The following is a 57671-nucleotide window of genomic DNA, read 5'->3' on the forward strand; positions in this document are numbered from 1 at the left end:
CGCGGAAGGTGCCGTTGTGCTCACCCGGCTCCCAGAGGTCCAACTCTGGACGCAGCAGGGTGGCAGCAAAGGGCAGACCTAGTCCAGACAGAGATTTCGACAGGCACACGACGTCCGGAACGATGCCAGCCTCTTCGAACGAGAAGAACGTGCCGGTACGTCCACAGCCAGCCTGCACATCGTCAACGATGAGCAGCACCTCAAAGCGGCGACACATGTTCTCCAGGGCTTTCAACCACTCGACTCGGGCAGCATTGAGGCCGCCCTCACCCTGCACGGTCTCGACGATCACCGCAGCGGGCACATCAACACCAGAGCCACTGTCGGCCCAAACCCGTTCCAACCAGAGGAAATCGGTGGTGTCGCCACCGAGGTAGTCGTCATAGGGAGCAGTGGTCGTGTGGTGCAGCGGGATGCCGGCGCCACGACGCTTCATCGAGTTCCCAGTGACCGCAAGCGAACCCATGGTCATGCCGTGAAAAGCATTGGTAAAAGACACGATCTGTTCGCGCCCGGTCGCCTTGCGCACGATCTTCAGCGCCGTCTCGACGGCATTCGTGCCCGTCGGCCCTGGGAGTTGGACTCGGTAGTCGAGGCCACGCGGAAGCAAGATGTACTCCTCGAATGCCTCCAAAAACTCGCGCTTGGCAACCGAGTACATGTCCAGCGAGTGAATCACTCGGTCGGTGCCGAGGTAGTCCAAGAGCGCCTTCTTGAGCACTGGATGATTGTGCCCGTAGTTCAATGCGCCAGCGCCAGAGAAGAAGTCGAGGTAGGTCCGTCCGTCAGCAGTGGTCTGCTCGGCGCCGGAGGCCGTGTCAAAGACGACGGGCCAGGAACGGCAATAGGAGCGCACAACGGACTCGCGGCGTTCGAAGACCGAGGTCTCCTGGTCGTGCATCGTGCTCACCGCCGAATCACTGGTCGTCGCAACGGGCGTGGTCTGAGTGGTTGTCATCGTGCTCCTTGCTCGGACACACAACGTGCCCGTCTGGGGATGGATGGGAAAGGTCGTGCGGTGCGCGTCACGCTCGTTCGGTGGTGCCCGCGCGAAGGTCCTCACGCAATGGCGTGATGCGGTGCAGCAGCTCGGCCTGCCAGTCGTCTTCGTCGGGAAAGTGCTCCTCGGCGAAGAGGTCAGTGATGGTGTGCTGTGCTCCGTGTCGCTCGGCGAAGGAGGCGAACAGCCGGTTGGACTCCGGGTTGTCCTGCACAATCGTGGTCTCAAGGCTGTAGGCGTCGGTCCGGCCGGCCAACTCGTCCAGCATCCGCCCGGCAAGGCCCTTTCCTCGCTGCGACTCATCGACCGCGATCTGCCAGATCATGAGGGTCGTTGGCTCCTCTGGGCGCCAGTAGCCCTTGACGAACCCCACGACGTTCCTCTCGATTTCAGCCACCAGTGAGGTGGCGTGGAAGTCGCGAGTCCACAACATGTAGGCATAGGGCGTATTCAGGTCAAGGCGTTGGCTGTCCCGGGCAACGCGCCACATCTCGGCGCCGTCCTTGAGCCACGGGTGCCGAAAGACCACCGCCGGGCTGCGCTCTTCGGCGCTCATCGGCCGGTGCCTGCGTGCACGACGGCTTCTACATCGCTGTCGAGCCCGAACGCTTCGTGCAGCACCCGGGTGGCCTCCTCGACTTGGCTGTCGTCCACGACGGCCGAGAGTCGAATCTCCGATGTAGAAATGAGATGAACGGTGATACCTGCCTGAGCCAGGGCCTCGAACAACTGGGCAGGGACCTCTGGGCTCGAACGCATTCCCACACCGACCACCGATACCTTGCCAACCTCGTCGGTGTAGGTGATCCCGGCGAAGCCCAAGCGGTCCTTGGCGCCTTCGAGTGCCGCGATGGCGCGACGACCATCGTCGACCGGCAACGCGAAGGAGAAGTCGATGAGTCCGGTGTCAGCCGCAGTATGCGTCTGGCCAATCATGTCGACAGTCGACACGGCACCGGTGATCACGGCAAAGATTGCCGCCGCGGTTCCCGGCACGTCGGGCACACCGACGACCGTCACTTTCGACTGGTCATGGCTGTGCGCAATTCCGCTGATGACTGGTTCTTCCACGGGTTCCTCTCGGGTGTTGCCGGGGGCTGACGGGCGCTGCGATAGTGCAGACTGCGGCTGGGGCGTACGGGGGTGATCGGCTGGAATCTGGGCTGGGTCGTCGGTCACCCAGGTGCCATATCCCGCGCCAAAACTGGATCGCACGTGGAGCGGAACACCATGCCGTCGGGCGAACTCCACCGACCTCAGGTGCAAAATCTTGGCGCCATGAGCGCACAACTCCAACGCCTCCTCTGAGGTCAGCACCGGCAACTGCTGTGCGTGACTGACCACCCGAGGATCGGCCGAGAAAAGGCCGTCGACATCCGTATGGATCTCGCAGACATCCGCATCGAGAGCCGCGGCCAGCGCAACTGCCGTTGTATCGGATCCACCACGACCCAGCGTGGTGACGTCATCGTCGTCCGACCAGCCTTGGAACCCCGCGACGATCGCGACCGCGCCGGACTTGAGGGTCTCGACGATTCGGGCGGGATTGACCTCGAGGATGCGCGCCGCACCAAAGTCATCTGTCGTGCGCAATCCGGCCTGAGCGCCTGTAAACGACACCGCGGCGTGATCGAGTTCGTGGATCGCCATGGCAAGAAGCGCCATCGAGATCCGCTCCCCTGCCGTGAGCAACATGTCCAACTCACGCGCCGTGGGATTCTTTGTAATGTGCTGGGTCAGGTCGAGCAGTTCATCGGTCGTATCTCCCATGGCCGACACCACGACGGCAACGTCGTGTCCGGCCTCACGGGTTTCGACGACGCGTCGCGCCACACGGTGCAGCGACGCCGCATCGGCAACGGAGGATCCTCCGAATTTTTGGACGACCAGGGCCATAACTCTCCATGAGGTCGAGGGGCTGGACGTATCAACAGTTTACGGACTTTAATGTCGATCTCCACTTGACCGATGGCGAATTCGACCGCGCCACAGTCAAATTCGCAACGATGCGCACCGCGTAAGCACATTGCGCAATCTCTCGCGGGCGCGCGCTTGCGGGCGAGCGCCCGCGCACACGCGCCGAAAAAGACATGCTGGGCGAGCAGCCATATAGCAAAACGGGACGAACCTGGAGCGAATATGTCCACTCCAGATTCGTCCCGTTGAAATGTCAGTGTGACTCTCGCCACACCGCGGGGTCAGGGTCGGAAGTCCAAGGAATACGTCCCTCCCTGAGTCGTCAGACCCTCGACCGTGTTCGACGTGAGATAGCGGTCGAGGTACGGCGCACGGGATCCTTGGGTCGCCTTGTCCTTAGCCGGGTTTTGCAACGGAAGCGCCAGGCTGGCCGACTTCACCGTGATGCGCTCACCGGTGCGTTCACCATCCCAGAGGTCTCCCTCAGCATCGGTGCCCACCGTGACAGCCAACTGATGCCCAGGCTCAAGAGTCCAGTCCATGCTGCGCAGTTCGTACTTCGTCCGACCACTCGCGTCCAAGGTGACGATCATGTCGTTGATCGGGACACCCGTACCGTCGGGGCCGATGTCCCACAGGCTGGTCGTTGCCGTGCCGCTTCCCGTGGTGCGCAGCTTCACGACCGGGGTTCCCGTCAACCGGGTGGCCTTCTTGACTGGCTTGGACCAGGTGTTGAGGGCCGACGAGATCGGGCTGCGACCAGCGCCGTCGGAGGCCCGAGGCAATCCCAGGGCGCGGACTGGAGCCATGGAGGGCATGTTCTCCATATCGGCCTGCCCCCGAGGGTCGCCCTGGCGCCGCTTGGCCGCCGAACTCTGAGATGCGACCCGAGGCGCCTTCCCGGTGTCGACATACGACCCGGTACTAAGCGAAATATCTTGCGTGACAGCGCTATTCGGCCAAGTCTTCTCTTCTCGCCAAGTGCCGGAATTGTCCTGCACCACCCAGTTCGGGTCCTTGACCTTCGGTTCGATGCCCTTCAAATGCTTGTCATAGAAGCGCATTACCTCATCGAACCAACCAGATCGACCCATCAGGAGCCGTCCTGAAGCATCGGTGTCGTTACCCCGGATGTGGTCGAAGGGCCCGATCCATCCGCGCTGCTCTCCCCGGTGATTCTTCAGGAAGGTTTCCATGTCTTCGGGCATGGTGTTCGGCTCGATCGTTCCCTGGGTGACGAAGATGGGGACCTTGGACCCTTTGACATTGGCGGCTAGGTTGCGCGCCTTCCAATAGTCGGAGTTCGGATCGGGGTTCTGGTTGTTGTTCATGTTGTTCGTCAAGCACTCGGGGTTGCGCTCTTCATACTTCGCGTTCTTCGCATAGCGAGCGGTGTCATCGGCCATGGGATCGATGGTGGCGATGCCGTTATAGCTGCTGGGCGTGTCCCGGTGATTCCATCGCGGAACCCCGTTCTGCCAGAGGTACTGGTACATGTCCCATACCGGTTCTTGCGCCACTACAGCCTCCAGGCCGGGGGTACGCATAGCGGCACCGGCCAATCCCGTCGAGGCGTCGTAGGACTTGCCATACATTCCGACCTTCCCAGTCGACCATGGCCGCGACTTGGCCCAGTTCACGGCGGTGGCAATATCAGCCTGCTCACCCGGACCGACCCAGTCCAAGCATCCGGTTGATCCACCGAAGCCGCGCAGGTCAACCATGACCACGGTGTATCCCTTCTTCATCAACTCGGCACCGTCGACCAGGTCCCGGAATCGCTCCGATGGCCCGACCGCCTCATACCCGTCGTTGCTGGTGGCGCCAGCGTGCGCAAAGTAGGAACTGACCGACAGGATGACCGGCGTCTTGGCCTTGGCCGGCAAGTGGGCCGGACGCAAGACATCCGCGTGCAGCTGGACACCGCCAGCTGAAGGGAAATATGCCTCGGTCCAGGCCGCCCCCTCGGGAACACGGACATTGTCTTCGTGGGTAACTGGGTCAGCCGCCTGCGCATCGTTCGCACTGACGAGTACCAACGCGGGCATGGACAGCGCGGCGGCGGCGGCGACCGCCACCGTGCGACGGATGGGAGACATGCGGGCTCCTTCACGAGCACTCGATTGTGTGGCATGGATCACATTAGGAGTTGCCCGCACCTGGCAGTGGAATAGCGTCGTCTAACTTTCGCCACTGCGACAGATTCGCCAGTCAGCATCAATGCGGCGAGCCTGCGCGCGCGTGCGCCCCGCATCCACAAGGATGCGAGGTTGTCTGCACGTTGCTGCAGACACGCATCGTCCAAATCCAGCAGGAGGCACACCGCCCCATGGCCACCAGCGAAGAGAAGATCGTCGACATCTCCGTTGAGGAGGAGATGGAGTCGGCTTTCTTGGAGTACGCGTATTCGGTCATCTACTCGCGAGCGCTGCCCGATGCTCGCGATGGGTTGAAGCCCGTTCAGCGCCGAATCCTCTACGCCATGGATGAGATGTCCCTGCGCCCCGACCGCCCGCACGTGAAGTCCTCCCGCGTGGTCGGTGAAGTGATGGGTAAGTACCACCCCCATGGGGACCAGGCGATCTATGACGCGTTGGTGCGCCAAGCCCAGGCATTCACCATGCGGCTGCCACTCGTGGATGGCCACGGCAACTTTGGCTCGCTCGACGATGGCCCGGCGGCACCTCGCTATACCGAGGCCCGAATGGCTCCGGCGGCCACATTGCTCACCACATCGCTCGATGAGAACACCGTCGAGTTCGTCCCCAACTACGACGATCAGTTCACTCAGCCGGGAGTGCTTCCTGCGGCCTACCCCAACCTCCTGGTGAACGGCGCCAGCGGCATCGCGGTCGGGATGGCCACGAGCATGGCGCCACACAATCTCGGCGAAGTCATTGCTGCGGCGCGTCATCTCATCAAGAACCCTGACTGCTCGCTCGATGACCTGATGAAGTTCGTTCCCGGGCCGGACCTGCCAGCAGGTGGTCAGATTGTCGGGCTCGACGGAATTCGCGACGCCTACCTGACGGGGCGAGGTTCGTTCCGGACTCGTGCCACCGTACGGATCGAGAAGACCTCTCCCCGGCGCAAGGGCATCGTGGTCACCGAGCTGCCGTATCTCGTCGGTCCGGAGAAGATCATCGATCGGATCAAGGACCTGCACCAGGCCAAGAAGTTGCAGGGCATCGCCGACGTCAAGGACCTGTCCGACCGCCATAGCGGTCTCAACCTCGTCATCGAGATCAAGAACGGGTTCAATCCGGATGCGGTTCTGGAGACTCTGTACAAGCAAACACCGCTCGAAGAATCTTTCGGCATCAACAACGTGGCGCTGGTCGAAGGTCAGCCGCGCACGATGGGGCTCAAGGAACTCCTGACCGTCTACGTCGAGTTCCGGATCGATGTCGTGCGCCGCCGCACCCAGTTCCGGCTCGACTCCCGCGAGCGCGACCTGCACCTGGTCGAGGGACTACTCACCGCGATTCTGGATATCGATGAGGTCATCCAGATCGTGCGGACCTCCGATGACGCCGGCGTGGCCCGCGAACGACTCATGACGGTCTTTGACCTATCTGAGATGCAGGCGACCTACATCCTGGATCTTCAACTGCGCCGACTCACCAAGTTCAGCCAGATGGAACTCGAAAAGCGTCGCGACGACTTGAGGTCCGAGATCGAGAAGCTTCGCGCGATCCTCGACGACGAAAAGCTGCTCCACAAGGTGGTGTCCGACGAACTGGCACAGGTTTCGAAAGATCACGCCACGCCCCGACGGACAGTGCTGCTGGAATCGGCTGGCGGACCTGCGACATCGGCAGCACCGCTCGAAGTCGCGGACGACCCGTGCGTGGTGCTGTTGTCCTCGACGGGGCTCCTTGCTCGCACGACAACAGGTGATCCCCTCGGTGTGAGCGGTACGCGCCGAAAGCACGACGCCATCGTCGGAACAGTCCACACGACCGCACGCGGTGATTTTGGTGTGGTGACCTCAGCGGGCCGGGTGGCACGCATCAGCGCTCTCGACCTGCCCACTCTTCCCCCAAGCAATGACGCTCCGAGCCTGTCCGGCGGGGCGCCACTCGCGGCTTACGTCAACCTCGACAAGGGCGAGCAACCACTCACGATCATCGGTCTTGGTGAGGACGCGCCGCAGGTGGCGTTGGGCACGCTGCACGGCGTCGTCAAGCGGGTGCTTCCCGACTTTCCCGCCGGCAAGGACAATTTTGACGTCATCTCGATGAAGGACGGCGATCGCGTGGTTGGCGCCGCACCCGCCCCCGACGGCACCGAGGTCGCCTTCGTGACCAGTCACGCACAACTCCTTCGCTTCCCCGCCGATCTGGTTCGCCCCCAAGGGCGTTCGGCCGGCGGCATGCAGGGAATCAAGGTCGCGGCGGGGGCGCATGTGGTGTCGTTCGGCGTCATCCGACCGGACGCCGACAATGTGGTGGTCACTATCGCTGGAGTGTCAGGGGCCATCCCCGGGACCGATGTCGGTTCGCTCAAGGTGACACCGCTCGAGGAATACCCACGCAAGGGCCGAGCAACCGGTGGCGTGCGCTGTCATCGTTTCCTCAGGGGCGAGGACGAGCTGCACGTGGCCTGGGTCGGACCCCAGCCAGCCCGCGCCGCAGGCACCACTGGCACCCCGATCGAGCTGCCGCCGGCCGACGGACGGCGCGATGGGTCGGGAATCACCGCTCCCGGGCCGATTAGCGCGATCGGAGGAGCCTCGAACTAGGCTCACTCACGTGACCAGCACACGACCAGACGCCTGTTCGGTGCAATGGGAGCAGGACGCCCCATCGGCGGCCGGCACCGCGTCCCCAGCGACCTTTTGGGTCGCCCTAGAGCAGCCGGGACCGTGGGGACGTGATGCCATCACCGCATCCCGGCTGGACGTCGGCCTCGGCAAGGAACTCGCAGCTCGTTGTGCTGACGCAGGCGGCCGGCTGCTCCTGATCAGAGAGCCCGGCCAACGCGCGGAGCAAGCCCTCACCGGACGTGCCCGCGTGCTCATCGCCGGGCGTCTGGCGAACGACCCCTATCTCCTCACCGGGTCAGTGACGTCCCCGGCCGACCTCCTCGACCTCCCGTTCGAGGCTCTGGTCGACCAGCCGCCGGGCATCGCCAGTGATGCGATACCAGATCTGACACTCGCCACCGAGCCCGCCTTGCTGGTGTGCACCAACGGGCGCCGGGATGTCTGTTGTGCGGTCCGCGGCCGACCCCTTGCCCACCACACCGCCATCGTTTTTCCAGGTCAGGTCTGGGAGTGCTCCCACACGGGCGGCCACCGTTTTGCGCCGACCGCGATCGCGCTTCCGTCTGGTCAGACGTGGGCTCGCCTTACCCCCGAACTGGCGGTGCGCGCCTTGGCAGCCGAAGGCGGCAATCGTCTTGACCCAGAACTTAACTCGCCGCACTACAACCGGGGCCGATCCTGCCTCCCCGCGCCAGCCCAAGCTGCGGAAGCCTGGTGGCGGTCGCGTACCTCCGAAGACCGCCTCGGTGGGCTGTCGTGGACCGTGGACGAGCGTAGCGGTGGCTTCCGGGTCGAGCTGAGCCATCAGGACGGTCGTACCGCGACTCTATGGGTCACCCACACTTCCGATCCGGGCGAGCGTTCGGACTCCTGCGGAAAAGCGATCGGCCCGACCCGCAGTTGGCAGGTCGAGCCGATCGAATAGCACAGCAGCGCGAGGGCTACTCCAAGTCGCCAGGATTGCGCATGTACGTCTTGCGTGAGTAGACCGCTCGGTTGAGGAACCACGTCACGGCAAAGAGGATCAGGCCCAGGAGCAACAACCAGCCGGCGATGACGTACTGCTCGTTGTCTCGACCGGACAGCTTGGGAAGCACCAAGAACGTGCAGGTGACCACACCGACGTAGGGCAGCCACGTTGGCGCACGAAAGGCGTCATCGGGCCCCGGATCGCGACGAAGGACCAACACCGCGACGTTGACCACGGCGAAGACCGCGAGTAGCAAGAGGGATGTGGTGCCGCCGAGGTTCTTCACCACGTTGCTTTCAGCCTGGCTCGTCACGTAGCTGATCAGACCAAAGGAGATCGCGGTCGTGAACAGAATCGCCACCCACGGGGTGCGACGCTTCGGGTGCACTTTGGCAAGAGGTGCGGGCAGAACGCCCTGATTAGCCATGCCGTACAGCAGACGGCTGGCCATCAGCATGTTGATCAGTGCCGAGTTCGCGACCGCGAACATCGAGATCCACGGCAGGATGTCCTCGATCGGCAGGTTTGGCGCACCGGCCTTCACCACTGACACCAACGGTGTTTCGTTGCCCTCGAGTTCGCTGAGCGGGACCAGGGCCACCGCACAGATCGACACCAGTACGTAGATCGCTCCGGTGATCCCAATGCCGGTCAGCATCATCTTCGGGAAGATCTTTGCTGGCTCCTTGGTCTCCTCGGCCATATTGACCGAGTCCTCGAAGCCCACCATGGCGAAAAACGCCAGGGAGGTCGCAGCCGTCACCGCGAGGAAGGTGTTCTTGTCGCTGGGGCTCTCGAAGATGATGACCTGCGAGAAGTCCGCACGGCCCTTCGTCATGGCAAACAAGCCGACGAAGATCACGAGCAACAGTCCCGAGAGCTCGACCATGGTGAGGACCACATTGGCTTTGACGCTCTCGCCGACACCACGCAGGTTGACCAGCATCACCAGCACCATGAAGCCCAGCGCAACCATCATGACCTGACTGGAGCTCGCCTCCCAGTCAAGGCCCGCGGCGAAGTTGGAGGCAAAAGCCCGCGACGCGGTCGAGGCTGACGTGATGCCCGAGCACATGACGGTGAACGCGACCAAGAAGGTCACAAAGTGGATGCCGAAGGCCTTGTGGATGAACGTGGCGGCACCGCCTGCTTGGGGGTACTTGGTCACCAACTCCAAATACGAGAAGGCGGTGATGGCCGCCACGATGAAGGCCACGAGGAAGGGCGCCCAGGCAGCCCCACCGACCTCTGCCGCCACTTCTCCGGTCAACGCATAGACACCGGTGCCGAGAATGTCGCCGACGATGAACAGCAGAAGGAGCTTTGGCCCCATCACGCGAATCAGGGCCGGTGACTCTTCCGATTCTGCGACAGACGCAGACGATTGCTCACTCATAGACCTGAGGGTGTCGGTCCGCGGCCTCAGTGTCCAGCAACTCCGCCGTCAAAGGTTCGGCGTGGCGCGCTCAGCGCGCCTTCGAGCATCAAATCTCACTCCTTGAGACGGCCGCAGCGGTCGCAACTTGCCCTGAGCCGCAAGCCTTACGCCGTGACCTGACCGTTACCTGAATGGGCCGGGTTGGCGTTCAGGGCGAAGGCCGGAATAGTCGTCGGTCGTGCCACTCATCGGGGGATCGGATGGCACGACTGTGTGTGCCGCCCGCGCGCACACGAAACACACCCGTAGAACTGACTGAGAAGGATCCGAATGAACCCGGCCCAGCGCCAGTCCGATTCCACTGACACGTTCGACGCCCCCGCGCCGGTACACCGGCGCACGAAGGCTCTGGCCGGGCTTGCCCTGGCCGTTCCCACCTCAATCGTGAGTGTTGGCCTAGCCACACCTGCCAACGCCGCGATCGTCCCTGCACAGCCGACCCACACGGCGGTCTCCTCTCCCGCGGTGGCCTCGGCCGCCAAAACCGCCACGCAGCCGACCCTGACGGTGCCCGCCGCACGCGGCGCGGCCAAGTCGGCATCTGGTCCGGTCCTTCGCTACGGGTCTAAGGGCACCGCGGTCAAGACCCTCCAGGGCAAGCTCAAGATCAGCCGCGATGGCTCATTCGGCCCGGCGACCCGTAGCGCGGTGAAGAAGTTCCAGTCCCGCAAGGGCCTGTCGGTCGATGGCGTCGTCGGTCCCAAGACCTGGGGCGCACTGGGCGGGTACTCCGGCTCTGGCAAGTCGAAGGGCGGCGGCTCCAGCTCGAGTTCGTCTTCCTCCGCGGTGAAGGTTGCCGAGCGCTACATCGGAACCCCCTACCGTTACGGCGGCAGCAGCCCCTCAGGCTTCGACTGCTCTGGTCTCACCAAACATGTCTTTGCCAAGCTGGGCAAGTCCCTGCCACGGTCAGCCCGCGCGCAGCAGGCGGCCGTGAAGCGCGTGGGTTCGCCAAAGCCTGGCGACCTGGTGTTCTACGGCTACCCGGCCTACCACGTGGGCATCTACGTCGGCGGCGGCAAGATGATCGACGCCCCGAAGCCGGGCACCAAGGTCACCCGCCGCGCCGTGTACCAGCCGGAGGTTTCTGGCTACGGCCGAGTCTGACCTTCGCACGTAGCACGTGACTGCGCCCCCTGACCGTGAGCGGTCCGGGGGCGCAGTGCGTCGTGTCTTAGGCCTGCGCAGCCTTGGCCTTCGCCTTCGCGGCTTTCTTGAAGTCGCGCACCTTCTGCAGCGAGTCCTCATCGACCACATCGGCGACGGACCGGAACGAGCCATCCTCGGCATAGGGACCGATAGTGTCGCGCCAGCCGTCATCGAGAGTCACCTCGAGTTGCTTGGCCAGCAGCGCCGCAAAGATGCGCGCCTTCTGGTCGCCATATCCGGGCAGCGCTTTCAATCGCTTAAGTAGATCGGCGGTGCTCTGCGCACTCCCCCAGATCTGGGCAGCGTCGCCGTCGTACTCATCGCGAACCACCACCGCGAGCTGCTGCACGCGCCCGGCCATGGAGCGCCCATAACGATGAATCGCCGGCGGTGTCGCACACAAGTCAGCGAACTTCTCCGGGTCAGCGGCAGCGATTTTCGCGGGGTCGAGGTTTCCGAACCGCTCCAGAATCTTGGCGGGGCCAGCGAAGGCACGCTCCATCGGGAACTGTTGATCGAGCAGCATGCCGACGAGCAGTCCGAAATGGTCGGTGCTGAGCACCCGGTCGGCGGTCTCATCCTGAGCAATCTGCAAGCTAGCCATGCTCGTACGGTATCGGTCGCCCGGTCACAAACTCGATTGCCTCGGCGGCCTCCGCCCTGGTGGAGTAGACCCCATGACAGATACCTCCGGCGCCGCCCGCGCAGCCCTGGACACACTCCCCGGCCTGGTCTGGTCGCCCTGGACCGAGGAGGACCTCCCCGACGTGAGCGCCATGCTCACCGCCGTCGAAGCAGTGGACAGCCCGAGCGAGCGACACTCTCTGGCGGAGCTTCAGGAGGACTTTGCTTCGGCAACCTACGACCTGGCGCGGGACTGTTTGCTCGCGCGTGGCTCCGCGGGCGATGTGGTGGCTATCGCCCGATCGATCTGCGCTGACGGGGATGTCACGGCGCGTCGAGCACTGCTGGCGGGTGCAGTCCGTCCCGACCGGCGCGGACTGGGCATCGGGCGGGCCATCATGGCCTGGCAGTTGGCCCATGCCCGAGCGTGGTTCACCAACGGGCGCACGCCCGAACACGAGTTGCTTCGCTTGAGAGTCTTCTCCGACTCCAAGGCCACGGCCGAGCATCGGTTGGCGGAACGCTGTGGGCTAACCCAGGCCCGCTTCTATGCTGAGCTGACCTTGCGCCTGCCCGCCGAGCCGGTCGCCGACCGCCATGTCGACGGGATTGAGTTGCGACCATGGCGCGAAGCCACGTCAGTCGCAACGCTCGCCGTCCGCAACGCGGCTTTCGCTGACTCCTGGGGCTCGGTCGAGACCACGGAGGATCGCTGGCTGGAACGACAACAGGCAACATCCTTTCGCCCGGATTGGTCATTCGTTGCCGTCGATCGCGAGACGGGCCAGGTCGTTGCCCTCCTGATGTCTTCGGCCTACGAGCAGGACTGGGAGCCACAGGGATTCACATCTGGGTACATCGACCTGCTCGGGACACTTCGGGACTATCGCGGCCGTGGCCTGGCCAGCGCGCTGATCACGCAGGCGATGCGAACCTTCCAACAGGCGGGTCTGGACGCCGCCGAGATCGGCGTCGACTCGGAAAACGAGAGCGGAGCGTTTGGGCTGTACACGAGCCTGGGCTTTGAGCAAACCAGCGGAACCGTTCAGTTCATGCGCGAGGAGTCATCGACCTAGGAACGCTCATCGACCGGGAACATTGGGCGTGAAATCCGCTGGTACGGAAGGCGTTTGAGATCTTGGTCCACACCGCCTGGAGTCAGCGCGAGCCGATGGCCGGCAGCGATCTCATGCAGGTCGGGCTCGAGATAGCCCATCTTCACCACGACAACGTCGATCTGGGCGTGAACTGGATGCAGACTCAGGCGTTCGTAGGATGACATCGCGTTGAACTGCATCCTGCGCTCAGTGAGCACGAGTGACAGGCCACTAAGTCGTAGGCTCAGGACGCGTCCTCCAGCAGGGTCATCCGCCCAGGCCTCTAGGACGCCATCTACCTCAATCGGGCCCGGCGCCCGGGCGTCAACACGACCCCCGACCGTTGCGCTCACCCGCTCCCCCACCGTCGCTCCAGCAAGGTGGTCGACAGTCTCGGGATCGACGATCGACACCAGCAACGCACGAACCTGACCGCTCACGATCTGCTCCTGAGCAAGCAGGTGCGCTAACGCAACGGTGACGTCATCGGCACCACCTGCGCCAGGGTTATCGCCCGAGTCACTAATGAAGAACGGACGCCGACCTTTCTGCACAGCAGCTAGCGCACCCTCCAGGCAGGTGCCGAAATCTCCTGCAGGAGAAACAAATTCAAACTCGCGACGAACTCGCCAAAAATGCTCGGCGAGTTCGTTCGCCGCACCATCGACCGCGCTCCGGTCCCACCCAGTGACGACCACTGCCCCACAACATCGCGGCTGATCCGCCCATGCGAACCCCACCCAGATCGCCGCATCAAGGAGTCCTTCGCGCTCAGCGACCGCGGCCACGGCGCCGTACAGCGACGCGGCTGGTTCGTCACGAGTGCTCGTCATCTCCCCCGGCAGCAAGACTGGTACATGCACCAACGCCTTCGCGGGGCGTTCACCAGAACGCAGGCACCGCACCAGGTTTCGGGCCGCTCGCTCGCGCGTCTCCCGAACATCTACATGGGGCGCGGTCCGATAGCAGGTCAGCAGGTCGCACGCTTGAAAGAGCTCTTCAGAGACATTCCCGTGCAGATCCATTGCGGCGCTGATGAGCGCCGCGTCCCCAATTACCACGCGCACCCGCGCCGCGAGATCGCCCTCCACGTCGTCGTATCCCTCGGCTGTCATCGCTCCGTGAATATCGAGAAGCACGCCATCGAGGCGGCCAGCAGCATCCAACCCGCCAAGGATCTCCGCACGCCAGGACTCGTATGCCTCCGGCTCAACCACCCCTCCGGGTAGGGCACCCGCATGCAGTATCGGCACCCACTCGACACCATCGGTCAGTTCTGAGTCACCATCACGCCACCAGTGGTAGCGCTCGAGTAGAGCTTCGCCGCGCGTGACGTGAAAATCCTCGGCAACGCTCCGGTGGGGACTGAAGGTGCTCGACTCGATGTGGACCCCGGCGACAGCGATGCGCATCTCGCCATACTAGGCGGGTGCCAAACCCTCAAATCCCGGTGATCGTCGAAGTCTGCGTCGGAGATGTGCACAGCGCAATCGTGGCGGCAGAAGCAGGCGCCGACCGGCTTGAACTGTGCGCCGACCTCTCCGTGGGCGGCACCACCCCAAGCCTAGGAACGGTCCGAACTGTCCTGCGCCACACCAGGACACCACTTCGTGTCATGGTTCGACCGCGGGGCGGAGACTTCCACTTCGCGACGTCGGAGGCCGAGGCCATGCGGACCGACATCGCGGCGCTGCGCACGCTGGACACAGACCGGATCGAGGTTGTCACCGGTGGCCTCACCAGCGCCCGGCACCTCGACATTCCGCTGATGAAGTCACTGGTGGATGAGGCTGGACCCCTCCCAGTGGTGTTTCACAAGGCCTTCGACGAGATCGATGACCAGGAGGAGGGCCTGGAGACCTTGGTGGACCTCGGGGTGACCTCGCTGCTGACCTCTGGCGGTGCCGCCACGGCACTCGAAGGCGCTGCGCGATTGCACACCCTGGCGCAGCGCGCCCGCGGTCGTCTTCGACTGACGGCCGCGGGCGGAATCCGCGCGCACAATGTCGCGCAGGTCCTACGTCACACCGGGATCGGCGAGATCCACTTCAGGTCTCCGTCATCGGGCTCACCCGAGACCACCGACCCCGGCGGCGTACACGCTGTGCTAGAGGCCCTCAGCCCTTCTGGCCGTACGGGTCCGCCGCACCCTGGGCCGCGGCGATAAAGGCTCCACGGTTCTTCTCCCAGAAGCCGTCCATACAGGAGTACGCGGGGAAGAACCCTCCGCAGGTTCCGCTGCTGCCGCCGACCTCGAAAGTGTAGCCAGCGACGCCGAGTCGGCCGTACGCCCAATCATCAGTACCACCAGGGGCGGTATAGCCCACCGTCTCCCCGGCCGTACCCAGCCGATACTTGTTGAACGCTGTCATCTTCTTGCCCAGCGTCTTCAGCGCCGCCGCATCCGGCGCCTTGGTCGTGTTGGTAAATGAGTACGGATGAATGACGTAGTTGCCGTAGGCATGCAAGGTCAGGAACACACCACTCGCCCCGGGTTTCACCGCTGCCTTGTAGTCGTCGTCCTTCTTGTCCGGGTACACCTTGGCCAAGAAGCCCTGAACTGCCTGAGTCTCCGGCTCCGAAGCCGCCTTGACTCCAGGGAAGGTCTGACCACACGCCGTTCCCTCATTGGGGTCCCAGGCGAGGTCGGAGTTGCGGTTTAGGTCAACTCCTGCCTGGCGAAACGCGCTGGTACCGCCGCACTTCGCCTCATCGGCCGAGGTGTAGTTCATGTTTTTGCGCTGGGAAATAGGTCGATCCGGGCGCGAAGCCACCTTGTCCACGCCGTCGGGGTTCGCGATCGGAATCACCCACAACTCCCGCGTCTTGCGCAGTTGGACGATCTCCGGATCAGCAGAGGTGGTCAGCTCATCGATCCAGCGGTATGCCAACTCACCGGTCGACACCTCGCGGGCGTGGATCTGCCCCATGAGGACCATCTTGGGCTTCCCGGCAGTCGACAACGAGCACGCCTTGTCAGCGGACTCGGTGATGCAGACCGCCTGAATGTCGTGGCCGCCCTTCCCCGTGGTCTTGAGGTAGGAGTCGCCAATGTCGTGGACCTTAGCCAACGTGGGGTGATCCGCTGCCACCTTGGCGTTGTGCGCCTCGTGCGCGGCCACGGTGTGATACCCGCCGTAATACGTGCCCGCCGCGGCGCGCGTGGCCTGCTTGGGTACGGGCGCATACAGGCTGCTGCGGTAGGTCACCTGGTAGCCGCGGTCCCGCAACTCTTGGGCTCCGCGTGAGTCCGTGGCGACCTCCGCTCCACCTGAGGTGGCGCGCGTGATGTCAGCACCAGTCGCCTTGAGCTGAGACAGGCTGCGGTTCCCCTCCAAGGAAACCTGGTAGTAGCCTTCGCCATCCTGGCTCACTGACTCGGTCCCGGCTGATGCCGTGACGGTCGCGGTCACCAGGGCGGCGACCGAAAGGGTGGCCGCCAAGCCGAGAGCGCGTCGCTGGGTTCTTTTCATGTGGACCTCCGTGGGTAGGTAGTCCTATCCACCTATCCCGGACGACGTCCAGTCAACGAATCCAACCGAGTCCATACGGTCTCTTGGCCAAGAATTGACCCTGCCCTGACCCGGTGCCGAACATAGCTATCAATGCATGGAATTCAGGCGTCGATACGTTCTCGGTCAAGGCGTGCGGCTGACCCGATCAAGAAGTCCTTTCGTGGCGCCACGTCACTGCCCATCAACAGGTCGAAGACGCGCTCCGCCCCCTCGGCATCTGCCATCGTGACGCGGCGAAGCGTACGGCGCGCAGGATCCATCGTGGTCTCGGCCAATTGATGGGCATCCATTTCGCCGAGGCCCTTATAGCGTTGCATGGGCTTGAGGTTGCGACCCTTCTTTTGCAACCCCGACACGACCCGTCGCATCTCGTCCTCGGAGTAGGTGTAGATCACCTCGCCTTTCTTCCGGCCGGCCGCCGACGTCTCGATCCGGTGCAACGGCGGCACCGCGGCAAACACCCGGCCAGCCTCGACCATCGGCCGCATATAACGGAAGAAAAGCGTCAGAAGGAGGGTGCGAATGTGGGCACCATCCACATCGGCGTCGGTCATCAAGATGACCTTGCCGTAGCGCGCCATCTCCAGGTCGAAGGTCCGGCCGGACCCGGCGCCCAACACCTGAATGATCGCGCCGCATTCGGCGTTCTTGAGCATGTCGGCCACCGAGGCCTTCTGCACGTTGAGGATCTTTCCGCGGATCGGCAGCAGGGCTTGGAAGTCACTGCTACGCGCGTCTTTGGCAGTTCCCAGTGCGCTGTCGCCCTCGACGATGAACAATTCCGTGCGGTCCGTCTCGGTGCTACGGCAGTCCTTCAACTTGCCGGGCAGCGAGGAGGACTCCAAGGCGTTCTTTCGGCGTTGGGTTTCTTTGTGCTGACGTGCCGAGATCCTCGTCTTCATCTCGGACACGACTTTCTCCATAACCTGGAGAGCCTGCGCCTTCTCGTCGCGCTTGACCGCCGTCAACCGGGCGGTCAATTCCTGCTCGACGGTCTTGCTCACGATCGACCGGACGGCAGCGGTGCCCAGCACTTCCTTGGTCTGGCCCTCGAACTGCGGTTCCGCGAGGCGGACCGTCACCACGGCTGTCAGACCGGCCAGGATGTCGTCCTTGTCAACCTTGTCGTTGCCGACCTTGAGCTTGCGGGCGTTGACCTCAAGTTGCTTGCGGAACACCTTGAGCATCGCCTGCTCGAAGCCCGCGACGTGGGTGCCGCCCTTCGGGGTGTCAATGATGTTGACGAAGGACCGCACCGTGGTGTCGTAACCGGTTCCCCAGCGCAACGCAATATCAACGTTCGCGGTGCGCTCGACTTCTCGCGACACCATGTGTCCACGCTCGTCCAGAGTCGGAACGGTCTCGGCAAAGTCACCCTGCCCCCGAAGCCGCCATACCTCAGTCACGGGCGGGTCGGAAGCCAAGAACGACGTGAACTCGGCAATGCCACCGTCGTGCTCGAACACCTCCTCGTGGGGGCCTTCCTCCCCCGGCGTTCCCGGCAGGCCGCGCTCGTCGCGGATGACCAACTTCAGGCCAGGCACGAGGAACGAGGTCTGGCGAACGCGGCGTACCAAACCGTCGTAGTCGAACTGTGCGCCTTGGAGGAAGATTTGAGGGTCCGCCCAGTAGCGAATACGCGAACCACTCTCGCCCCGCTTGGCCTTGCCAACGACCTCGAGTTCGCTGCCCTTCTCGAAGGGCGTGAACGGGGCATCGGGATCCGGACCAGACGACGGGTCATCGAAGATGCCTGGCTCACCGCGGTGGAAGCTCATCCGGTAGACCTTGCCGCCCAGCGTGACCACACAGTCCAGACGTCTCGACAAGGCGTTGACCACGGAGGCGCCCACACCATGCAATCCACCCGACGCCGCGTAGGCACCGCCACCGAACTTCCCGCCCGCATGCAGCTTGGTGAAGACCACTTCGACACCGGTCAGACCGGTGCGTGGCTCGACATCGACCGGAATACCCCGGCCGTTGTCGGTAACTTCAACCGAACCGTCGGCGTGCAGGGTGATATTGACTTGGTCGCAGATTTCAGCAAGCGCCTCATCGACCGCGTTGTCGATAATTTCCCAGAGGCAATGCATGAGCCCTCGGGAATCGGTCGTCCCGATGTACATGCCCGGGCGCTTACGCACCGCTTCGAGGCCTTCCAGCACTTGGAGGTGCCGTGCGGAGTACTCGGAAGCTGCGGACGTGCTCTTTTTTGCGGTTCGGGTGGTCACCATCGGAGGTTAACTCTCGGCGCCGACAGGGTCCGCTAGGCACTCCGCGGACGACACGACCCACGCCATCACCATCGTGTGACTCACACCACACCGGTGAAACCTACCGCGCGGGAATCACCTCTCGTGGTTGACTGTTGCCACCATCAGGACAACAAAACCCGGATGAAGGCAACTTTTCCGGACCGACGTTCGTCCTAGTAGGTAACCGGCCTTCTCGGAGGCCGCACACGGCGCTCCCTGCGCCACACGAGAGGATGGCAGACATGACGACCGCACTGGCCCCCACCCTCACCGCCGCCGACCGTTGTGACCGGTGCGGTGCCCAAGCATTCATTCGCGCCCGACTCACGGGCGGCAGTGAACTTCACTTCTGTGCACACCACGGACGTGCGCACCTTGAAGCCCTCCGCGGCATCGCTGAGGAGATCGTGGATGAGACCGAGCGTCTCCACGCCCAAGAGCAGGCAGCCGTCACGGAGGTCTGACCTTCACCCGCTTCATCAAGAACCCCCGGCATGGATGCCGGGGGTTCTTATATGTCGTCAGCGCCGTACGTTGCTCCCATGGAAATCGTCACTGTGCTCGCTGTACTCCTGGTCGCTGTAGGCATCGTCGGCCTGGTCATCCCCGTGCTCCCCGGGCTCTTGCTGACCGTGCTGGGCGTCTTCGTCTGGGCGCTCGAACGAAATGACTCTGCTGGCTGGACCGTGTGGGGGATCTGCGTGGCAGTCGCCGTGATCGGCTGGGTGCTTCAGTACGCGATCCCTGGGCGGCGGCTGAAGGCGGCGGGCGTACCCACCAGAACCCTCGTGGGTGGTGCCATCCTCGGCGTCATCGGGTTCTTTGTGATCCCGGTTGTCGGTCTCTTCGTCGGGTTCGTCCTTGGCATCTTCCTAATGGAGCGCCTACGGCTCGACACGGCGGACGCCTGGGCGCAGACCAAGGTCGCACTCAAGGGTGTGTTGATGAGTATCGGGATTGAGCTGTGCGCCGCACTGGTCGTCGCGACAACGTTCGTGGTGGGCTTGCTCGCCACTCGCTGACTCGGCGAGTCTTACCAGCCGCCACCTTCGCGGCGCCGACGCTCCCAGCGTTCCTCCATGCGCTGCATGAAGGTGCCGGACCGAGCGGATGAGGAGCCTGACCCGGAGCGACCGAACCGCGCGCTCAGGCCACCTGCTGAGCGTGGCGAGTGCTTCTTGACATCGCCGTTCTCAGTGACCGTTCCCAATGTGGCCTTCTTCTGGCCCGGGGTCATGGCATAGACAGCGCCCGCCACCATGAGGGCGAATCCAATACCACCGACCCAGACCAACGAACTCCCCACACCTAGCAGCACCACTCCAAGTCCAAGCAGGAGCGTCAGCGCGCCCAGGACTAACCGGGTACGGGTACGGGCATGCCCTGGGTCCTCTGCGAGGCGTCCCGCAAGTTTGGGGTCGTCGTCGTAGAGCTGCTGCTCCATCTGGTCGAGCAGCCTTTGCTCGTGCTCAGAGAGCGGCATCGGCGACACCTCCATTCATCTGGTCGTTCGCGAACTGCGGAAGGGTTCTTACTCCAGGATAGGTCGCCAGCGTTCGCGGTGGTAGGCCCCCGCCAACCACGGCATCTGCTAGACGTCACGTCAATCTAACGGGTCGGCCTGGTGGGAGGTTCCTCGAGGAGTGAACATCCTGCGGCGAGGTCGCGAAAAGACATCCTCGCTTGGGTGTCGCGGGCTAGAGTCGCGGCGTTGCCCATCCGAGCGTGAGGTCCCTCTATGCGTCCCGCCAGTCCCCTGCGTACCTTGCTCGCCGCCGGAACCGCGACCGCGGCCTGTGCTGCGACCTTCGTCGTGAGTCCCTACGCCGCGAACGCCACCGCGCACGCCACGATCGCGCAGATTCAGGGCGCGGCACACCGTTCGCCGTTGGAAGGCAACGCAGTCACCGATGTTGTCGGCGTCGTCACCGCAGCCCAAGGCAGCGGATTCTGGATGCAGTCCGTTCGCCCGGATAATTCGCCTGCGACCAGTGAGGGCCTCTACGTCTACACGCGGCAGGCGCCGACAGTGAAGGTGGGCGACCGGGTCAGTGTGGCTGGCACCGTCTCTGAATACCGCGCTGGCAATGCGGTCGAGAACCTCACGACCACGCAACTTATCGAACCCACTGTTGCCATCAAAGCATCTGGCCGCGCTCTCCCCCGGCCCGTGGTCCTCGGAGTCGACCGCACCGCGCCTCAGCAGCAGATCAAGGATGGCGACCCTGGCGATGTCGAGCTCGCCGATGTCCGGTTCGCCCCACAGCGCAACGCGCTGGATTTCTATGAGTCACTCGAGGGCATGCGTACCGGCGTCCGCGACGCGGTCGCGACCGGTCCCACCAACACCGGCTTCGGCGAGCTCGCTGTCGTTCCCGGGCAGAAGGTGCAGGCAACCCGGACGCGCGCTGGCGGGGTGGCATACAACGGCTATCAGCGCCCCAATGCCATGCGGGTCATTCTCGATGACCCGTTGCTCGCTGACGATATGCCGGTGGCCAACGTGGGCGACACGCTCCCAGGAACCTCGGTCGGCGTCTTGGACTACGGCTTCGGCAACTTCAAACTGCTCCTGACCGCCACACCTCGCCTGCGGTCCCAGCCAGCAGAGCGAGAGGTCACCCGAAAACCGAGCAAGAACGAAGTCTCCTTCGCCACCTTCAACGTCGAAAACCTCAGCCCATCCGATCCGTCGACCAAGTTCTCGCGACTGGCCCAGCAGATCACGACCAATCTGCGCAGCCCCGACGTCTTGGCCCTGGAAGAAATTCAGGACAACAGCGGCTCGCAGGATGACGGCGTGGTGTCCTCGTCAACGACCGTGTCCACACTTGTTGCCGCCATCAAGGCAGCGGGAGGTCCGACGTACGAGGCCCGCTCGATCGACCCGGAAGACAAGGTCGATGGCGGGCAGCCGGGCGGAAACATCCGAACGGTCTTCCTGTATCGGCCGGACCGCGGGATGGACTTCGTTGACCGTTCTGGTGGGGATGCCACGACCCCGACGCTGGTGCAGGGCCGGGGAGGACGTACCGCGCTCTCGATTTCTCCGGGACGCATCGACCCCGAGCACCAGGCCTGGGATGACTCCCGTAAGCCACTCGTCGGGGAGTTTCGGTTCCGCGGTGAAAGCTATTTCGTCATCGCCAACCACTTTGCGTCCAAGGGCGGCGACCAACCCCTCTTCGGCCGGTTCCAGCAACCAACCCGGTCCAGCGAGGTGCAGCGCCACCAGCAGGCCCGAGTGGTCCGCGGCTTCGTGACCAAGTTGCTCACCGCTAACCCGAAGGCGAACGTCTTGGTCGTGGGTGACCTCAACGACTTCGAGTTCAGTACGACCACTGACACGTTGGTGGGACAGGGCAAGTCACGCCTGACCGACCTGCCGCGCACACTGCCCGCTCGGGATCGTTACAGCTACGTGTTCGACGGCAACAGTCAGGTTCTCGACCACATTCTGACCAGCCGTGGACTCGACCGGAAGGGTGTGAACTACGACATCGTGCACACCAACAGCGACTTCCACGACCAGGACTCCGACCACGACCCGCAGATCGTCCGAGTCCGCGCCAGTCGCTGAGCCAACGCCGGTCGCTGAGCCAACGCCGGTCGAGCCGCACACTTCTCAACGCCGGTCGAGCCGCACACTTCTCAACGCCGGTCGAGCCGGCGGGAACGAAGTGACCGGCGTGTCGAGACCACAGGCCTCGACACGGCTCGCGCTAGCGCGCTCGCCTGCTCGACCAGCGTTATTGTGGCCGCGCTAGCGCGCTCGCCTGCTCGACCAGCGTTGTTGTGGCCGCGCTAGCGCGCTCGCCTGCTCGACCAGCGTTGTTGTGGCCGGGCGAGCGCTCGCCTGCTCGGCCAGCGTTATTTGGGCGTGTGGTGTTAGCCGCCGATGGCGGACATGGGCCGATCTGGCTGCACGAAGCTGAGGTCGTCGATGCCGTGGCCGGCGCGCTTACGGGCCATTTCGCCCGTGATCGCCGCGGCGATGTCCTCATCGCTTGCCCCGCCTCGCAGCAGGGCGCGCAAGTCCTCTTCGCGGCGGGAGAACAAGCAGTTGCGCACCTGACCGTCCGCTGTGAGACGTACCCGGTCGCAGGCCCCGCAGAACGGACGCGTCACGCTGGCGATGATGCCGACAGTCTGTGGGCCGCCGTTCACGAGGAAACGTTCTGCTGGCGCGCTACCGCGTGCCGAGTCGGGCATCGGCGTCAGGGTGAACCGCTCCCCCAACCGCGCGTGGATATCGTCGGCGGTGATCATCTCCGAGCGTTCCCAAGCGTGCTGGGCGTCCAACGGCATTTGCTCGATGAAACGCAGTTCGTAATCACGATCGAGACACCATTGCAGCAGATCTGCGATGCCATCCTCATTGACACCCGGCATGACCACGGAGTTGACCTTGACTGGCGTCAGACCTGCGGCCGCCGCGGCAGCCAGTCCCTTTTCCACGTCGGCGAAGCGATCGCGCAGCGTCAACTTTTTGAAGGTCTCAGCATCTTGGGTGTCGAGCGAGACGTTGACGCGGTTCATTCCAGCGTCGGCCAACCGGCCCGCGAGCCGATCCAGGCCGACGGCGTTGGTGGTCAGCGCCATCTGTGGACGCGGGGTGAGTTCACCGACTCGTCGGACCACATCGACCAGAGACCGACGCAACAACGGCTCACCGCCGGTAAATCGCACCTGTCGAACGCCGAGCTCAACAAAGATGCCGATCAGCCGAACCATCTCGTCGTCATCGAGCATTTCTGGCTTGGCCATCCACGGCAGGCCCTCAGCAGGCATGCAGTAGGTGCACCGCAGGTTGCAGCGATCGGTGACCGATACGCGGAGGTCGCGGGCGACCCGTCCATACCGGTCGATGAGGGCCCCTTCGGGACGTGACGTCCCGGAAACGGCGATCGACTCAACCTCTGTCATAGATTCAGTGTCCCACCACGTACTCTCGGGCCGTGCTCCGCCTGCTGACGACTCGCCGCTGGATGGCCTGGTCGGCCGCCGCCGTGGTGGCGTCGGTCGGGTGCTTCTTTCTGGGTGGATGGCAGTGGAATCGGTGGGAGACGAGGCACGCTTCCCAGACCACCATCACGAACAATTACGATGCCGAACCCGCGCCGCTACGGGAAATCCTGCCCGATGACAGCGCGTCGGTGACCTCGGATCTTCGCTGGCGCCGAGTCAAGATGTCAGGTACCTATGACTCCGACCATCAGGTCCTGGTCCGCAACCGTCCGCTCGATGGGACCTACGGATTCCAGGTGCTCGTCCCGTTCCAGATGGCGGACGGTTCCACGGTATTGATCGATCGCGGCTGGTTGCCCAACGGCGCTTCCGCCGCCGAGCCGCCGCCTATTCCACCGGCGCCAACTGGCGAGGTCACCGTCACGGGTTGGCTCCAACCAGTTGAAAACGACCTCGGCAGAACCGCAGTCAACGGGCAGGTGTCGTCGATTAGGCCGAATCTCGTGGAAGCACAGGGCGGCCCAAAGATGTTGCCGTCGGCGTACGTACGGATGGCGTCCGAAACTCCGGCACCGCAGACCCGTCCAGAACCTCTCGGCAAGCCAGACCTCGGCGGCGCCGCCGGAATCAACCTGTCGTATGCGGTCCAGTGGTGGCTGGCGATGGTGGCCTTCCCGCTCCTGGTCATTTTCGCCGCTCGCCGCGAGCTACCCGGGCGCAAGCCGTCAACGCCCCGGCCGAAAAAAGTACGTATCTGGGATGAGGAAGACGCCTAACGCCAGCGGCGCGTGCGGCGCAACGTCTCAGCCTGCCGCCTGGTCAACACCAGGCGTCGCATCGCGGAACTGAGTCCGATACAAGTCGCTGTAGAGACCGCCGCGCGCCAGCAGACTGCGGTGGTCGCCGCGTTCCACGACTCGCCCTTGATCCATCACCAAAATCTGATCGGCGTCCCGAACCGTCGAGAGTCGGTGCGCAATGACCACGGAGGTCCGGTCTCTCAGGGCAGAGTCGAGCGCTCGCTGGACCGCCGCCTCCGACTCGCTGTCCAGATGTGCGGTGGCCTCATCGAGGATGACCACCGAAGGCGCCTTGAGCAACAGCCGGGCAATAGCCAGCCGCTGCTTCTCCCCTCCGGAAAGCCGGTGGCCGCGGTCGCCGACCACCGTGTCGAGGCCTTCCGGGAGTCTCTCGATGAGGTCCCAGACCTGCGCTGACCGAAGCGCCTTCTCCACGTCGCGGTCGTCGGCATCGGGCGCGGCGTACAGCAAGTTGGCGCGGATGGTGTCGTGGAACAGGTGGGCATCCTGGGACACGACACCCAGCCGATCCCGCAGATCGTCACTGGACACATCGCGCACGTCCACACCGCCCAGGCTGACTGAGCCCTCCGTCGGGTCGTAGAGCCGTGCCATGAGTCCGGTCAACGTCGTCTTGCCGGCGCCACTTGGTCCCACCAGGGCGACCAACTGACCCGGTTTGATCTCCACATCGATGTCCTGCAGTACGGTCTCGCTCGCCCCACGGTCGCCGGTGACATCACCTTCGAGCGACTGCAGCGAAACCGCATCTGCCGCCGGATAGTTGAACTCAACGCCCTTCAGACGCAGCCCGAGGGCGCCGTCCGGGAGGTCCTTCGCAGCGGCCGGCTCCGGGACGCTGGGCTTGAGGTCGAGAACCTCGAAAACGCGCTCAAAGGACACGAAGGCGGTCATCACATCGACCCGAGCGTTGGACAGGGTGGTGAGCGGGCCATACAGCCGAGCGACGAGCAAAGCCATCGCGACCAGGGTTCCCAGCGTGAGAGTCCCTTGCACGACCAGAACGCCGCCTGCGCCGTAGAGCACCGCGGTCGCAAGCGATGCCATCAGCGTCAACCCTGCCATGAAAATTCCGCGGTTGAGCGCGATAGAGATCCCGGCGTCCCGCACCCGAGCCGCGCGCTCGGCGTACTCCACATCCTCTTGACGGGGGCGACCGTACAACTTGACCAGGAGCGCACCCGACACGTTGAAGCGCTCGGACATCCGGGAGCCAAGGTCAGCGTTCTGCTCCATCTGAAGCCGGCTCAGTGCTGCCAGTCGACGCCCCATGCGCCGGGTCGGGAGTAGCACGATCGGCACGATCATCAGGGCCAGGAGGGTCAGCTGCCAGGACAGCGCGAGCATCATGCCCACCACGATGGCCAGGCTCAGGACGTTGCTGACGACGTTGGCGAGCACCGAAGTGAAGGCCTGCTGGGCGCCCACCACATCGGAGTTCAAGCGGGTCACCAAAGAGCCCGTCTGCGTTCGGGTAAAGAAGGCAATCGGCTGACGCAACACATGCCCAAAGACCTCGCGACGGAGCTCGAAGATCAGCCCCTCGCCCACTCTGGAGGACATCCAGCGCAGCAGGACGGCGAGGCAGGCATTGACGATCGCGACCAGCGCTACGACCAAGGCCAGACGCACAATCAATCCGGTGTCCTCCTTGGCGACGCCATCGTCAAGGATCCGCTTAAGCAGTAGCGGCGTCGCCAAGAGGAGGACAGAGTCGACCAGGGTGACCGCCAGGAACACCACGATCCGTAGCCGAGCCGTGCGGGCATAGCCCATCACCCGGCGCGCTGTTCCCGGCCTCAGGCGAGCGCCTTTCACTTTGTCGGCTTGGCTGATGGAATTCATCGCCATCCACGCCCCACCGGGCACACTCATACAGACTCTTTTCTCATACGGACCAGACTGCTTGTTCAAGTCCGCTTGAGGTCAAGTCATTCCCCGGAACCGACTAAAGCGCTCAGCAGTCGAGCCTGTGCGGTGCGCTCAGCCAGGTGCTGCTGCGCGGGCGAGGCGACTTCAGCCGAACGCAGGAGTGCCTTCAACTCACGCACGGCGTTGGGGTTGTTGGACAACACCGCATCGGCCAGGTCACGGGTGCACTCAGCGAGCTCGGCCGCTGGCACCTTGATCGACGCAAGACCCCAGTCCACGGCCTGCTGAGCGCCGATTGACCTGCCGGTGAGGCACACCTCAAGGGCACGGGAATACCCGATGAGCTGGACGAGCGGATGGGTACCGGTGAGGTCCGGCACCAGGCCCAGCGAGGTTTCGCGCATCGCGAACTGGACGTCATCGGCCACGATCCGCAGATCGCAGGCGAGCGCCAGTTGAAACCCGGCTCCGATCGCATGCCCCTGCACGGCAGCAACAGTGATGGCGGGAACTTTCCGCCAGATCGCGAATCCCTCTTGGTACTGCGCGATCTCGTCGGCGAGCCCATCGCCCGCCGTCAGGGCTTGCGTTGGAAGGTCGCGTTCACCCGGCACCCCGCCGGGAGTAAGCGCAGCCCGGTCGAGACCGGAGGAGAAGCTCGGTCCCTCCCCCCGGATCACGACCACCCGAACGTCTTCGGGGAGGTTGTGCCCAATCTCAGCCAGAGCAATCCACAGGCTCGGGATCTGGGCGTTGTGGCGTGTGGGGTAGTCGAGGGTCACCGTCATGAGCGGGCCGTCACGCTCGACGCGCAGACGATCGTGCGGACGGTCCGAAGTTGGCATCTCAGTCACCCCTGCAGCCTACTGAGTCGGCGTGTCGTGCTAGTTGGACACGCCATTCACTAGCACGACACGCCCACTCAGGTGCACAGCAGCCGTGCCAGGTTTTGCCTCAGGCGAGTTCGACCAAGTCCGCGTAGCTAGGGCTCCACAGGTCCTCGACACCATCCGGTAGCAGGAGCACGCGCTCGGGCTCCAACGCCTCGACCGCGCCGTGGTCGTGGGTGACGAGCACAACAGCACCCTCGTACGTCTTCAGCGCCCCCAGGATTTCCTCGCGCGAGGCGGGGTCCAGGTTGTTCGTGGGCTCGTCGAGCAACAAGACGTTGGCCGAGGAGACGACAAGCAACGCCAGGGAAAGTCGGGTCTTCTCTCCACCGGAAAGAACGCCCGCGGGCTTCTCGACGTCATCGCCGGTAAAGAGGAATGATCCCAGGACCTTTCGCACCTCGGTCTCACCCAGATCCGGAGCGGCGGACTTCATGTTCTCCAACACCGAACGCGAGGTATCGAGGTTCTCGTGCTCCTGGGCGTAGTAGCCAAGTTTGAGGCCATGACCAGGGATGATCGCCCCTGTATCTGGCTCATCGGAGCCCGACAACACCCGCAAGAGAGTGGTCTTTCCTGCGCCATTGAGACCCAACACCACGACGCGCGAGCCTCGATCGATCGCCAGATCCACGTCAGTGAACACCTCAAGCGAGCCGTACGACCGCGACAGCCCCTCGGCCATGAGCGGCGTCTTGCCGCATGATGCCGGCTTCGGGAAGCGCAAGCGCGCCACCTTGTCGCTCTGTCGAGATCCTTCGGCGCTCGCGAGCATCTTCTCGGCCCGTCGCGCCATGTTTTGCGCAGCGGTCGCCTTGGTGGCCTTCGCCCGCATCTTGTCCGCTTGCGCCATCAATGCGCCAGCCTTCTTCTCAGCGTTAGCGCGTTCCCGATGGCGCCGACGCTCGTCGGTCTCACGCTGCTGCAGGTAGGCCTTCCACCCCACGTTGTAAAGGTCGACCTCGGCGCGGTTGGCATCAAGGTGGAAGACGCGGGTCACGACGTTGTCGAGCATCTGCACGTCGTGGCTGATGATGATGAGTCCGCCACGGTAGGTCTTGAGGTAGTCCCGGAGCCACACCACCGAGTCGGCGTCGAGGTGGTTGGTCGGCTCGTCCAGCAGCAGGGTTTCGGCTCCCGAGAACAGAATTCGGGAAAGCTCAACCCTTCGCCGCTGGCCTCCAGACAAGGTTCGCAGCGGCTGATCGAGGATGCGATTCTCCAGACCGAGGCTCGAGGCCATCGCTGCTGCCTCTGATTCGGCCGCGTACCCACCCTGGTTGGTGAACTCTTGGTCGAGGCGGGCATACCGTCGCATGGCCTTGTCGCGGCGATTCTCATCTTCGTGGGCCATCCCGATCTCCGCGGCGCGCAACTGCTCGGTAATCACATCGAGCCCCCTGGCCGACAGGATGCGCGACCTGGCCGTGACGTCAAGGTCTCCGGTACGCGGGTCCTGCGGCAGGTAGCCGACCTCGCCACTACGTGTCACCTGGCCCACTGCGGGAGCTCCCTCACCTGCAAGGACCTTGGTCAATGTCGTCTTGCCGGCGCCATTGCGCCCGACCAACCCCACTCGATCCCCCGGCGCGACCCGAAAGGTGGCCCCGGACAAGAGCAGCCGTGATCCGGCGCGCAGCTCGATGTCGGTGGCGGTAATCACAAGAACTCCTGGGTAGGTATGGGCAGTCTGTTGACGGCGGGCAGCAGAAGGACGCCGTCGCTCACGGCAGACCGGCGTCCCTCACGTACGGCTAGTCTACGGTCGAGCCCGCTGGTGGCTCGACCGACTTTCCCCGCCTACGTGGAGGTTCCCCGTGTCGTTTAACGATGGCGCCAATCTCGATACTTCTCAGGTCGGTTCAGGTGGGGGTGGCGGCGGCCGCGGAGGCGGGGGCCGGATGATCCCCGGAGGCGTGGGAGTCGGCGGTATTGGAGGCGTCATTCTGCTGGTGCTGTACCTGTTTTTCGGCGATGCCCTCTCCGGCGGCGGCGGCGGCCAGCCCGGTGGGCAGCCCGACCCGCAGGGAATGAACGTGCAGAGTGTCGACGCAGCGGGCACCGGCAGCGACCAGGTCTCCCAGCAGATCAATCAATGTCAGACCGGCGCGGACGCCAACAAGGATGACACCTGTCGGGTGATCGGCACGGTCAACAGCGTCCAGGATTTCTGGAGCAAGCATCTTCCGGAGCACGGCAAGGACTACACCCCAGCCAAGACGATCCTCTACCAGGGTCAGACACAGACCCAGTGCGGCACTGGCTCTTCGCAAATGGGCCCGTTCTACTGCCCGCTGGATCAGCAGGTCTACATCGACGTCTCGTTCTTCAATGACCTGTCAACGAACTACGGCGCCGACGGCGGCACGCTCGCCCAGATGTACGTCGTGGCCCATGAGTACGGACACCACATTCAGCAGCTCACTGGATCTCTCGGCCGCGCGCAGCAGGATCCGCAAGGACCGCAATCTGGTGCAGTGCGAACGGAATTGCAGGCCGACTGCTACGCCGGGCTGTGGGTACGGCACGCCGAGACGACCAAGGACGCCAATGGCACGACGCTACTGAAGCCGGTGACTCAGAAAGACATCAACTCCGCGCTCTCCGCCGCGTCTGCCGTCGGAGACGACCGGATCCAGGAGAAGGCTCAGGGACGGGTCACGCCCGAAAGTTGGACGCACGGGTCCTCGGCCCAGCGTCAGAAGTGGTTCATGGTCGGCTACAACGGTGGCGACATGAATGACTGCGACACATTCAATACGACCGACCTGGGCTGATCATGGCGCCGCTACGCCGAGGAGCCATACCCCCCACCCCCTCGTCCGCGCCGCTTCCGCTATATGAGCAACTCAGGCATCTGGGCCTGCCGCTGATGGTCACGCCCGCGATGCGTCGCGCCGACCTGCTGGAGCGGGCGGCGCCCGCCCTCATCTGGGTTGCGGTCTTGACCGTCCTCGGCTCGACCGAATCAACCGCGTTCAGTCACTTGAGCCCAACAGAGATGGAGACGCTCGAGACCAGTCGACACGAAACGGCAGTCCTCATCGGGGTCGTCGCATTCTTCGCCGCGTTCCTCAGCCCGCTCCTGGCCTGGATGATCTACCGTCCGCTGCGCGCTCGAAGCGTACGAGTTCGACGCGTCAGCACGATCGTCGCGATCGTGATCACGTTATTCGGACCCGTTCTGCCGGGGGTCATCGGATGGCCAGCGCCGATGGTTCGTCTGTTGATCGTTCTGCTGGCGTTCGCGGTGACCTACTGGGGGCTGGCAACCAGCGTGCGATGGGCCGCACGCCGGCTGCGGCACGAACTGAGCGGACTAGCACCGATGCTGTCGCGGGTACTTCCCCTGTTGATGCTGACCGTTCTGTTTTTCTTCTATAACGCCGAGATCTGGCAGGTCGCGGCCAAGTCGGACGCCAGTCGAATCAGCGTGGTGGTCGCGATTCTGGCGTTGCTGTGCACCCTTCTGGCCATCGCAAATGTTCGAGAGGAACTGCGCCACGAAGTCCAGCATCATGAGCACACGACAGACGGTGCCGCCCCGCTCACCGCCGCCGAGCGGGGAAATCTGCTCGCCATGGGCGTCCTGATCACCTTGATCCAATCGTGCCTGCTGGGCATCCTCATGTTCGTCTTCTTCATGGTTTTTGGCGCTGTATCCCTCCCCCTTGCCACCATCGAACAGTGGACCGGATCACCAGTCGACCGACTCGGCGGAATTCTGAGTGACTGGGCCGTGACGCCCTCGCTCATCAAGGTGTGCGTGGTCCTCGCAGCATTTTCAGCCCTGAGCTTTACCGCGAGCTCCGGCACCGATGCGACATATCGAGAGCGATTTGTCAGTCCTACCCTCCGGAATGTCCGCGAAGCCCTCCTGATCCGGCACGCGTACCGCACCGATGCAGGGTCGGCCGGTCTATCGTGAGGATCAGTCGACAACGTCCGGCGATGGTCCGGGCGGGAAGCGTGGTCCTCGATGAGCCAGGGCAAACCCGAGCCGGTGTCCAGGCGGCAACTGGCACTCGGAGCAGCGTGGACGGTCCCCACCGTGATCGTGTCGAGCGTTGCCAAAGCTGCCGCAGCGTCATGTCCCGCCGTCGACAGTAGTTTCGGCACGCGCCCCATCCTGCGGTCCGATGTCAATCCTGGCGCCATCCCCTGGCGTCCAGAAACCAATGTGGCGGGCCCGAATTCAACCGCGATCTTCGTGGACAACCGCGGCCTGGTGAGCAACAACAATGTGTTGCAATACTCCCGGTCGGCGTCTTTGTCTCTGCAGGCAGGATGTTGCTACCGCTTCGCCAGTTCGGTGTACGCCAGCGCGGCGAACCCATTTAGTGCGGCGTCTGGGGGAATCAGCGGCCTGATCTTCTTTGAAGGCTCCACCCGGGCAAGTTTCTCGACACGTGGTGCGACCTACCCGGACTGGCCCGGCATGGTTCAGTTCAATGTCGGCACCAATCCACAGCAGGGCGTATCGCAGGCCTTCCAGTTCGACTACTGCGCGACCGAGACCCGAGAGCACATCTTTTTCCAGTTCTTCCGCATCCGCCCCACCGGGGTTAATCCCATCAATAACCCCGGTTCGGACGATATGCGCTTCAATGCGCTCACCGTCATCCCCCTCTAACTCGGGCGGACTCGGTACGGCCCGTGAACCTCAGATGTTGAAGCCGAGCGCCCGCAACTGCTCACGACCGTCGTCGGTGATCTTGTCCGGGCCCCACGGCGGCATCCAGACCCAGTTGATTCGGGATGAGCTCGCGACTCCATCCAGCGCTGCCGTGGTCTGGTCTTCGATCACGTCGGTCAACGGGCAGGCCGCTGAGGTCAGCGTCATGTCAATGACAGCGTGCCCTTCAGGGTCGACGGTGATGCCGTAGACCAGGCCGAGGTCGACGACGTTGATACCGAGCTCTGGGTCGACCACGTCATACATGGCCTCCTCGACGTCGGCCACATTGTGGGGTGTCTTGGTTTCGCTCATGCCGTCCTCCCGGAGGTCGCTTCGGAACTGATGTCTACGCCAGCACGCGCCAGCGCATCGGTCAAGGCTGCCCAGGGCAGCAGTGCGCACTTCACGCGCGCGGGATATTTCGCCACTCCGGCGAGTGCGACACCGTCGCCGATGACCTCTTCGTCACCTGGATCGCTGCCCTTACTGGTCAACATCGCGCGCATGGCGGCATACGTTCCCCGCACGTCATCGAGCGAGTGACCGATGCACTCCTCGGCGAGGATAGACGCCGACGCGACGGAGATCGAGCACCCGAGAGCGTCATAGGAAACATCGGTTAGTGTGTCGCCGTCGCGGGCTGCTCGTACGGTCACTTCGTCGCCACACGTCGGGTTGACATGGTGCGCCTCGCCGTCGAAGGGCTCCCGCAGACCGGAGTGCTGGGGACGCTTGCTGTGCTCGAGAATCAACTCTTGATAGAGGTCCATTCAGGCACTCTCCTTCCCTGCGACACCAATGCCGAACACCCCTGGTACCAGGTCGAGCGCGTTCAGAAAGGCATCGAGGTCAGCACGCGTCGTATAGGGACCGAAGGAGGCCCGAGTGGATGCCACCGCGCTCAACCGCCGGTGCAGGGGCCACGCGCAGTGATGACCCGTACGCACCGCGACTCCTGAGTCGTCGAGCACCTGGCCAACGTCGTGCGGATGAATGTCTTCGACCACGAAAGCCACTGCCCCACAACGCGATTCGGCATCGAGCGGGCCTAGGACACGCACCCATGGACGCTCAGCGAGCCGGTCCAGAAGATACGCAGTCAAGTCGCGGTCGTGCGCGGCAAGTCGCACCATACCCAACGCGTCCAGGTAGTCACAGGCCGCAGCGAGACCGACAGCCTGCGCGACCACGGGTGTCCCGGCCTCGAAGCGCTGCGGTGGCGCGGCGTAGGTCGAGCCCTCCATCCGGACGATCTCGATCATCGACCCACCGGTCAGGAATGGCGGCATCGCCGCCAGCAACTCTGGTCGTCCCCAGAGCACGCCAATCCCGAGCGGGCCGAGCATCTTGTGCCCGCTGAACGCGAGGAAGTCCACGTCGAGGTCCGCGACATCGACCGGGAGGTGCGGCACCGACTGGCACGCGTCGAGCACCACGAGGGCACCAACTGCCCGCGCCGCGCCGACCAACTCCCGCACGGGGTTGATCGTCCCGAGCACGTTGGACACGTGCGTAAAAGCAACCACCTTGGTGCGCTCGGTCACCAGTTCGTCCAGCTTGCTCAGGTCGAGTCGGCCGTCATCGGTCACCCCGATCCAGCGAAGAGTGGCGCCGGTACGCCGGCATACCTCTTGCCACGGCACCAGGTTGGCGTGGTGCTCCATTTCGGTGATCAGGATCTCGTCGCCTTCGCCCAGCGAGAACCGTTGTGCGACAGCGGGGTCGGCTCCGTCCATGGCACCCGCCGCAGCGGCGTTGCTGAACGCGTAGGCCACCAGGTTGAGCGCCTCGGTCGCGTTCTTGGTGAACACGACGTCATCTGGCGCCGCACCAATGAAGCCAGCAATGCGCGCACGCGCGGACTCGAACGCGTCCGTTGCCTCTTCGGCGAGTTGGTGCGCGCCGCGGTGCACCGCCGAGTTGTGCTCTTCGTAGAAGGTGCGCTCGGCATCGAGCACCGGTGTCGGCTTCAACGAGGTGGCGCCAGAATCCAGGTAGACCAGGGCCTTGCCGTCGCGGACCGTCCGGCGCAGGGTCGGTACGTCAGCACGGACCGCCGCGACGAAATCCTCGCCGACCTCGCCGGTCGAGCTGACCTCGCCGGTCGAGCCGACCTCGCCGGTCGAGCCTGTCGAGACCACCGCTCAGGCTCCCGCCTTCTCCAGGAAACGGTCGTAGCCCTCTTCTTCAAGACGGTCGGCCAGCTCGGACCCGCCTTGCTCCACGATGCGACCCGCGACAAACACGTGGACGTAGTCAGGCTGGATGTAGCGCAGGATGCGGGTGTAGTGGGTGATGAGGAGGACGCCGAGGTCGGTGTTGCCCTTCGCGCGGTTCACTCCTTCGGAGACCACGCGCAGCGCGTCAACGTCCAGGCCGGAGTCTGTCTCGTCCAGCACGGAGATCTTTGGCTTGAGCAGCTCCATCTGGAGAATCTCGTGCCGCTTCTTCTCGCCGCCAGAGAAACCTTCGTTGACATTGCGCTCAGCGAACGCCGGGTCCATCCGCAGGTCCTCCATGGCGCCCTTGACGTCCTTGACCCAGGTTCGCAGCTTGGGCGCCTCACCGTCGAGTGCGGTCTTGGCGGTCCGCAGGAAGTTGCTCACCGTCACACCAGGGACCTCGACGGGGTACTGCATGGCCAAGAACAGGCCGGCTCGGGCGCGCTCGTCGACCTCCATGTCGAGCACGTCTTCACCATCGAGGGTGATGGAGCCCTTGGTCACGGTGTATTTCGGGTGCCCCGCGATGGCGTACGCCAGCGTGGACTTGCCCGAGCCGTTCGGGCCCATGATCGCGTGCGTCTCGCCCGAGTTCACGGTGAGGTCAACGCCTTTGAGGATTTCCTTGGTGCCCTGCTCGGTGTCGACCGTGACGTGAAGGTCGCGAATCTCGAGTGTGCTCATGTCTGTCTTTCTTCCTTTAGCTGTTCGTCGTGGGGCGCGGAGTCATCGAGATGAAGACCTCGTCGTTGTCAACGCGCACGGGGTAAACGGCGACCGGTTGTGTCGCGGGCAAACTGGTGGGAGCGCCAGTGATCAGGTCAAAACGGGAGCCGTGCAGCCAGCACTCAAGCGAGCAGCCATCGACTTCCCCTTCAGACAGCGAAACGTTGGCGTGGCTGCAGCGGTCGTTGATCGCGTGCACTTCACGTTCGCTGGTGCGGACAATCGCTACCCGCGTGCCGTCGATCTCGGCGGCGGCCGCCTCACCGATGGGGAGTTCATCAAGCCGACAGACACGGATGTCTGCCTGCTGCTCCTGGGATGTCTCAGCCATTCACTCCCCCGCCTGAGCGAGTTCTGCCTCGATCGCCTCCATCAGCGTTTCGATGACCTCGGGGACACCGATCTTGCTGATGATGTCGGCGAAGAAGCCACGGACGACCAACCGCCGGGCGTCCTTCTCCGGAATGCCACGCGAGCGCAGATAGAACAACTGCTCGTCATCGAACCGACCCGTCGAGGAGGCGTGGCCCGCACCCTCGATCTCTCCGGTCTCGATCTCAAGGTTGGGGACCGAGTCCGCGCGCGCCCCGTCCGTCAGGATGAGGTTGCGGTTGAGTTCGTAGGTCTCGATACCCTCGGCCTCAGCGCGAATCAGGACGTCGCCGACCCACACGGTGCGGGCGGTCTCACCCTGCAGCGCACCCTTATAGGTCACCAACGAGGTCCCGCGCGGCGCGTTGTGGTCGACGAACGAGCGGTGCTCGAAGTGTTGACCCGAGTCGGCGTAGTAGACCCCCAGCAGCGTGGCCTCGCCGCCAACGCTGGCGTAGGAGACGTTGCTGTTCAGCCGAACAATGCCGCCGCCCAGGGTCACGGCGATGTGCTTGTATGCCGCGTCCCGGCCCACGACCGCGTCGTGCTGACCCAGGTGATTGGCGTCGTCATCCCAGCGCTGCAGAGTGACGACCGTCAACTGCGCACCATCGCCGACCACCACTTCGAGGTTGCCGGTGTGATCCGCCGACCCGGTGTGGTCGAAAATCACCAGCGCCTGACTGTGCGCGCCCGCCTCAAGCACGTAGTGGGCGTTGCTGCGCCGCCCCGCACCGTTGCCGTGCACGTTCACGCGCAGCGGTTGCTCCGCGACATGGTCGGCGGGGATCTTGACGTGTAGTGCCTCAGGGGTGTTGGCCGACGCCACGACTGCACCCCGGTCGGCTGGTACAAGCACGCTGCCGCGCGGCGCCTGACCCGGGGCGAGCGTCCCGGCCACCAGGTCTCCGAGCGAGTCGACGTCGAAGGAGACGGCGGGGTCGCCGTCCCGATCATCGGTCGGCTCGTCCGTGAGGAGCCCGGCAAGACGGTCGATCGGCGTAAAGCGCCACTCCTCCTCTCGCCCATGGGGCATGGGGATGTCGGCGACATCGAAGGAGGTCAAGCGCTCGGCGCGGGACTGGGCTGGGATCGTCGAACCCGAGGCCGAAGTGGCCGGGTCGACATGAGACTTGCTCTCTTGCGCGAGCAGGGACATCTAACGGATTTCCTTCCGGGAGCGGGCAGTTCGGCTGCGAAGACGGGGTCTTCGTCGATCAGCCGACCGCACCCTCCATCTGCAGTTCGATGAGACGGTTGAGTTCGAGGGCATACTCCATCGGCAACTCGCGAGCAATGGGCTCGACGAAGCCGCGCACGATCATCGCCATCGCTTCGGTCTCCGACATCCCGCGACTACGGAGATAGAACAACTGGTCTTCGCTGACCTTGGAGACCGTCGCCTCGTGACCCATCTGCACGTCGTCTTCACGGACGTCGACATAGGGGTAGGTGTCCGAGCGGCTGATCTGGTCAACCAGCAGCGCGTCACACACGACCGAGGACCTGCTGTGCTCGGCGCCTTCCAGCACCTGCACCAGCCCGCGGTAGGAGGTTCGACCGCCGCCACGTGCCACGGACTTCGACACGATCGTCGAGGACGTGTGCGGCGCCTGGTGCACCATCTTGGCGCCGGCATCCTGGTGCTGGCCCTCACCGGCGAAGGCGACCGAAAGGGTCTCCCCCTTGGAGTGCTCGCCCAGCAGGAAGACGGCCGGGTACTTCATCGTGACCTTGGACCCGATGTTGCCGTCGATCCACTCCATCGTCGCGCCCTCATCGCAGGTCGCGCGCTTGGTGACGAGGTTGTAGACGTTGTTCGACCAGTTCTGAATTGTCGTGTAGCGAACGCGGGCGTTCTTCTTCACGATGATCTCCACGACGGCCGAGTGCAGCGAGTCGGTCTGGTAGATCGGCGCGGTGCAGCCCTCGACGTAGTGAACTGAGGAGTCCTCGTCGGCGATGATCAGCGTCCGCTCGAACTGGCCCATGTTCTCGGTGTTAATCCGGAAGTAGGCCTGCAGCGGGATATCGACGTGCACGCCCTTCGGGACGTAGATGAACGACCCGCCGGACCACACTGCGGTGTTGAGCGCCGCGAACTTATTGTCACCCGGGGGGATGACTGAGGCGAAGTACTCCTGGAACAACTCGGGGTATTCGCGCAGCCCGGTGTCGGTGTCGACGAAGATGACGCCCTGCTCTTCCAGGTCCTCTCGGATCTGGTGGTAGACGACCTCAGATTCGTACTGTGCGGCCACACCCGCGACGAGGCGCTGCTTCTCCGCCTCCGGGATGCCGAGCCGGTCATAGGTGTTTTTGATGTCCTCGGGCAGGTCGTCCCACGTGGTCGCCTGCTTCTCGGTGGACTTCACGAAGTACTTAATGTTGTCGAAGTCGATCCCCGTGAGGTCGCTGCCCCAGGTCGGCATGGGCTTCTTACCGAAAAGTTTGAGCGACTTCAGGCGCAGATCGTGCATCCACTGCGGCTCGTTCTTGCGGCCGGAGATGTCCTCAACGACCTCGGGGGACAAACCTCGGCGGGCGGTCTCGCCGGCGGTGTCGCTGTCGGCCCAGCCGTATTCATAACGGCCAAGGTCCTTCAGCCCCGGGTTGAGCTCTTCAATGGTGCTCATCGCGAATCCCTTTCGGTTGCGGAGGGGGTACGGGGGTGCCCACCAGACTCGGCGGCAGAGCCGAGCGTGGCGAGCGGGATAAACGTGGTGCAGACGTGATCGCCTTTGGCCTGGGTGGCAAGGCGTTGAACATGAACGCCGAGAACATCGGAAAACATCTCCGTCTCGGCATCGCACAGGGCTGGAAATTCGGCCGCGACGTCGCGTACAGGACAGTGCCCTTGGCACAACTGCACACCCGACAAAGGTGTTCCCTCACCGACCGGGCGCGACGAGGCGGCGAAACCTTCCCGACGCAAACCGGCCGCGAGGATCTCGGCACGCTCGGCGACCGGAAGAGTCGAGTTTCGCGCTTCGGCCAACGCCACCGCGAGTTGATCGGCTCGCTGACGCGCAAAAGCGAGCACTGCGTCGTCGCCTCCGTGCTCACCTAGAAACCTCAGGACATCAGCCGCGAGGTCGCGGTAGTCATCGTGCAGATCGCGATGGCCAGACTCGGTCAGAACGTACGCGCGGGCGGGACGGCCACGGCGACGGGCGATGTCCCCCGCCTTCTCGTGTTCTTCCACGAGTCCGTCCTCAGCGAGCGCGTCGAGGTGCCGCCGAACGGCCGCCGGTGTTAAGCCAAGGCGCTTGCCGAGTTCCCCAGCGGTGATGGGACCGTGTTCAGACACCGTCGCCGTCAGTCGTTGGCGAGTGGTGGTTTCGCTGTGATGACGCGCCACGGTCCCGACTCCGACGCCCGTCCGAGACAGGGGCGCCGGGTCCGTAGGAGCACCCGGAGCGAAAATCACAACACCAGTGTGACCTAAATGGTGGCGACAGGAACAGGCAGGCAAACCTAACCCGGCTCCAGACCCGCCTTGACTGCGTCACGTGCCCCCTGACTGGGAAGTTTCCCGGTCAAGGGCACCTAACGCAGTTAAGGCGAGGGGGCGGCGGCCACCTAGACTCCCATCCCGTGACCCCGTCCGTTGTCGTTCGCGACCTGCGCCGTGCCTACGGCCCCGTTGTCGCGCTCAACGGCGCCACCTGGAATGCCACGGCCGGTGCGGTCACGGCCGTCCTCGGGCCTAACGGTGCTGGCAAAACCACCATGATGGAGGTGGCCGAGGGCCTGCGCCACCCGGACTCCGGCACCGTTCGCGTGCTGGGCATCGACCCGTGGCGGGCCGATGCCGATCATCGCGCGCGCGTCGGCGTGATGTTGCAGGACGGCGGCTTGCCTGGAGCAACGCGCCCCGTACGCCTGCTGCGTCACCTTGCCCGCATGTATGCCCGCCCCGCGGATGTCGATGCGCTCGTCGATCGCCTGGGCATCAACGCCTTCGCCGGCACCGCAGTACGCCGACTATCGGGTGGCCAACGGCAACGACTCGCACTGGCCTCCGCTCTGGTGGGTCGTCCGCAGGTCCTCTTCCTCGACGAGCCGACTGCGGGCCTCGACCCGCACGCGCGCCGCGAGGTCTGGTCGCTCATCGGCGAGACCCGCGATGAGGGGACGTCCGTGGTCCTGTCGACCCACTCCTTCGATGAGGCCGACCGACTCGCTGACCACGTGGTGGTTCTGGCCAGAGGCACGGTCGTCGCGGACGGATCTGTGACCGAGGTTGGCGGCAGCAGCGGTCTCGAAAACACGTACTTCACCCTGACGGAGGACGTCAGGTGAACCAGACCGACCAGGGCGCGGCACGCCCGATGGCCTGCGTACGCGCCCAGGCCGCCTTTGAATCCCGCACGCTCCTGAGCAATGGCGAACAACTGTTGGTGTCGGTGATCCTGCCCGCCCTCGCGCTAGTGGGCATGGTGAACACCTCAGTGCCTGACCTTGGCGCCGGCCGACGGATCGACATCGTCGCCCCTGGGGTTCTCGCCCTCGCGGTCGTCTCGACGGCATTCACCGGGCAAGCCATCGCCACCGCCTTCGACCGGCGATACGGCCTGCTGCGATTGCTCGGCGTGAGTCCGCTAGGCCCGCGCGGCCTGCTCGCGGGCAAGGCCATCGCCGTCCTGACTGTGATCGCATCCCAGGTCGTGGTCCTGGGTGGCCTCGCCGCCGTGCTGGGTTGGCGTCCGCAGGCGGCCGGCCTTCCGGCGGCGCTGGTGGTGGTGGTCCTGGGAGCTTGGGTCTTCGTCTGCCTCGCCCTGGCCATGGCTGGTGCCGTCCGGGCTGAAGGGGTCTTGGCTCTCGCCAACCTGATCTGGGTCCTCCTGGTGATTGGCGGTGGTCTGCTCTTCTCCACGGATTTGTTGCCGGGCGCCCTCGCAACAGTCTCCTCCTGGTTGCCCTGGGGTGCCCTGGGCGACGGTCTGCGCACCGCACTTTTCGACGGCGCCTTCCCCGGACTTGAGATCGGTGTTCTGCTTGTCTGGGGGCTCATGGGTACTGCCGTTGTCGCCCGCACCTTCCGCTGGAGCGACTAAGACCGCTAGGGTCACCGCTCTGGGCACACGTGAGCGTGTCCCCCCGCACCACCCCCGCCCGCTAGCAGGTCCGGCGCGAGCCGCCGCCTATGCTCCTCGGGTGCCAACTGACCTTTCCGCTATCTGGCTGCGCCGCATACTGCTGGCCAATCTCGTGGCCGAGGTCGGCATCGTCGTCACCGGAGGGCTGGTACGCCTGACCGGCTCCGGCCTCGGGTGCCCCACGTGGCCCCGATGCACCGAGGATTCCTTCGTCCCCGTCGAGGGCCAGGAAGAAGGCATCCACAAGGTCATCGAGTTTGGCAATCGAATGTTGACCAGCGTGGTGTCGATCGCGGCGCTGTTGGTCATCGTGGCGATCTGGAAGTTCGCGAGCGACCGCCCCCAGTTGCGCAGGCTGTCCCTCCTCCCCTTGGTCGGGGTCGGACTACAGGCCGTCATCGGTGGCATCACCGTGCTCACTGGCCTGAGCCCTGTCACGGTGGCGTTGCACTTCCTCGCGTCGATGGTGCTGGTGTCGTTCTCGACTTACTTGCTCTATCGCGTGACCCAAGAAGGCGACGGTCCACCGACGGCGATCGTGCCCAACGCGGTGCGGTGGGTGGCGTACGGCGTCTCCTCCGTCGCTGCGCTCGTCCTGGTGCTCGGCACTATCGTCACCGGCGCTGGCCCGCACTCGGGCGACGCCGAGACGCCTCGCTTCGACTTCGACGTGCGCTCTGTGTCGTGGCTACACGCCGATGCCGTCATGCTCTTCTGCGGCCTGGTCGTGGCCGTGCTCGTCGCGGTGCACGTTCTCGACGTGCCCCGCCGGGTACGCCGCGCCTGGCTCGCCGTTCTCGGCGTGACCTTGCTTCAAGGACTGGTCGGCTACACGCAGTACTTCACGGGCGTGCCCTGGGTACTCGTGCTCATCCACATGCTTTTGGCATCGTTGCTCGTCGTCACCGTGACCTGGGCGGCCCTGACGCTGCGCGAACGAGCCTGAGACGACCGGCTACTCAGCCCAAGATGGGCAGGTGCAGCAGCGGGTCGATGGCCACGCCGAGGAAGAGCAGCGTCAAATAGCTGATCGAGTAGTGGAACAGCCGCATGGGGCGCAACTCGGTCAGTGATGAGCCATCCTCCGCGCGGCGCTGCAAGCGGTGAGCTTCCAACAGGAAGAGGCCGCCAGTCAGGACCGCGGTGACCGCATAAATCCAGCCCATGTCAGCCACCGGAATGAGCGCTAGCGAGGTCAGTACCGTGGCCCAGCTGTATGCCACGATCTGCCAGGCGACCTTGGTGTCCTGAGCGATCACCGGAAGCATCGGGACGCCCGCGTTGGCGTAGTCATCCCGGAACCGCATCGAGAGGGGCCAGTAGTGCGGTGGCGTCCAAAAAAACACCACGAGGAACAACACCACAGCCGCCCAACTCACGGAGTTCGTGACCGCGGACCAGCCGATCAACACCGGCATACAGCCAGCAACTCCGCCCCACACGATGTTTTGTGAGGTTCGTCGCTTCAGGACGATGGTGTAGAAGCCGGCGTACAACACGATCGCGCCAAGCCCGAGCCATGCCGAAAGCCAGTTGACGAGGAAACCGAGCCAGACAACTGCGCCCAGCCCGAGCACCATGCCGAAGATCAAGGCCGCCCGCGGTGAGATCGCGCCGGTGACGAGTGGCCGCCCCTCAGTGCGGTGCATGAGGCGGTCGATATCCCGATCGAGATAGCAGTTCAGCGTGTTGGCGCACGCGGCCGCCAAGGTCCCACCGACGAGGGTGGCGATGATCAGCCACGCATCGGGTACGCCTCGTTCGGCGAGAAACATCACCGGGAAGGTCGTGACCAGCAACAACTCGATAATGCGCGGCTTGGTCAAGGAGACGTAGTCGGCAACCACCTGGCGGGCGCCCCGTGGGGGTTCGCTTGAGCCGCTTGTCTCCTGCGACATGGCAGAGCGCGGGTCAGTAGCGGTCACAACACGAGAGTCTATCTCGCGGGACGGGGCATGCTCGCCCGCCCATTGCAGGTCTAGGCTCGGTCTGACACGACGCGTAGCCAAACCGGAAAGAGAGACACATCGTGCCCCAGGACCCCGCGAACACGAGCTCGCGCGACACCAGCCTTGCCGCCCCAATCGCCACCCAGGCTGGATGGACCGATCTCGACGTCCGTGCAGTCGACACCGCTCGACTTCTCGCGGCAGACGCTGTTCAGAACACCGGTAACGGCCACCCCGGCACGGCCATGAGCCTGGCCCCGGTTGCCTACCTGCTCTACCAGAACGTCATGCGGTACGACCCCGCCGATCCCACCTGGCTCGGTCGCGATCGATTTGTCTTGTCGTGTGGGCACAGCAGCCTGACGCAGTACGTCCAGCTTTACCTGGCCGGTATCGGCCTTGAACTCAAGGACCTCGAGGCGCTTCGTACTTGGGACTCCCTGACTCCCGGCCACCCCGAGGTCGGCCACACCGACGGCGTTGACATCACCACCGGGCCGCTCGGCTCCGGCCTGGCCTCCGCTGTCGGAATGGCAATGGCCGCCCGTCGCCAGCGAGGCTTGTTCGACGCTGACGCCGCTCCTGGTCAGAGCCCCTTCGACCACCACGTCTACGTACTTGCCTCAGACGGCGACATCATGGAAGGCGTTGCCTCCGAAGCGAGTTCACTCGCGGGCCACCAGGAACTCGGCAACCTGACCCTGATCTACGACGCTAATCAGATCTCTATCGAGGATGACACCGACGTGTCCTTCTCTGAGGATGTCGCCAAGCGCTACGAGGCCTACGGCTGGGATGTCCACACGGTCGACTGGCGCGCTGGCGAGGGCTACGTCGAGGACGTCGATGCCCTCCTCGCGGCCATCGAGGCGGGCAGATCAGTCACCGACAAGCCCACCATCGTCGTGCTCCACACCATCATCGCCTGGCCTGCGCCGACCAAGCAGAACACCGGAAAATCGCACGGCAGCGCGCTGGGCGAAGATGAGATCGCCAACACCAAGACGCTGCTGGGCTTCGACCCCGAAGAGTCTTTCGCGGTCGACGATGCGGTCCTGGAGCACTCCCGCGGGAACGCCGCCGAGCGCGGAAAGAGCGCCCATGCTGCGTGGGACTCGGGCTTCAAGACCTGGTCGGATGCCAACCCGACGGGTCGCGCCCTGCTCGATCGCCTGACGGCCAAGGAACTGCCCGAGGGCTTCGATGACGCCTTCCCCGTCTTCCCCACTGATGAAAAGGGTGTCGCGACGCGCGCCGCGTCCGGCAAGATCCTCACGGCACTGGCTCCGGTCCTGCCTGAACTGTGGGGCGGCTCGGCCGACCTCGCCGGCTCCAACAACACCACGATGGACGGCGAACCGTCCTTCGTCCCGGAGAGCAAGCAGACCGACAGCTGGAAGGGCGGGCCATACGGCCGCACCCTGCACTTCGGCATCCGTGAGAACGCCATGGGCATGATCCTCAACGGCATCGCCCTCGAAGGTCTGACCAAGCCCTACGGCGGCACCTTCTTGGTGTTCTCCGACTACATGCGGCCCGCGGTCCGCCTTGCCTCAATCCAGAAGCTGCCGGTCACCTACGTCTGGACCCACGACTCAATCGGTGTCGGCGAGGACGGCCCGACCCACCAGCCGATCGAGCACCTCGCCGCACTCCGCGCCATTCCCGGCCTCGACGTCATCCGTCCCGCGGACGCCAACGAGACTGCGGTGGCGTGGAAGACCGTGCTGCAGAGCACTGATCACCCCGCCGCACTGTGCTTGTCACGGCAGAATCTGCCCACGGTTGACCGTGATGTTCTCGGCTCCGCAGACGGCACGGCCAAGGGTGGCTACATCCTGGCCGAGGCCGATGGCGACCTTCAGGTCATCCTCATCGCTACCGGGTCCGAGGTCTCGCTGGCACTCGAGGCCCGAACAGCGTTGCAGGACAACGGCATTGGCACCCGTGTTGTGTCGATGCCATGCCGCGAGTGGTTCGCGGCTCAGTCCGACGCATACCGCGAAGAGGTTCTGCCGCGCGCAACCCGTGCCCGGGTGAGCGTCGAGGCTGCGACACCGTTCGGCTGGCACGAGCTGCTGGGCGACGCCGGTCGGACGGTCGCCATCGATCACTTCGGCGCCAGCGCTGACGGTGCCACGCTCTTCCAGAAATTTGGCTTCACGCCAGAGGCGGTCGTCGCCGCCGCCAACGAATCCATCTCCGCCGCAGGAGGCAACTGATATGACCACCAACCCTCGTGTTCAAGCACTGTCCGACATCGGCGTCTCGATCTGGCTCGACGATCTCAGCCGGTCGCTCATCAACGACGGTGACTTGCAGAAACTCATCGACACCAAGGGAGTCGTCGGGGTCACGACCAACCCGACCATCTTCGCGAGCGCGCTCAAGGACGGCTCCGCCTACGACGCGCAGGTCCGTGACCTCGCGGCCAAGGGCGCCGACGTCGACGAGGCGGTCTTCGCGATCACGACGGACGACGTACGCACCGCGTGCGACGTCATGCGTCCGGTTTTCGACTCCACCGACGGGCAGGACGGTCGGGTCTCGATCGAAGTCGACCCACGGCTGGCGCGTGACACGAAGGCGACCATCGAGATGGCTCGCAAACTCTGGCAGACCGTCGATCGCCCGAACGCCATGATCAAGATTCCGGCGACTGTCGAGGGTCTGCCGGCCATCTCCGCGGCGCTTGCCGAAGGCATCAGCGTCAACGTCACGCTGATCTTCAGCCTCGACCGCTACCGCGGCGTCATGAACGCCTTCCTCACCGGCCTCGAGCAGGCTCGCCAGGGAGGGGTCGACTTGTCAACCATCCGCTCGGTGGCCTCCTTCTTCGTCTCCCGGGTCGACAGCGAGATCGACAATCAGTTGGACGCCATCGGCACCGACGAGGCCACTGCTCTCAAGGGCCAGGCCGGAGTCGCCAACGCGCGACTGGCCTACCAGGCATTCGAGGAGGTCTTCTCGACCTCGCGCTGGCAGACCCTCGCCGATGATGGCGCCCACGTGCAGCGTCCGCTATGGGCCTCGACGGGCGTGAAGAATCCGGACTACTCCGACACCCTCTACGTCGTTGATCTTGCGGTCGACCAGACCGTGAACACCATGCCGCCGAAAACTCTCGACGCGCTGGCCGATCACGGCGAGGCTCGCGGTGACCAGGTCACCGGCGCCTATGACCAGGCGCGCAAGGTTCTGGATGACCTGGAACGGGTTGGTGTCTCGTACAGCCAGGTGGTCGACGTGCTGGAAGAAGAGGGCGTCGCCAAGTTCGACGTGTCGTGGGAGGAACTGTTGACGAGTGTCCGCGAGGCTCTCGCCGCTGCGTCCAGCAAGGAGTCCTGAGGTGACCGACATCATTGGACTCGATGTCTCGGCGTCCGGACCGGCCGGCGATGCCATCGAGCAACACCTACCGACCCTGGTTGACGCGGGTTTTGCCAGCAAGTTGTTCGATCAGGACGCCACGTTGTGGGGCCCGGAGGCCGAGGAAGAATCCGCCAAGCGCCTTTCGTGGGTTGGCCTAGCCAGAAGTTCGCGTCCGCTACGCGGCGAAATCGAAGCGCTACGAAGCGATTTCGCAGACAAGGGTCTCGACCACGTGGTGTTGTGCGGTATGGGCGGGTCCTCGCTCGCTCCCGAGGTCATTTGCGCGACCGCGAACGTACCGCTCACGGTCTTGGACTCCAGCCAGCCAGACATGGTCCGCGCTGCCCTGCAGGACCGGATTGACCGCACCGTGGTTGTCGTGTCGTCAAAGTCGGGTTCGACCGTGGAGACCGACAGCCAACGTCGTGCCTACGAGCAGGCCTTTCGCGACGCCAGGATCGACCCGACCGAGCGCATCGTGATCGTCACGGATCCGGGGAGCCCGCTCGACGGCGAAGCACGTTCCGCGGGGTATCGCGTGATCAATGCCGACCCCAACGTCGGTGGTCGCTACTCGGCGTTGACCGCCTTCGGGCTCGTACCGAGCGGTATTGCTGGTGCCGACATCGAGCGCCTGCTCGATGAAGCCGAAGCCGTGACTGACCTGTTGGCCAGCGACGACTCCAGCAACCCAGGACTTCGGTTGGGTTCAGCGCTGGGCGGCACCGCGCCGCTACGCAACAAGGTGCTCCTCATCGATGCCGGGACTCAAGCCAAGGGCTTTGGCGAGTGGGCCGAGCAGCTCATTGCCGAGAGCACGGGCAAAAATGGCACCGGTCTTCTTCCCGTAGTCGTCGACGAGGCACCACAGGGCGGCCAAGCCGACGATGCCTCCTGGGTCTACCTGCTACCGGCGGGCGACGATGAGGATGTCGAAGCGCCGGCACCGTCCGGAGACTCATCAGCAATCCAGGTTTCGGGTTCACTCGGCGCGCAGTTGATGCTGTGGGAGGTCGCCACCGCGGTGGCGGGTCGCCTGCTCGGTATCAATCCGTTCGACCAGCCCGATGTCGAGAGCGCGAAGAACGCTGCCCGCGAGCTGCTCGACGGCGATGCAGGCAGTGGCGATCAGCCGGCCTTTGTGGACGAAGCCATCGAGGTTCGGGCGCTGGGCGGCGAGTGGCTCGGTGACGCTGCGACCGTCGAGCAGGCGTTGGAGCGCCTCGTCGGCCAACTCTCTCCGACTGGCTACCTTGCGGTGATGGCCTACCTCGACCGGATCGCAGATCGGGCACTGGCCGACACGCGTACGCCATTAGAAGCAGCCCTCGGTCGTCCGGTGACCTTTGGGTGGGGTCCGCGGTTCCTGCACTCCACTGGGCAGTACCACAAGGGCGGCGCTGCCGAAGGCGTCTACGTGCAACTGACCACTGAACCGCGAGAGGACCTTCCGGTCCCAGGCCGGGAGTTCACCTTCGGGCAGTTCATCGCCGCGCAAGCTGGCGGCGATGCACGGGTGTTGGCCGACCATGGTCGGCCCGTGCTGCGGCTGCACCTGCGAGATCACGATGCTGGCCTGGCTCAGGTCATGCGTGCCGTGATGGCGCTCTCGCCAGCGTCCCACGCCTCGTGAAGCCGGCGCGCGTAGCGCAAGGCATCAACCCACTGCGTGACGAGGAAGACAAGCGACTCCCCCGCATCGCTGGACCCTGTGGGCTGGTGCTGTTCGGAGTCACCGGAGACCTTGCACGCAAGAAGTTGATGCCAGCGATCTACGACCTCGCCAACCGTGGCCTGCTCCCGCCGGGCTTCTCCCTCATCGGATTTGCGCGACGAGATTGGGCCGACCAGGACTTCGGAAAGGTTGTCTACGAGGCCGTGCGCGAGCATGCTCGGACGCCATTCCGAGAAGACGTCTGGCGCAACCTGGCCGAGGGGTTTCGTTTCGTACCAGGGACATTCGACGATCCTGCGGCCTACGAACTCCTCGCCGAGACTGCGGCTGAACTGGATGCCAATCGTGGCACCGGCGGCAACTACGCCTTCTACCTGTCGATCCCGCCCAAATTCTTCTCGACGGTTTGCGAAAACCTGGAACGCTCCGGGTTGTCGAAGAAACCCAAGAATGCGTGGCGGCGAGTCGTCATCGAGAAGCCTTTCGGTCACGACCTCAAGAGCGCACGCGAGCTCAATGACGTGGTGGAGAGCGTGTTTCCCCCGGACTCGGTCTTCCGGATCGATCACTACCTCGGGAAAGAGACCGTTCAGAATCTGCTGGCGCTGCGCTTTGCCAACCAGATCTTTGAGCCGATCTGGAACAGCAACTACGTGGACCACGTGCAAATCACGATGGCCGAGGACATTGGGGTTGGTGGACGCGCGGGCTACTACGACGGCATCGGCGCCGCCCGTGACGTTATCCAGAATCATCTCTTGCAACTGTTGGCGTTGACCGCGATGGAGCAGCCCAACAACTTTGACCCGCAGGCACTGCGCGTCGAAAAGAGCAAGATCCTCAGTGCTGTGCGGCTGCCCAAGAACCTCGGCTCCTCGACGGCTCGCGGTCAGTATGCCGCCGGGTGGCAGGGCAGCGAACAGGTCGCCGGATTCCTCGAAGAGGACGGCATACCAGCCGATTCCGCAACCGAGACCTATGCCGCCATCAAGGTCGAAATCGCGACCCGTCGATGGGCTGGGGTGCCCTATTACCTTCGAGCGGGCAAGCGGCTCGGCAAGCGGGTGACTGAGGTTGCGGTCGTCTTCAAGCGCGCTCCCCAGATGCCTTTCACGGAGAACGAAACCGAAGAGCTCGGGCAGAACGCCGTGGTGATTCGGGTTCAGCCTGATGAGGGCATCACGCTGCGATTTGGGTCCAAGGTGCCGGCCACGACTTCAATGGAGGTGCGCGACGTCACCATGGACTTTGGCTACGGGTCCTCCTTTGCTGAGTCCAGCCCCGAGGCCTACGAGCGTCTGATCCTCGACGTGCTGCTCGGAGATCCACCGTTGTTCCCTCGGCACGAGGAAGTCGAACTGTCCTGGCAGATCCTCGATCCCATCGAGAAGTACTGGGCCAAGCACGGCCAGCCGGAGCAGTATGAATCGGGCGGTTGGGGTCCCCACAGTGCTGACGAGATGATGCGCCACGACGGACGTACCTGGAGGATGCCTTGACCACCCCACTCAGTTCTCCGCCCGTTCCTCGCTCCGATACTGATCGGGGACCCCGGTGATTGTCGACCTTCCCGACACCTCATCGCGGGACATCTCCAAACGTCTGGTCGGTTTGCGCCACGAGATGGGTGCCGTCACCCTCGGACGGGTTCTCACGCTGATCGTCGAAGTTGACGAGAAGACTGCTGACCAGGCGCTGGAGGTGGCCAGTGAAGCAACCCGCCAGTCTCCGAGTCGCATCTTGGTCATCGTGCGCGGTTCCGCACGTCGAGCCGACCGCCTCGACGCCCAGATTCGGATCGGCGGTGACGCAGGCGCAAGCGAGATCGTCGTGATGCGCCTGTTTGGTCGGCTCGCTGATCAAGGACGCAATGTCCTCACCCCGCTGTTGCTGCCCGACTCCCCCATTGTCGCGTGGTGGCCGGGCGAGGCACCCGACGACGTGGCACGGTCACCGGTCGGCGCCATGGCCCAGCGTCGGGTCACCGATACGGCCAAGATGCGTTACCCACGGCGTGCTATCGCGCAGCGGTCCAAGGCCTACTCACCGGGCGATACCGACTTGGCGTGGACCCGGTTGACCCGCTGGCGGGGGCTGCTCGCCGCGGCCCTCGATCAGGCACCCTTCGAACCTGTCACCGAGGCTGTCGTGACGGGCGCGTCCGACTCGGCAAGCACCGATCTGCTCGCGGCATGGCTGGCGAATCGTCTTCGTTGTCCGGTGCGACGGGCGAAAACCTCTGCAGGTGAAGGGGTTCGGAGTGTGCGCCTGTGTCGTACTAGCGGGCCCGTCGACCTAGTACGCATCTCGGCAAAAGTCGCGACCCTCAGTCAGCCGGGGCAGCCTGTTCGGCGCATGACCCTGGGCCGGCCGTCCGATGTCGAGGTCCTCGGTGAGGAGATTCGCCGACTCGACTCAGACGAGGTCTACGAGCAAACGTTGCTCAAAGGCCTGTCGACGCTGCCGACTCAGACGCCGACGATGGCCCAAGCGGTCGCCGCTGGTCATGCCCCCGACGTGGAGGCCGCACGCAAAGCGGGCGACGCCGTACGCCGTGCCTCATCAGGGTTGTCGGCGAATGCCATGGTCGACGCCCCGACTCACGATGCCACGAAGGACGAGGTTAAGAAGGCCGCCGAACGTCAACTCGATGCACGACGAGACGACAACACGGGGCAGACACGATGACGTCGCTACCCGCGCCCGAGGTCGTGCAGAACGCCGATGCAGCCGGGGTCGCTGACTCCGGCGCGGCGCGTCTCATCACGAGTCTCGGTGAGGCGCAACGAGCCGGACGTGAACCGCATATCGCACTGACGGGCGGGTCGATGGGGTCGGCCATCATTGCGGCCGTGTTGCGCCGTCCCGAACGCGATCAGGTCGATTGGTCGCGGGTTTCGGTGTGGTGGGGCGACGAGCGCTACCTCCCAGCGGGTGACCCCGAGCGCAACGACACGCAGAACGATCGCGCTGGCCTCCTCGAACTCGGGTTGGATCCCGATCGGGTTCATCGGGTTCCCGGCCCAGGTGAGACCGAGTCGGTGGAGGAAGCCGCCGCTGTCTACGGCGCGTCGCTGCGCTCGCACGGCGCTGGCGCCTTCGAGGTTGCGATGTTCGGCGTAGGCCCCGACGGTCACATTGCTTCGCTTTTTCCGCACCACCCAGCGCAGCGAATTGACGGTGAGATCGCGGTGCCGGTGCACGACTCCCCCAAACCGCCACCGCTGCGGGTGTCGCTCACCTTCGAGGCCATCAATCGGTCGCGTCAGGTGTGGTTCATGGTGGCTGGCGAGGCTAAGGCGGCCGCCGTCTCGGCCGCGCTCGCCCCGGACACCGAACGTTGGGACATCCCTGCCGTCGGCGCCCGCGGTACCGAGGCCACGGTGTGGTTAGTCGACCACACCGCGTTGAACGCGAAGACGTAGCCGACCGCGATGGCCGGCTATCGCGCGTGGACACGAGGTGGTGTGCCTAGCGCGTGGCGAATCTGGTGTAGTTCCAGGGGGATCCACGCTGGTGCGGGGCGACCGCTCGAGCAGAGATGGATACGCTGGCCTCGAAGGAGCGTTCGATGCCGCGATTGATGTGGCACGAGATCCGCTACACGTGCGCACGGCGCTCGACGTACTCGCTGACCGGGTCAACCACTGGGTGTTCGTGTCCACCAGCAATGTGTATGCAGACGAGTCGACTCCGTACGCCGATGAATCCGCAACGTTGCGCGCCCCCCTCCCCGACGCGACAGACTGGGCACCCGAGCTCTATGGCGAGGGCAAACGCAGCTGCGAAGAGCATCTTCTAGGCACCGCCGGCTCAGAGGCTTTGCTCATCGCAAGAGCCGGGCTGATCGCCGGGCCCGGTGATGCTAGTGGTCGAACAGGCTACTGGCCGTTGCGTTTTGCCTATCCAGCCACCGAAGACGGATCTGTGCTCATCCCAGATGAGCCTAGTTTGCTGACTCAGCAACTCGACGTGCGAGACCTTGCGTCCTGGTTGGTGGACTGCGCCGAGGACGCTCGAACAGGCGTTGCAGATGCGGTCGGTGAGATCCTGCCGCTCCGGGACTATCTAGCATCGGCCCGCGAAGTCGCCCACCACACTGGCCCGTTAGTCGGGCGACGCGCCCGCTCACCGAAACACTGCGCGATGTGCTCGCCTGGGAAGTGACGGCTGGCCCAAGGCGTGTTCGCCGTGCAGGCTTATCGATGGCCGACGAACGGGAACTGCTCGCACAGCCTTAACCCGCAGGTCCGGCCGATCGCAGGTCCTAGGACCCCTCCGTGGACATTTCGTCCTGAGGCCGATAGGGCGCCAGGTCCGTCTCGGTCACTCTGTCTCTAGTGCGACGAACAGCGTCGCCAGACTCAGGGGAAACATCATGACAAACAACACTTTTCGCCACGGGCTCGTCACTATCGCGCTCAGCGGTGCGATCGTCGGAGCGGCGAATGCACCGGCCCAGGCCGACACGATCATTCCGCCGCCGAACGCCGACACGGCGTTCGGGTACACAGCACTCATTGCTGACCAGGGCGGCAATCACTCGCTGAAAGTCGTCGCACCATCCGGTGCGCACACCACCATCGGTGACGTCTCATCAGGAGCGGACGTCCTGGATGTCTCGACCAATGCGCGCACCGTGGTCACAGGGTTCACCACCGCCAGCGCCGAACTGCGCATCACCATCTGGGATACGGCCGCAAAGAAGCCGACCTACCTTCGGGTTTCGAACGGGACGGACGCCAAGCTGGTCCGTGGCGGAGTCCTCGTGACGCGCAGCACGCAGGCGCCACAGGTCTACTCCCGCTCCGGCGCCGTGACGTCGACACTTCCGCGCGGCATCACCTCAGCCGAGCCGACCCATGACGGAACAAAGCTCTACACCACGACGTCCTCAGGCCTCCAAATGCGCTCGGCCCCCGACGGCGAGGTCTTTACCTCGGCGCCCTTACCTGCTGGCAAGACGCGCTGCACAGCAACCGGGCACCTTGGCTCAGGCGCGGCAGCAGTGAATTGTGACCAAGGGTCGATGACCGGGGCGACGGCGTACAGCTTCCAGGAATCCGGCACGCTGACCCGGCTCACCACCAAGGGTGGAAATTCGTACACGGTCACTGGCGGACACGTCGTCGACCAGTCCGTTGGCGACAGCGTGCTGTGCAGTTCGTATCTCTACACCGGGCCTAAAGGTGACAAAGCGGTCCCGGGAGGCACGAAAGATCTATGCCCGAAAATGGCTGGTGCACATGGAAACTCCATCTACCTCGTCACCGGGGCTGATCCGGAATACAGCCCCGATGGCGGGGATCTGATCCGCTACGACCTGAGCAACGGAAAGAGCACCCGGATCGCGGGCCTCGGCACCGTATTTGACGGAAGGGTCACCAGCGCCAAAGTGGTCGACGGAACCTGAGCCCCCGTCGTCAAACCTGGCGGTCAGTCGCCAGTGGGCAGAACGCGGGGGGCCTACTGAATCAGGCCGCGTCCGCGCAGCGAGGAGAGCGCTTCATCAAGAATGACGTCACCTTCCTCGTCGGAGCGGCGCTCTTTCACATAGGCAAGGTGGGTCTTGTAAGGCTCTGCGCGGGTCGGGGCAGGCGGGTTCTGCTCGTCCTGCCCCGCCGGGAACCCGCATCGCGGGCAGTCCCAGTGCTCAGGGATGGCAAGGCTTGGTTCCTGAGCGAAACTCGGGCGGGTCTGGTGACCGTTAGCGCACCAGTACGAGACGACGACTCGTGGCACAGCGTCGCCGCGCTCGGCCTCCCCCATCGGTCCGGCGCCAACACGACTTCCTTTAATCGCATGTCCAGCAGCCATGGTGGGTGCTCCTTTGAGATCGAGACGGGCTCGAGTAGTGAGGCAGGTTTAGGCGACGAAACGGTCAAGCAAGCCAAGACCCAGGATCGTGGCGCCCCACATGAGGCTTATTCCGATGGTGAACCGGTTGAGGTTGCGCTCCGCCATCGACGAACTGCCCAGGCTGCTGGAGGCACCACCACCGAACATGTCGGAGAGGCCACCTCCCTTGCCCTTGTGCATGAGAATGAGCAACACCAAAAACAGGCTGCTGATCACCAGCAGGACCTGAAGTGCGATACGGGCTACGTCCACTACGGATGCCACCTAGGAAGTCGTTGAGCGTTTCGAAGCGGTTGCCGTGCCACAGGCACGGCAACCGCTTCAGGTTACACGGTATGCGTCCAGATCAGGATGCTGCGTCGCCGCCGTGGTGGCTGCGATAACGACAGATCGACGAAAACTCCGCCGGATCAATGGATGCACCGCCCACGAGTGCCCCGTCGACATCCGGCTTTTCCATGATCCCCGCAACGTTCGCTGCCTTCACGCTGCCGCCGTAAAGCACCCGAACCCCTGCCGCAAGGTCGGCGTCATAAAGCTCCGCGAGGCGTCCACGAATCGCCGCACAAACTTCCTGTGCGTCATCCGGTGTGGCGACTTCGCCCGTACCGATCGCCCACACGGGCTCGTAGGCGATCACGATTGAGGCGGCCTGCTCGGCGGTGATCTCTGCGAGGGCCGCGTCAGTCTGGGTCAGCACGTGAGTCACCTGGTCACCAGCCTGGCGGACCTCAAGAGGCTCACCCACACACAGGATGGGCGTAAGGCCGTGCCGGTAGGCCGCGGCGACCTTGGCATTCACGGCCTCATCGGTCTCACCGTGGTGTTCCCGTCGCTCGCTGTGCCCGACGACGACGTAGGTGCAACCGAGCTTGGCCAGGAACGCGCCCGAAATCTCACCGGTGTAGGCGCCGCTGTCATGTGCCGACACATCCTGCGCACCCAGGACCACCTTGAGCCGGTCCCCGTCGATCATCGTCTGGACGGTGCGCAGATCGGTGAACGGCGGCACCACGGCAACCTCGACGGCCGCGAAATCGTGCCGCCCATCGCGCAGCGTCCAGTCAAGCTTTTGCACCAGATGGGTCGCCTGGACGTGGTCGAGGTTCATCTTCCAGTTGCCCGCCATCAGCGGGGTACGGTCAGCCATCTCATGCCTCCAGAACGGTCAGACCTGGGAGGGTCTTGCCCTCGAGGTACTCAAGGCTTGCCCCACCACCGGTACTGATGTGGGTGAAGTCCTCATCGGCAAAGCCAAGGTCACGGACGGCCGCGGCCGAGTCACCACCGCCGACGACCGTGACGGCTCCCCCAGAGGTGGCCTCAGCCAACGCCTCGGCAACAGCCTTGGTCCCGGCCGCGAACGGAGCCATCTCGAAGGCACCCATGGGGCCATTCCAGAAAACCGTCCGCGCCTTCCGAACCAGATCAGCAAAGACCTTCGCTGATTCGGGTCCGATGTCCAGACCCATCCGGTCAGCGGGGATCTCCTGCGCAGCCACAACATCATGCTCAGCGTCAGCACTGAATGCGCTCGCCGCCACAATGTCGGTGGGCAACACGATCTCGACTCCGCGCTCCTTCGCCTCGGCCAGATAACCCTTGACGGTGTCGATCTGATCGGCTTCCAGCAGGCTGTTGCCCACTTCGTGGCCCTGAGCGGCCAGGAAAGTGAACACCATGCCGCCGCCGATCAGCAATTGGTCTGCCGTCTTGAGCAGGTTCGCGATGACGCCGAGTTTGTCGCTGACCTTGGCACCACCGAGGACGACGGCGTAGGGGCGCTCTGGAGTATCCAGCCGCGCCATCACCTCGACCTCCGCCTGCACCAATCCGCCAGCGGCATGCGGGAGCCGGTCGGCGATATCGAACACACTCGCCTGCTTGCGATGAACCACACCGAATCCATCACTCACGAAGACATCGGCGAATGCGGCCAACTGTTCCGCGAAGGCGTCCCGCACTTGGTCTTCTTTGGCGGTCTCCCCGGCGTTGAACCGAAGGTTCTCTAGAACCGCGATCTCGCCGTCGGCAAGCCCACCGACGGTGGAGCGCGCCGAGTCACCGACCGTGTCGGTGGCAAAGGCCACCGGCTGCCCGAGCAGGTCACCCAAGCGCTGCGCGACGGGCTCCAAGGTGTACTGCGCGTCGGGCTCTCCCTTGGGTCGGCCAAGATGCGCGGCGACGATGACTCGGGCACCAGCGTCGAGAAGACGCCGCAGCGTCGGGACTGAAGCGCGTACGCGGCCGTCGTCGGTAATGCGGGTGCCGTCCATCGGGACGTTGAGGTCGCTGCGCACCAGCACACGTTGACCACGAACATCACCAAGGTCGTCGATGGTGCGCAGCGTCACTTCGAGGACCCAATCAGGTTGACGAGGTCGACCAGACGGTTGGAGTAGCCCCACTCGTTGTCGTACCAGCCGACGACCTTGACCTGGTCACCGATGACCTTGGTCAGACCGGCGTCAAAGATGCACGAGTGCGGGTCGGTGACGATGTCCGAGGAGACGATCGGGTCCTCGGTGTACTTCAGGAAGCCCTTCAGTGGGCCGTCAGCAGCTGCCTTAACGGCCGCGTTAACTTCCTCAACCGTGGTGTCCTTCTTGGCCACGAAGGTGAGGTCCGTTGCCGAGCCGGTGGGCACCGGGACGCGTACTGCGAAGCCGTCCAACTTGCCCTTGAGCTCGGGGAGCACCAGGCCAATCGCCTTGGCGGCGCCAGTGGAGGTCGGCACCATGTTGATCGCCGCAGCACGGGCCCGGCGGAGGTCCTTGTGCGGGCCGTCCTGCAGGTTCTGGTCCTGGGTGTACGCGTGGATCGTGGTCATCAGACCCTTCTCGATCCCGATCGCGTCGTTCAGTGCCTTAGCCATCGGGCCGAGGCAGTTGGTGGTGCAGGACGCGTTGCTGATGATGGTGTGCTTCTCAGCGTCGTAGGAGTCGTCGTTGACACCCATCACGATGGTCACGTCTTCGTTCTTGGCCGGTGCCGAGATGACGACCTTCTTGGCGCCAGCGGTCACGTGCGCCTTGGCAGCTTCGGCGTCGGTGAAGAAACCGGTCGACTCAATCACGACGTCGACGTTGAGGTCCCCCCACGGCAAGTTGGCCGGGTCTTTTTCGGCGAAGCTCTTGATGACGGAGTCGCCAACCTTGATCCCACCGTCGACCAGTTCAACGTCGCGGCCAAGTCGGCCCAGGATCGAGTCGTACTTCAGCAGGTGCGCTTGAGTGTCGTCGTCACCCAGGTCGTTGAATGCCACGACCTCGATGTCAGCGCCAGATTCCAGCACCGCTCGGTAGAAGTTGCGGCCGATGCGGCCAAAGCCATTGATGCCCACGCGGACAGTCACGATGTGGGTCCTTCCGAACTTGAAGAGGATGCCGCGCCGTCGACGCAGCGTTCGTGCCCCTGAGCCTAGTGGAGGTCACGGAGGGGCGCGCTAAGGCGTTTCGTTGGGTGAACTCGCCGCTCAGTCTTCGAGCATGTCCGGTGTGAGATTGGCCTCCGTGCCTGGCACGCCATCGGTCTCTGCGCGCTTGTCAGCCATCGCGAGGAGCCGCCGAATCCGCCCTGCCACCGCATCCTTGGTCATCACCGGGTCAGCGAGTTGGCCCAGCTCCTCCAGGCTCGCCTGCTTGTGCTCCAACCGCAGCTTGCCTGCCTCAGCGAGATGGTCTGGTACCTCGTCACCGAGAATCTCCAGCGCGCGCTCGACGCGTGAGCCCGCGGCGACTGCGGCGCGAGCCGAGCGGCGCAAGTTGGCGTCATCAAAGTTGGCCAACCGGTTCGCAGTAGCCCGGACTTCGCGGCGCATACGTCGTTCTTCCCACTCCAAGACGGCCTCGTGAGAACCGAGCCGAGTGAGCATGGCGCCGATGGCATCGCCGTCGCGGATCACGACTCGATCGACACCGCGAACCTCCCGCGCCTTGGCCTGGATTCCCAAGCGTCGGGCTGCTCCTGCCAGCGCAAGCGCTGCCTCCGAACCTGGGCTGGTGACCTCCAAGGAAGAGGAACGACCGGGTTCGGTCAGGGAGCCGTGAGCGAGAAAGGCACCTCGCCACGCGGCTTCGGCGTCACACACCGAACCGTTGACGACCTTGGGCGGCAAACCGCGCACCGGGCGTCCTCGCGGGTCCACCAGCCCCGTCTGTCGGGCCAACATCTCGCCCTCCTTGGTGACCCGGACGACATACCGGGTGCCCTTGCGGATCCCCGACCCAGACAAGACCATGACCTCGCTCGGGTGGCCGTAGACATCCGCGATGGCCTGCCGCAACCGCCGGGCCGCTTGGGCGGTATCGAGTTCGGCCTCGATCACGATGCGGCCACCCACGATGTGCAGCCCGCCAGCGAACCTCAGGACCGCGGCAATCTCGGCCTTACGACAGCAAGTCTTCGTGACGGTGACCCGACTCAACTC

The 57671-nt window shown here is 64.3% G+C and carries 52 protein-coding genes (2 of these 52 cut by a window edge); 23 read left to right on the forward strand and 29 right to left on the reverse strand.

Annotation, left to right across the window (positions count from 1 at the left end):
- The 4 genes from ectB to F562_RS0106080 form a co-directional block, all read right to left on the reverse strand.
- On the reverse strand, nucleotides 1–958 hold the 5' portion of the coding sequence (gene ectB, locus F562_RS0106060) for a diaminobutyrate--2-oxoglutarate transaminase (protein ID WP_018156042.1). It extends 359 nt beyond the left edge of the window; only the first 958 of its 1317 coding nucleotides appear in the window; it begins with the start codon at nucleotides 956–958; its stop codon lies beyond the left edge, outside the window.
- Between the two features lie 67 nt (nucleotides 959–1025).
- Nucleotides 1026–1556 carry a diaminobutyrate acetyltransferase gene (gene ectA, locus F562_RS0106065; RefSeq protein WP_018156043.1) on the reverse strand — a complete coding sequence of 177 codons (531 nt, stop codon included), beginning with the start codon at nucleotides 1554–1556 and terminating at the stop codon, nucleotides 1026–1028.
- On the reverse strand, nucleotides 1553–2896 hold the full coding sequence (locus F562_RS0106070; protein WP_018156044.1) for an aspartate kinase: 1344 nt from the start codon (nucleotides 2894–2896) through the stop codon (nucleotides 1553–1555). Before F562_RS0106070 ends, ectA begins: the two co-directional genes overlap by 4 nt.
- Nucleotides 2897–3198: 302 nt before the next feature.
- Nucleotides 3199–5016: a CocE/NonD family hydrolase gene (locus tag F562_RS0106080; protein ID WP_018156046.1), complete on the reverse strand. Its 1818-nt coding sequence runs from the start codon at nucleotides 5014–5016 to the stop codon at nucleotides 3199–3201.
- Between the two features lie 230 nt (nucleotides 5017–5246).
- Here F562_RS0106080 and F562_RS0106085 point away from each other — a divergent pair, with 230 nt between their 5' ends.
- On the forward strand, nucleotides 5247–7661 hold the full coding sequence (locus tag F562_RS0106085; RefSeq protein ID WP_018156047.1) for a DNA gyrase/topoisomerase IV subunit A: 2415 nt from the start codon (nucleotides 5247–5249) through the stop codon (nucleotides 7659–7661).
- A 10-nt stretch (nucleotides 7662–7671) separates the two neighbouring features.
- Nucleotides 7672–8610, forward strand: coding sequence for a ferredoxin family protein (locus tag F562_RS18250; protein WP_018156048.1), 939 nt, complete (start codon nucleotides 7672–7674; stop codon nucleotides 8608–8610).
- A 16-nt stretch (nucleotides 8611–8626) separates the two neighbouring features.
- On the opposite strand, the gene F562_RS0106095 is transcribed toward F562_RS18250, so the two are convergent.
- On the reverse strand, nucleotides 8627–10051 hold the full coding sequence (locus F562_RS0106095) for an APC family permease (RefSeq protein ID WP_018156049.1): 1425 nt from the start codon (nucleotides 10049–10051) through the stop codon (nucleotides 8627–8629).
- Between the two features lie 312 nt (nucleotides 10052–10363).
- Between F562_RS0106095 and F562_RS18255 the strand changes: the two genes are divergently transcribed.
- Complete coding sequence (locus F562_RS18255) at nucleotides 10364–11200, forward strand: C40 family peptidase (RefSeq protein ID WP_018156050.1); 837 nt, start codon at nucleotides 10364–10366, stop codon at nucleotides 11198–11200.
- A gap of 67 nt (nucleotides 11201–11267) precedes the next feature.
- Here the strand turns inward: F562_RS18255 and F562_RS0106105 are convergent, their stop codons facing one another.
- The gene (locus tag F562_RS0106105; protein WP_018156051.1) at nucleotides 11268–11846 is read right to left on the reverse strand and encodes an HhH-GPD-type base excision DNA repair protein; all 579 of its coding nucleotides are present in this window, start codon (nucleotides 11844–11846) and stop codon (nucleotides 11268–11270) included.
- A gap of 73 nt (nucleotides 11847–11919) precedes the next feature.
- Here F562_RS0106105 and F562_RS18260 point away from each other — a divergent pair, with 73 nt between their 5' ends.
- Nucleotides 11920–12942: a GNAT family N-acetyltransferase gene (locus F562_RS18260; protein ID WP_018156052.1), complete on the forward strand. Its 1023-nt coding sequence runs from the start codon at nucleotides 11920–11922 to the stop codon at nucleotides 12940–12942.
- Here the strand turns inward: F562_RS18260 and F562_RS0106115 are convergent.
- Nucleotides 12939–14375, reverse strand: a complete 1437-nt coding sequence (locus F562_RS0106115; RefSeq protein ID WP_018156053.1) for a M81 family metallopeptidase — start codon at nucleotides 14373–14375, stop codon at nucleotides 12939–12941. The genes F562_RS18260 and F562_RS0106115 overlap by 4 nt on opposite strands.
- Nucleotides 14376–14392: 17 nt before the next feature.
- On the opposite strand from F562_RS0106115, the gene F562_RS0106120 reads away from it, so the two are divergent.
- A complete protein-coding gene (locus F562_RS0106120; protein ID WP_211206434.1) occupies nucleotides 14393–15130 on the forward strand; it encodes a copper homeostasis protein CutC in 738 nt (245 codons plus the stop codon).
- Here F562_RS0106120 and F562_RS0106125 read toward each other — a convergent pair.
- Both F562_RS0106125 and F562_RS0106130 read right to left on the reverse strand, forming a co-directional pair.
- Nucleotides 15081–16436 (reverse strand): M14 family zinc carboxypeptidase, encoded by a 1356-nt coding sequence (locus F562_RS0106125; protein ID WP_018156055.1) that lies wholly within the window; start codon nucleotides 16434–16436, stop codon nucleotides 15081–15083. The two genes, F562_RS0106120 and F562_RS0106125, sit on opposite strands and share 50 nt — an antisense overlap.
- Before the next feature lie 143 nt (nucleotides 16437–16579).
- Nucleotides 16580–18715 (reverse strand): DNA gyrase/topoisomerase IV subunit B, encoded by a 2136-nt coding sequence (locus F562_RS0106130; RefSeq protein WP_018156056.1) that lies wholly within the window; start codon nucleotides 18713–18715, stop codon nucleotides 16580–16582.
- A 263-nt stretch (nucleotides 18716–18978) separates the two neighbouring features.
- Here F562_RS0106130 and F562_RS0106135 point away from each other — a divergent pair, with 263 nt between their 5' ends.
- Together F562_RS0106135 and F562_RS0106140 are read left to right on the forward strand one after the other, a co-directional pair.
- Complete coding sequence (locus F562_RS0106135) at nucleotides 18979–19200, forward strand: DUF7455 domain-containing protein (protein WP_040385527.1); 222 nt, start codon at nucleotides 18979–18981, stop codon at nucleotides 19198–19200.
- Between the two features lie 78 nt (nucleotides 19201–19278).
- Entirely contained in the window at nucleotides 19279–19758 is a 480-nt protein-coding gene (locus tag F562_RS0106140) for a DUF456 domain-containing protein (protein ID WP_018156058.1), read from the forward strand.
- Nucleotides 19759–19769: 11 nt separating this feature from the next.
- Here the strand turns inward: F562_RS0106140 and F562_RS0106145 are convergent, their stop codons facing one another.
- Nucleotides 19770–20219: a DUF3040 domain-containing protein gene (locus F562_RS0106145; RefSeq protein WP_040385529.1), complete on the reverse strand. Its 450-nt coding sequence runs from the start codon at nucleotides 20217–20219 to the stop codon at nucleotides 19770–19772.
- Between the two features lie 255 nt (nucleotides 20220–20474).
- Between F562_RS0106145 and F562_RS0106150 the strand changes: the two genes are divergently transcribed.
- Entirely contained in the window at nucleotides 20475–22316 is a 1842-nt protein-coding gene (locus F562_RS0106150; RefSeq protein ID WP_018156060.1) for an endonuclease/exonuclease/phosphatase family protein, read from the forward strand.
- 308 nt (nucleotides 22317–22624) lie between these two features.
- On the opposite strand, the gene moaA is transcribed toward F562_RS0106150, so the two are convergent.
- The gene (moaA, locus tag F562_RS0106155; RefSeq protein WP_018156061.1) at nucleotides 22625–23662 is read right to left on the reverse strand and encodes a GTP 3',8-cyclase MoaA; all 1038 of its coding nucleotides are present in this window, start codon (nucleotides 23660–23662) and stop codon (nucleotides 22625–22627) included.
- Nucleotides 23663–23694: 32 nt separating this feature from the next.
- On the opposite strand from moaA, the gene F562_RS0106160 reads away from it, so the two are divergent.
- The gene (locus F562_RS0106160) at nucleotides 23695–24480 is read left to right on the forward strand and encodes an SURF1 family cytochrome oxidase biogenesis protein (RefSeq protein WP_026181051.1); all 786 of its coding nucleotides are present in this window, start codon (nucleotides 23695–23697) and stop codon (nucleotides 24478–24480) included.
- 27 nt (nucleotides 24481–24507) lie between these two features.
- Here the strand turns inward: F562_RS0106160 and F562_RS0106165 are convergent, their stop codons facing one another.
- From F562_RS0106165 to F562_RS0106175, 3 genes are all read right to left on the reverse strand, one after another.
- Nucleotides 24508–26376, reverse strand: a complete 1869-nt coding sequence (locus F562_RS0106165) for an ABC transporter ATP-binding protein (protein ID WP_245553680.1) — start codon at nucleotides 26374–26376, stop codon at nucleotides 24508–24510.
- A gap of 80 nt (nucleotides 26377–26456) precedes the next feature.
- Nucleotides 26457–27242, reverse strand: a complete 786-nt coding sequence (locus tag F562_RS0106170) for an enoyl-CoA hydratase/isomerase family protein (protein ID WP_018156064.1) — start codon at nucleotides 27240–27242, stop codon at nucleotides 26457–26459.
- A gap of 109 nt (nucleotides 27243–27351) precedes the next feature.
- Complete coding sequence (locus F562_RS0106175) at nucleotides 27352–28950, reverse strand: ABC-F family ATP-binding cassette domain-containing protein (RefSeq protein WP_018156065.1); 1599 nt, start codon at nucleotides 28948–28950, stop codon at nucleotides 27352–27354.
- Between the two features lie 154 nt (nucleotides 28951–29104).
- Here F562_RS0106175 and ypfJ point away from each other — a divergent pair, with 154 nt between their 5' ends.
- The 3 genes from ypfJ to F562_RS0106190 all read left to right on the forward strand — a co-directional run bounded on the left by ypfJ (nucleotide 29105) and on the right by F562_RS0106190 (nucleotide 31920).
- On the forward strand, nucleotides 29105–30064 hold the full coding sequence (ypfJ, locus tag F562_RS0106180) for a KPN_02809 family neutral zinc metallopeptidase (protein ID WP_026181052.1): 960 nt from the start codon (nucleotides 29105–29107) through the stop codon (nucleotides 30062–30064).
- Nucleotides 30065–30159: 95 nt separating this feature from the next.
- Nucleotides 30160–31215 (forward strand): hypothetical protein, encoded by a 1056-nt coding sequence (locus F562_RS0106185; RefSeq protein WP_018156067.1) that lies wholly within the window; start codon nucleotides 30160–30162, stop codon nucleotides 31213–31215.
- 123 nt (nucleotides 31216–31338) lie between these two features.
- Nucleotides 31339–31920 (forward strand): hypothetical protein, encoded by a 582-nt coding sequence (locus F562_RS0106190; protein WP_156822560.1) that lies wholly within the window; start codon nucleotides 31339–31341, stop codon nucleotides 31918–31920.
- Between the two features lie 30 nt (nucleotides 31921–31950).
- On the opposite strand, the gene F562_RS0106195 is transcribed toward F562_RS0106190, so the two are convergent.
- From F562_RS0106195 to F562_RS0106230, 8 genes are read right to left on the reverse strand one after another with little or no spacing between them, the layout of a single operon-like run.
- Nucleotides 31951–32277, reverse strand: coding sequence for a metal-sulfur cluster assembly factor (locus tag F562_RS0106195; RefSeq protein WP_018156069.1), 327 nt, complete (start codon nucleotides 32275–32277; stop codon nucleotides 31951–31953).
- Complete coding sequence (sufU, locus tag F562_RS0106200; protein WP_018156070.1) at nucleotides 32274–32735, reverse strand: Fe-S cluster assembly sulfur transfer protein SufU; 462 nt, start codon at nucleotides 32733–32735, stop codon at nucleotides 32274–32276. The genes F562_RS0106195 and sufU overlap by 4 nt, the downstream gene beginning before the upstream one ends.
- Nucleotides 32736–34106, reverse strand: a complete 1371-nt coding sequence (locus F562_RS0106205) for an aminotransferase class V-fold PLP-dependent enzyme (RefSeq protein ID WP_018156071.1) — start codon at nucleotides 34104–34106, stop codon at nucleotides 32736–32738.
- A gap of 3 nt (nucleotides 34107–34109) precedes the next feature.
- Entirely contained in the window at nucleotides 34110–34871 is a 762-nt protein-coding gene (sufC, locus tag F562_RS0106210) for a Fe-S cluster assembly ATPase SufC (protein ID WP_018156072.1), read from the reverse strand.
- Nucleotides 34872–34887: 16 nt separating this feature from the next.
- Nucleotides 34888–35244 carry a non-heme iron oxygenase ferredoxin subunit gene (locus F562_RS0106215; protein WP_018156073.1) on the reverse strand — a complete coding sequence of 119 codons (357 nt, stop codon included), beginning with the start codon at nucleotides 35242–35244 and terminating at the stop codon, nucleotides 34888–34890.
- Entirely contained in the window at nucleotides 35245–36444 is a 1200-nt protein-coding gene (sufD, locus tag F562_RS0106220) for a Fe-S cluster assembly protein SufD (RefSeq protein WP_018156074.1), read from the reverse strand. It lies immediately after the preceding gene.
- Between the two features lie 58 nt (nucleotides 36445–36502).
- Nucleotides 36503–37921, reverse strand: a complete 1419-nt coding sequence (gene sufB / locus F562_RS0106225; protein WP_018156075.1) for a Fe-S cluster assembly protein SufB — start codon at nucleotides 37919–37921, stop codon at nucleotides 36503–36505.
- Nucleotides 37918–38715 carry a helix-turn-helix transcriptional regulator gene (locus F562_RS0106230; protein WP_425386850.1) on the reverse strand — a complete coding sequence of 266 codons (798 nt, stop codon included), beginning with the start codon at nucleotides 38713–38715 and terminating at the stop codon, nucleotides 37918–37920. Before F562_RS0106230 ends, sufB begins: the two co-directional genes overlap by 4 nt.
- Before the next feature lie 167 nt (nucleotides 38716–38882).
- Here F562_RS0106230 and F562_RS0106235 point away from each other — a divergent pair, with 167 nt between their 5' ends.
- From F562_RS0106235 to F562_RS18265, 3 genes are all read left to right on the forward strand, one after another.
- Nucleotides 38883–39590, forward strand: a complete 708-nt coding sequence (locus tag F562_RS0106235; RefSeq protein ID WP_018156077.1) for an ABC transporter ATP-binding protein — start codon at nucleotides 38883–38885, stop codon at nucleotides 39588–39590.
- Complete coding sequence (locus F562_RS0106240; RefSeq protein WP_018156078.1) at nucleotides 39587–40345, forward strand: ABC transporter permease; 759 nt, start codon at nucleotides 39587–39589, stop codon at nucleotides 40343–40345. Before F562_RS0106235 ends, F562_RS0106240 begins: the two co-directional genes overlap by 4 nt.
- A gap of 100 nt (nucleotides 40346–40445) precedes the next feature.
- On the forward strand, nucleotides 40446–41333 hold the full coding sequence (locus tag F562_RS18265) for a COX15/CtaA family protein (RefSeq protein WP_018156079.1): 888 nt from the start codon (nucleotides 40446–40448) through the stop codon (nucleotides 41331–41333).
- A 13-nt stretch (nucleotides 41334–41346) separates the two neighbouring features.
- Here the strand turns inward: F562_RS18265 and F562_RS0106250 are convergent, their stop codons facing one another.
- A complete protein-coding gene (locus F562_RS0106250) occupies nucleotides 41347–42285 on the reverse strand; it encodes a heme o synthase (protein ID WP_018156080.1) in 939 nt (312 codons plus the stop codon).
- A gap of 131 nt (nucleotides 42286–42416) precedes the next feature.
- Here F562_RS0106250 and tkt point away from each other — a divergent pair, with 131 nt between their 5' ends.
- From tkt to F562_RS0106290, 8 genes are all read left to right on the forward strand, one after another.
- Entirely contained in the window at nucleotides 42417–44558 is a 2142-nt protein-coding gene (gene tkt, locus F562_RS0106255) for a transketolase (protein ID WP_018156081.1), read from the forward strand.
- 1 nt (nucleotide 44559) lies between these two features.
- Nucleotides 44560–45684: a transaldolase gene (gene tal, locus F562_RS0106260; protein ID WP_018156082.1), complete on the forward strand. Its 1125-nt coding sequence runs from the start codon at nucleotides 44560–44562 to the stop codon at nucleotides 45682–45684.
- A gap of 10 nt (nucleotides 45685–45694) precedes the next feature.
- Nucleotides 45695–47341 carry a glucose-6-phosphate isomerase gene (locus tag F562_RS0106265; RefSeq protein WP_156822724.1) on the forward strand — a complete coding sequence of 549 codons (1647 nt, stop codon included), beginning with the start codon at nucleotides 45695–45697 and terminating at the stop codon, nucleotides 47339–47341.
- A complete protein-coding gene (gene zwf, locus F562_RS0106270) occupies nucleotides 47338–48882 on the forward strand; it encodes a glucose-6-phosphate dehydrogenase (protein ID WP_018156084.1) in 1545 nt (514 codons plus the stop codon). Before F562_RS0106265 ends, zwf begins: the two co-directional genes overlap by 4 nt.
- A 55-nt stretch (nucleotides 48883–48937) precedes the next feature.
- Nucleotides 48938–50071, forward strand: a complete 1134-nt coding sequence (locus F562_RS0106275; RefSeq protein ID WP_018156085.1) for a glucose-6-phosphate dehydrogenase assembly protein OpcA — start codon at nucleotides 48938–48940, stop codon at nucleotides 50069–50071.
- Nucleotides 50068–50808, forward strand: a complete 741-nt coding sequence (pgl, locus tag F562_RS0106280; RefSeq protein WP_018156086.1) for a 6-phosphogluconolactonase — start codon at nucleotides 50068–50070, stop codon at nucleotides 50806–50808. The genes F562_RS0106275 and pgl overlap by 4 nt, the downstream gene beginning before the upstream one ends.
- Before the next feature lie 181 nt (nucleotides 50809–50989).
- On the forward strand, nucleotides 50990–51550 hold the full coding sequence (locus F562_RS18270) for a Rossmann-fold NAD(P)-binding domain-containing protein (RefSeq protein ID WP_211206435.1): 561 nt from the start codon (nucleotides 50990–50992) through the stop codon (nucleotides 51548–51550).
- Between the two features lie 211 nt (nucleotides 51551–51761).
- Nucleotides 51762–52796, forward strand: a complete 1035-nt coding sequence (locus F562_RS0106290; protein WP_018156088.1) for a hypothetical protein — start codon at nucleotides 51762–51764, stop codon at nucleotides 52794–52796.
- A 53-nt stretch (nucleotides 52797–52849) separates the two neighbouring features.
- Here F562_RS0106290 and F562_RS0106295 read toward each other — a convergent pair whose 3' ends face one another.
- From F562_RS0106295 to whiA, 6 genes are all read right to left on the reverse strand, one after another.
- Complete coding sequence (locus F562_RS0106295) at nucleotides 52850–53200, reverse strand: RNA polymerase-binding protein RbpA (RefSeq protein ID WP_051080157.1); 351 nt, start codon at nucleotides 53198–53200, stop codon at nucleotides 52850–52852.
- 48 nt (nucleotides 53201–53248) lie between these two features.
- Nucleotides 53249–53494 carry a preprotein translocase subunit SecG gene (gene secG / locus F562_RS0106300; RefSeq protein WP_018156090.1) on the reverse strand — a complete coding sequence of 82 codons (246 nt, stop codon included), beginning with the start codon at nucleotides 53492–53494 and terminating at the stop codon, nucleotides 53249–53251.
- A gap of 94 nt (nucleotides 53495–53588) precedes the next feature.
- Entirely contained in the window at nucleotides 53589–54392 is an 804-nt protein-coding gene (tpiA, locus tag F562_RS0106305) for a triose-phosphate isomerase (RefSeq protein WP_018156091.1), read from the reverse strand.
- Nucleotide 54393: 1 nt separating this feature from the next.
- Nucleotides 54394–55590, reverse strand: coding sequence for a phosphoglycerate kinase (locus tag F562_RS0106310; RefSeq protein WP_026181055.1), 1197 nt, complete (start codon nucleotides 55588–55590; stop codon nucleotides 54394–54396).
- Nucleotides 55591–55592: 2 nt separating this feature from the next.
- Nucleotides 55593–56597, reverse strand: a complete 1005-nt coding sequence (gap, locus tag F562_RS0106315) for a type I glyceraldehyde-3-phosphate dehydrogenase (protein WP_018156093.1) — start codon at nucleotides 56595–56597, stop codon at nucleotides 55593–55595.
- A gap of 120 nt (nucleotides 56598–56717) precedes the next feature.
- Nucleotides 56718–57671: the 3' portion of a DNA-binding protein WhiA gene (whiA, locus tag F562_RS0106320; RefSeq protein ID WP_026181056.1), read on the reverse strand. The gene runs 27 nt beyond the window's last position; only the last 954 of its 981 coding nucleotides appear in the window; the start codon falls outside the window, past its right edge — the gene reads right to left on this strand; its stop codon occupies nucleotides 56718–56720.

This window comes from Demetria terragena DSM 11295 (assembly GCF_000376825.1).
GTDB lineage: Bacteria > Actinomycetota > Actinomycetes > Actinomycetales > Dermatophilaceae > Demetria > Demetria terragena.

Coding starts and splice junctions, on each gene's coding strand:
- F562_RS0106195 (WP_018156069.1), bottom strand. CDS start 32,277: ATGAGCGAAACCAAGACACCCCACAATGTGGCCGACGTCGAGGAGGCC.
- F562_RS0106215 (WP_018156073.1), bottom strand. CDS start 35,244: ATGGCTGAGACATCCCAGGAGCAGCAGGCAGACATCCGTGTCTGTCGG.
- tal (WP_018156082.1), top strand. CDS start 44,560: ATGACCACCAACCCTCGTGTTCAAGCACTGTCCGACATCGGCGTCTCG.
- F562_RS0106115 (WP_018156053.1), bottom strand. CDS start 14,375: ATGCGCATCGCTGTCGCCGGGGTCCACATCGAGTCGAGCACCTTCAGT.
- F562_RS0106070 (WP_018156044.1), bottom strand. CDS start 2,896: ATGGCCCTGGTCGTCCAAAAATTCGGAGGATCCTCCGTTGCCGATGCG.
- ectA (WP_018156043.1), bottom strand. CDS start 1,556: ATGAGCGCCGAAGAGCGCAGCCCGGCGGTGGTCTTTCGGCACCCGTGG.
- F562_RS0106145 (WP_040385529.1), bottom strand. CDS start 20,219: ATGCCGCTCTCTGAGCACGAGCAAAGGCTGCTCGACCAGATGGAGCAG.
- F562_RS0106165 (WP_245553680.1), bottom strand. CDS start 26,376: ATGGCGATGAATTCCATCAGCCAAGCCGACAAAGTGAAAGGCGCTCGC.
- F562_RS0106185 (WP_018156067.1), top strand. CDS start 30,160: ATGGTCACGCCCGCGATGCGTCGCGCCGACCTGCTGGAGCGGGCGGCG.
- F562_RS0106170 (WP_018156064.1), bottom strand. CDS start 27,242: ATGCCAACTTCGGACCGTCCGCACGATCGTCTGCGCGTCGAGCGTGAC.
- F562_RS0106290 (WP_018156088.1), top strand. CDS start 51,762: ATGACAAACAACACTTTTCGCCACGGGCTCGTCACTATCGCGCTCAGC.
- F562_RS0106130 (WP_018156056.1), bottom strand. CDS start 18,715: ATGGTGACCACCCGAACCGCAAAAAAGAGCACGTCCGCAGCTTCCGAG.
- F562_RS0106080 (WP_018156046.1), bottom strand. CDS start 5,016: ATGTCTCCCATCCGTCGCACGGTGGCGGTCGCCGCCGCCGCCGCGCTG.
- F562_RS0106105 (WP_018156051.1), bottom strand. CDS start 11,846: ATGGCTAGCTTGCAGATTGCTCAGGATGAGACCGCCGACCGGGTGCTC.
- F562_RS0106085 (WP_018156047.1), top strand. CDS start 5,247: ATGGCCACCAGCGAAGAGAAGATCGTCGACATCTCCGTTGAGGAGGAG.
- F562_RS0106150 (WP_018156060.1), top strand. CDS start 20,475: ATGCGTCCCGCCAGTCCCCTGCGTACCTTGCTCGCCGCCGGAACCGCG.
- F562_RS0106295 (WP_051080157.1), bottom strand. CDS start 53,200: ATGGCTGCTGGACATGCGATTAAAGGAAGTCGTGTTGGCGCCGGACCG.
- pgl (WP_018156086.1), top strand. CDS start 50,068: ATGACGTCGCTACCCGCGCCCGAGGTCGTGCAGAACGCCGATGCAGCC.
- F562_RS0106140 (WP_018156058.1), top strand. CDS start 19,279: ATGGAAATCGTCACTGTGCTCGCTGTACTCCTGGTCGCTGTAGGCATC.
- sufC (WP_018156072.1), bottom strand. CDS start 34,871: ATGAGCACACTCGAGATTCGCGACCTTCACGTCACGGTCGACACCGAG.
- F562_RS0106125 (WP_018156055.1), bottom strand. CDS start 16,436: ATGAAAAGAACCCAGCGACGCGCTCTCGGCTTGGCGGCCACCCTTTCG.
- moaA (WP_018156061.1), bottom strand. CDS start 23,662: ATGACAGAGGTTGAGTCGATCGCCGTTTCCGGGACGTCACGTCCCGAA.
- F562_RS0106135 (WP_040385527.1), top strand. CDS start 18,979: ATGACGACCGCACTGGCCCCCACCCTCACCGCCGCCGACCGTTGTGAC.
- sufD (WP_018156074.1), bottom strand. CDS start 36,444: ATGTCCCTGCTCGCGCAAGAGAGCAAGTCTCATGTCGACCCGGCCACT.
- sufU (WP_018156070.1), bottom strand. CDS start 32,735: ATGGACCTCTATCAAGAGTTGATTCTCGAGCACAGCAAGCGTCCCCAG.
- F562_RS18255 (WP_018156050.1), top strand. CDS start 10,364: ATGAACCCGGCCCAGCGCCAGTCCGATTCCACTGACACGTTCGACGCC.
- F562_RS0106250 (WP_018156080.1), bottom strand. CDS start 42,285: ATGTCGCAGGAGACAAGCGGCTCAAGCGAACCCCCACGGGGCGCCCGC.
- tpiA (WP_018156091.1), bottom strand. CDS start 54,392: ATGGCTGACCGTACCCCGCTGATGGCGGGCAACTGGAAGATGAACCTC.
- F562_RS18260 (WP_018156052.1), top strand. CDS start 11,920: ATGACAGATACCTCCGGCGCCGCCCGCGCAGCCCTGGACACACTCCCC.
- sufB (WP_018156075.1), bottom strand. CDS start 37,921: ATGAGCACCATTGAAGAGCTCAACCCGGGGCTGAAGGACCTTGGCCGT.
- F562_RS0106095 (WP_018156049.1), bottom strand. CDS start 10,051: ATGAGTGAGCAATCGTCTGCGTCTGTCGCAGAATCGGAAGAGTCACCG.